This is a genomic window from Oribacterium sinus, from assembly GCF_014202695.1.
Lineage (GTDB): Bacteria > Bacillota > Clostridia > Lachnospirales > Lachnospiraceae > Oribacterium > Oribacterium sinus.
On record NZ_JACHHH010000011.1, the window covers coordinates 1 to 57,671 of the forward strand.

Here is a 57,671-nt window from a genome sequence, read left to right on the forward strand (position 1 = left end):
CATTATCTTAAAAGACGTTGATCTATAACCTTCTTTCCGGCATTTAATCAATGCGCACTTTCCTAGCTGATAAAAATGTTAATTCGTGCTATAATATCCGCAGAATATTTATTTTGTGGGGAAGAAAATGGAGTATCAGGATCAGAAACAGCATATTGAATTAATTGCTATGGGCGCTTCCACAGGAGGAACCGAGGCGCTGCTTGCCGTATTAAAGGAATTGCCGGGAAATCTGCCGCCTATCGTCATCACCCAGCATATGCCTCCTGTTTTTACGGAAATGTATGCAGAGCGTTTGAATCGTCTTTGTTCCATGGAGGTGCGGGAAGCAAAGGATGGCGACGAGCTCTATTCGGGACTTTGTCTTATTGCTCCCGGAGGGTTGCAAATGCGAGTTCACAAGGATGTTTTAGGAGCCAGAGTTTCCTGCACCGAGGAAGAGAAGGTTTCAGGGCATTGTCCTTCCGTAGATGTACTCTTCCACTCCGTTGCTGAGCAATATGAGGCTTCCGCCATCGGCATTTTATTGACAGGCATGGGAAAGGATGGTGCAAAAGGGCTTTTGGCTATGCACGAGCAAGGTGCTTATACCCTGGGACAGGATGAAAAAAGCTCTGTGGTCTATGGAATGCCCATGGAAGCCTACAAGTTGGGGGCTGTAAGCCAGCAGGGAAATCTGGAACAGATTCCTCAATATCTACTCCAAAGGCTACGGTTCAGCTAATACCGATTAGTAGGCGTTTAAAAAGAGTTTTAGCAATAGCGTTACAAGATGGTTCTATTATCAGCCTTACAGAATTTCACGGTGAAATTTCTCTGTAGCATTCTACAGAGGCATCAACACACAATCTCCCTATTTGTTTGTTAAATATTAATATTTACAATCAAAAAGAACAGGCTTTCTCTTTATAGCCTGTTCTTTTTTTGCCGATACATAAGTATAGGATGTTCCTCCTGAACCGGGAGGCCATGATTTTTTTGGAAATTTTTAGGATGATTTGTATATATTTAGGGAGATAACATGGGGTTCATCGGAACAGGATTAAGTAAATTAGGGGCAGCCAGTGCCCAGCAGCTTGGAATCGCAGCGGCCGCATCTCTTTCCGTGATGGCAGTCAGCTTTTCCGCCATTGCCTACCAGGGGTATGTAACGGAAAAAAAGCAGGAGCAAGCACATAAGAAAAGCACTCTCACCGCTGAAAGTCGTTTTCAGGAGGTTTTTTATAACGGAAATTATGAGCAGGCGCCTGCCGTATTAGGGGAAAATGAAATTGCCGGCGCAGTAAGTGACGGAGACGATAGCGGAGACAGAGCCGTACCTGCTGAGGGAAGTGCCGACAATAATAACACCGGTGGCGGTCAGGGAGGTTCCGACTCCACTGCATTTTCCGCTAATACAGACGAAAGCAGTCCTGCAGAAGCAACTACAGCAAATGCAGAAAGCACAGGTGCTACAGAAGCTGAATCTACAACAGAAGAAAGTACGGAAACGATTACGGAAATTGTAGACGGACAGAACAAAAAAACGGTAAAAAATAACATTCAGGAAAGTATTGCCCCTGCCCAGGAAGCAAGCTCTGAAAATGTAGAAAATACTGCTGCGGCGGCAAATGCCGCAAAGCCTGTGGCAGATTTAAACACCCCGGAAACAGTGGAGGAATCTGCAGCGGACGTCAGCAATGTTGGCGGTCTTCCCGTAAAGTCCGATTCTTTTTCCCAGTTTTACGGAAGTTCTACCTTTAATGATTACAATGTTTTCTTAGATACTGCTATGGGACCAATGAGCTACTATAACCAGCATGATAGTCATTGGGCAAAATATCTTTATGGCGGACAGGACTCTATCAGTAAATATGGCTGCGGACCAACTACCGTGGCAATGATTGTGTCTTCCTTCGGAAATGTAAATGGAAGCATTACCCCGAAAGAAATGGCGGAATGGTCTTCTCATTATAAGTTCTATGCTCCTCAAAGTGGTTCTTATCATGACTATATCCCCTCTGCCCTCTCCGCCTTTGATTTAATGGTGGATTCGGTACAGGAAAGAACCCCGGCAAAGATTGCTGAGCTTTTAAACAGCGGACATATTCTGGTAGCATTGATGGGTAAGGGTGCATTAACCAATGGCGGACATTTCGTAATTATTACTAAGCAAAATCCAAACGGTACCGTATCTATCGCAGATCCCAACAGCTATAAGAAAACCCAGCAGGAATGGGATCCGGCACAGATAATGCGAGAATTAAAGAAGAACTACGACGGTGGCGGACCACTTTGGGCCGTAAGCAGTCCGAGAAATTACGGAAGATAATACAATAGGTCTGAAATCGGGACACACGCGGATGATCCCTGATTTCAGACCTATTTCTTTGAAAAAATAATTATCTCAGCTTATACCGCTTTATATCACTTTATCTCGCTTTATCTTTAAACATATTCAAAATCTTCCACTGCCTTAAACCAGCTCGTTCTTCCTGCATGGAAGATAAAGGCTAAAATGGCAATAACAAGATAGCCTATTGCATATTGCGTAGTGGGATAGAACCCAAGAGACGCCCTATGGATAAAGCCGAAGCAGGAAAGCACAAATCCAACGAGAGCTGTTATGCCCACCTTATCCAGTCTCTTGTCGATAACAAAGGTAACCATGGTTCCCAAGAGAATTCCGATAATGATGGCTCCTGACTTGCTTGCCGGAACGCCGTTCCACATCACACCGGCATCTTTAATCATTTGTGTAATCTCCGCATCATACTCGTTAAAGCCGGAGGCTTGAATCGCAGTTTGCAGCTTGGCAAGGCTTAGTGCTCCTGTAATCTGGCTATACATATAGTCGGCAACGGGAGGAACCATTGCCACTGCTATTGCTGCATAATGCTTTTTATCATTGTCCTTAAAGGCCTGAGCCACCATAACCACTGCACACCAAAGGAAGGTGATGGCACAAACTGCCGGGGGCACCACACTGTTTAAGAAAGTAAAGAGTCCAAAGACTCCTGCTGCCCCTAGAATCGCTCCGGAAATTACAGAATAACCTATGCCTGCCTCAGACTTCTTAAGTCCTGCATGTCCCAGCCAAACCGTATTGGGAATCACGCCTCCACAAAGGGCGGAAAGCATGGTGCAAATTCCGTCTGCAAACTGAGCTTCTCGAACATTGTAATTGTCTCCTGCCGCATTGGAAGCCTCCACATTATCCAGGGTCTCAATAAAGTTATAAATCTCCACCGGAATAATAATCGTTAAATAAGGCGCCACAATGGCAAATCCGTTAATCAGATGCTCAATACTGTTGATTGGATTGGGAATATAGAAGCCTATCCCGCTAAAATCCGGTTGAATTCTGCCAAGACAAAGGGCATAGATGATTCCTCCCACAATCGCTATTACAAGAGGCGGAATCTGCTTCGGGAACATATAGCCACCAAACAAGCCCAGTGCCGCCACAAAAAGTACCGGAAGGCCGATTAGGGGATCTCCCAGAATATCAAAAACGCCTTGGGTGGCCATCCAGATAAATCCGATGCCGGCAACTGTACCGAGAAGAGCCGCTCTTGGAATTCTCTTCTTTAACCAGGGACCGATAATGCCGCCACAAAATTCCACAAATCCGCCGATAAAACAAGCCGCCACTCCCGCAGACCAGGCCATCTCCGGATCTCCCAAAGCGTAGTGCAAAGGCATAATTACCCCATAGAGAAAAACAAACATAGCCGGAGTGGAAACTCCTGAGGGAAGGGCAGTCACATCCGCTCTCCCCTCCTTTTGAGATAATCTTCTTGCCATAAAGGCATAATAAAAGCATCCCAGCATAAGACCTATAGACATTCCCGGAATAACTGCACCGAAAACGATTTTATCCGGCCATTTCAACACGCCTGACAGTGTTGCAATAACAATAAGATAATTCACAATGTTGTTAGTGACAAGGTAAGTAATTCCGCCAATATCCCCTCTTCTAAACCATGGTACCAAAGCCTGATTTTTGTCCATTTCTTTCTCCCATTATCTAAGTTCATTCAGTTCCACAAGACAGATTCATTACAACAAAACATCATCTAATTCCACAAGCATCTATTCTATATTCAATTTTTATTTTCAATTTCTATATTCTATCTTTACATTAAATTTCATTGTTCCATTTTTCGGATTCCAATATTCTTGCCTATATTCTCTTAACATATACCGCTACACGGATAGGTATCTATTCTGCCTCAAGGGGAATAAAGGAAAATGTAGTAACATCAAAAAGTCCCATATCCGTAAGCTTAATCTCCGGAATTACTGCAAGAGACATAAAGGTCAAGGTCATCACCGGCTCCACCGTGTCATTCACCCCAAGCTCCTCATGGGCAAGCTTATGAATTGCTGAGAGCTTTTCGTCTACCCACTCTCCACTTTGGTCGCTCATCAGACCGGCAATAGGCATAGACATTCTTTCAATGACCTGACCGTCCTTGACAAGAATAATGCCGCCCTCCTGTTCCTCCAGAGCTTTGATGGCAAATGCCATATCTTCATCATTTGCTCCTACGGCAATGATATTGTGAGAGTCATGGGCAATACTTACGGCAATAGCCCCCTGTTTAATGCCATATCCGGCAAGAAGCCCGTTGGCAACATTTCCCAGGGCATGATGCCGTTCCGCAACACTTACCTTTACAATATCCACTTCCGGGTTTCTTACAAAGTTTCCGGCAGAATCAAGGTCTACAGTGGCTGTTGCCTTCTTCGTAACCACGCCACCGGGAAGAACCTGAATAAGGTTTACCTTATTGCTCTTCAGTTTCAACTTCAGCTTCTCCTTGGAGAAGTCGGCAATGTGCACACTACCTTTTACAGTATCTATAGAATGCTTCTTCAGTTCCGGCAGGTACTTACCATGCTCCGCGCAAAGCTCACCATTAATCCAAACCTTTTGCACACGGAAATCCTTAAGATTATCAAAAAGTACAATATCCGCCCTATAACCGGGAGCAATGGCTCCTCTATCTTTGATTCCGAAGCATTCACAGGCATTGATGGTGGCCATCCGGATGGCTTCCACAGCATCAATCCCGGCTTCCACGCACATCCGAAGGTGATTGTCCAGATGTCCCTCATGTAAAATCGTCTTAGGCTGTCTATCATCGGAACAGAGAATACAACGTCTCGCATTCTGTGCCGTAACACCTTTTACCAGCCTTTCCAAGTCCTTGCAGGCAGAACCGTCCCGCAGCATCACATACATACCGCAGGCAATCTTATTCTGCATATCCTCTACGGAAGCACATTCATGGTCAGCCACAATTCGCGTTGCTGCATAAGCATTCAGAGCCTTTCCCGAAACGCCGGGGGCATGACCATCCACAGGCTTCCCCCTTTCCTTGGAGAGCATCAGCTTATCCAAGTCTCCATCCGCAGCCGCTATCACGCCCGGAAAATCCATAAATTCTCCGATACCCAGAATGTCCTCGGAGTCAATGAATTCCCGCATTTTCTCCGCATCAATCACTGCACCGGAATGTTCAAACACCGTAGCCGGAACACAGGAAGGAAGCATATACCGGATATCCAGCTTTGTATTCTTGGCTGCATCAATCATGTATTGAAGACCGATGAGGCCGCATACATTCACAATCTCATGGGGATCTGCGATAATGGTGGTTCCCCCATGAGGAACCAGCAATCTTCCCAGCTCTTCCGGGGAAAGGTAGGAAGACTCTACATGGATATGGCTGTCGATAAAGCCAGGCGCAGCGTAGGCTCCTGCCCCATCCACCACTTCCTTAGCCTCATAGTCCCCTACTCCTGCAATCATGCCCTCCGTAATCGCTATGTTTCCTTCCGTGATTTCTCCGGAAAAAACATTGATAATTTTACAGTTTTTAATCAAAAGATCCGCCGGGATTCTTCCGGCAGCAACATCAATCAAGTTCTTTAAGCACTGTTTTGTCATACTTCCAACCTTTCCAAGCATATCTATCCGGCAATTACGCCCATTCCGGTGTCTCTATCTGACTATTTCAGCACCTCCAAAATAGGATCAAAGCATCTTAGGTTGACATAATCCACAGGTCCCGCATCCGTTATGGCATAATCAGGAATTGCCGTAATGGGTAGGAAGAACATATACATCATAGGATCCGGCAAGTCTGAGCCTAAGTCTCTTGCCGCTTGATCGATGCGCTTTTCACGAGCTGCCACTTCCTCCGGTTCAAGATCCGTCACAATTCCCCCTACAGGGAGAGGAAGAAATTCCTTGATTTCTCCATCACAAACCACCACCTGTCCGCCGCCCTGCTCAATTAAGTAGTTTGCCGCGATAGACATATCCTCGGCATTTGCCCCCATAACCACCAGATTATTGTCATCGGGAGCCGCAGAGGACGCCATAGCACCTTTCTTTAGCTTCCAGCCTGAAGCAAAGGCAAGGGCTTTGTTGCCATTTTTCCCAAAACGTTCCAGAACCGATACCATAAGCACATCCTGTACCGTATCCGGCTGAACGATGCCTTCCTTAACCTCCAGTACCACATCTCTTCTCTTTCGAACAAAGGGGCCCTTCACATCCATGGACAGAACCTTTACTTTGCCGGACTCTACCGGTGCCTTATATTCAAAGTCTTCTTTCCCGGTCAGCTTACACTTTAATTTACCCTTCAAAATCGGGCTTCTCTCCGGAGCCTTCAGCTCATAGATTAACTTATGGTTCTTTGCCACCATTTTTCCATTTGTCATGACTTCCTCGATATTAAAGTTCTCCAAGGAATCCACAAAAAGAATATCCGCAATTCTTCCCGGGCAAATGGAGCCTACCAGATGGTCGATTCGATAAGCCTCCGCACTATTGATGGTAGCCATCTGAATGGCTGTCATGGCATCCACCCCGGCCTTCATAGCCAGTCTTACCACATTGTCCAAATGCCCTTTACTTAAGATATCCGTAGCCGTTACATCATCCGTACAGAAGCTGACTCTTCTGGCAAAATAGGGATTTACCTCTGTAACCGCCTTGATATTTTCCGCAAGGAAATGGGTTACGGAGGATTCACGAATCAGCATATGCATGCCCTTACGCATCTTTTCCACCACTTCCTCATGGTCATAGCTTTCGTGGTCAAGCCGGACTCCTCCACAGAGATAGCCGTTTAAATCATTTCCTCGAGCCATAGGGGCACAACCAAAAACAGGAAGACGGTTGTTGTAGGCTGTTGCGATGGCGCCTAAGGTATCCTCATCCTCTTCCTGCACAAACTCACGAACGGTTTCCCACACCCCGTAACACTCATCCCACTTCTGTACTTCCTTATGGGTATCCTTTGTAAAATTATAAGTCACCGTAGATTCCGGAATGGTGTAAGGAGTCTTAAAGGGAGCTCCCCAGAAAACCTTAAGAGGGCTCTTCTTCATTTCCTCCAGCACTTCCCGCAGACCCTCCAAACCGGAAACCGAAATATACTCATCCAGACCGGAAACCATGCTGGTGGTTCCCCTTGGTACAACAGCCTTGGCATAGCTGGTAATGCTTAACTTACTGCACTCGCTATGGATATGACCGTCAATCATGCCGGGAACAAGAAAGCGTCCCTTAGCATCAATGATTTCCGTGTCCTTTCCAATGTAGGCACTCACATCACCCACCGCCGCAATCATCTCGTTATAGATGGCAATATCCGCCGGATAAATTTCCGCGGACATTACATTAACCAATTGGCCTCCCTTGATTACCTTATGGGCAGGCACCAGGCCTCTACCGGCTTTTACTCTTTCCTTTAATCGTTCCACTGTCATTTCCATGCTGAACCTTCCTTTCGTCCCTTCCAATGGCTGATATTTTATTTTCAATAATTGGCGATTATAGCACTATTGTACAAATATAAAAAGCAGAAAGTTTTTTATTCTATGCCATATAACCAGAATTATTTTTAGCTTGTATACAAATACTAAAGGATAAAGCTTTAGATATTCAAGGAATGCACAAAGCTATAATTTGTTACTACTGCATAAAAATTTCTCCTGTTTTTGCACAGAAAAATACAGAAAAATACTGAAAAACGACACTAAAAAAGAAGCGAAGTTTCCCCCGCTTCTTTTTTACATTTTGTTTTGTAAGCTATTCTTTCTTCCCTATCCTTCGAAGAAAGAACGCTTCACTATTCATTTTTTGATGGTATTTCCCTTAGGCCTTACGCCTGCTCTTCTAATTCTTCTCCGCTTAAGCTGCTGACAACTTCAGCAATTCTCTTAACTACAGAAGAAATCTTCTCATTTACTGCGGAGCTGGAGTCGGAAAGTCTTCCAACCTCATCTGCTACCACACCGAAGCCCTTGCCGTGTTCTCCGGCTCTTGCCGCCTCGATATTTGCATTTAAAGCAAGAATCTTCTGTCTGCTCTGAATGCTCTTTAAGTCGTTGGTGCTCTTTCTGATTTCCTTTACCAAACTCTGGGTTTCGGTAATTCCTGCAGAAAGACGGTTTGCAAATTCCTCAAAACGTCCAACGCTGCTTTCTGCCTTTACGAACTCTTCGAGAGTGAGGCAAAGAAGCTTTAATGCAGCCTCCTGTCTATCTCTGTCTCCGTCCTTATCCTCTTTCAGATAAAGGCTTGCCACTTTTTCTCCATCATACTGGAGTTCACACTGAATAGAAGAAGAGCCGAATTCTTGGGATCTGCGATCTAAAGCGTCTGCCTTCCCTGGCTCTCTCTCCTCACCGTCAGCATAGTATACGGTTTTTCCGTCTACTGACTGTACCATTGCTTCCAATCCTGTTCCTTTAGCCCAATTGCATAAAATGGATTGAAATTGCTCTTTTCCTGCAAAATCTTGAATATGAATTGCCATTTTTTTCCTTCCTCTTCTATTTGTAGATAGGTAAAATAACCATCGCTAGATTATTTATCGGCGAAGCCGGAAATTTATATAATGAATTTCTTTCGAATTTCCGCCCTCCTTTTCAAAAAAATTCAGCAAGTCCCGGAATACTTTCCGACTCTCCAAAAAGTCATTTCTTATCTCTTTCATCTCCATAGAAACTAATCAGCATTCGCTATTATTAAGTCCGTTTTATCACCCTATTGAAATGTCATAATACATCCATACAAACAAGATGTCTAAAGCATTCCGAGAACATCTTTTAAAGAAAAAAGAAACTCCCTTCGAAGTTTCCTCTTTCTTTACCCCTTCATTCCTTTTTCATTCATAATATCAGGAGGTTCCTTATGTATTACGAAAATTATAGCTATGTTGCAAAGGTCGGTACACAAATCATGCGTTTCGCCACCGAGGAAGAATATTTAGAATATATTGCCGAAGAACAGGACTAAAGCAACGAAGCCGCCGCAAAAGTCAATAAGTTGTAGCGCATCTTTATAATGAATACAGCAATCACTTACCCCAAAAGATCGTTAAAAGCTTCCGTCATTGTAGGATGTGTATAAATCTGAGACGCCAGCACATTTGCCGGAATCTTCTGATCCATGGCCAGCTTAATCAGATTAATCATTTCATAGCTTTCCGGACAATAAAGATGAGCACCTAAGATAAGATTGCTTCCTTCTTCAATAATCACCTTCAGAAGGCCTGCGGTCTGACGCAAAACCTGAGCCTTGGGAATAGCCGCTACCGGAAGCTTTGCTACTCGATACTGCTTTCCCTGTGCCTTTGCTTCTTCCTCCGTAATTCCCACTCTGGAAAATGCCGGCGTCAGGAATACGGAATAGGGGATAGCCCCTCTGTTTTCCGTGCTGCGAAGAGCAGTTCCCTCTCCCTTAGCTTCCTGCTCTAAAGCTGCCTTTACAATACGGAAGTCGTCTAAAGAAATATAAGTAAACTGCATTCCTCCGGTAACATCTCCCATGGCAAAGATATGAGGCACCTTGGTTCTTAAAGAAGAATCCACAGGGATGGCTCCTCTTTCTGTCAGGGAAAGACCTGCCTTTTCCAACGCCAGGTTCTCTACGTTTGGCTTTCTTCCTGTTGCCACAAGGATGGCATCTGCGGTAATAGTCTTCCCCTCTCCGCCCTGCTGGAAGAGAATCAGACTTTCCTCTTCCTTATCCTGAATTTCCTGCACACTTACGCCCTTACACAGGGTAATCCCCAGCTTCTCCATGTTCTCTTCAATAGCCTTAGCCATTTCCCGATCTTCTCTTGGGATAAAGTCCATAGTATCCTGAAGGATGGTCACAGTAGAACCGAAGTTTTGATAGTAGGAGGCAAACTCCAAACCGATATAGCCCCCGCCGATAATCACAAGGTTTTTAGGCAGAGTATCCAACTCCATCATGCTTTCACTGGTATATACTCTCTTAGAGCTTTCAACTCCGGCAATCTTTGGGATAATGGTCTTAGCTCCGGTGTTAACAAAGATACGCTCTCCCCGGATTTCCTCATCTCCTTTAGCACTTTCCACCAGAATACGGTGTTCATCCAGGAAAGAGGCTCTGCCGTCAATGACCTCCACACCGGCCCCCTGTACCTTTTCCAGATTCTTTCCTCTCAGGAAATGGGTCAGTCTTCTCTTCTCCTCAATAGCCTTCTGATAACGCTCCGCCTTCTCGGAGAATTCTCCCCCCAGTGCAGCAGACTCTCTGGCGCTATTCTCTAAAGACTTTGAAGGAATACAAGCCACGTTAATGCAGGTACCTCCATAACGAAGGGGATTTTCCTCGATTAAAACCGTCTTCTCCCCCTTTTTAGCCAGATAGCCTGCCAATGTTTTTCCGGCCTTACCAAATCCAATAATAATGTTTTGTACTTCCCTCATGTTTATCCTTTTCCTTTCTTTTCTCGTATCCATCCTTGATTTTCAGTTTAAATCATCAGACTTAAGCAATGCTAAAACTATAGCACAAAAACCAGGCTTTGTTTTTCAATTCTTTAGAAAAAAATTCTAAAAGGAATGTAAAAATCTAAAGGAAAAAAGAAATGTCTTGTCTTTTTAGTGCAGAAATCTAAAATTAGGGTATAATACAAAAGACACTTAGTTGTAACAAACTATTTTTATAGTATAGAGTCCATAGAATCAGCAATGAAAAGGAGAAAAAATTTCCATGTTTTACCAGTTAGTCCATGAAAATGATGCTTCCTTCCGAATTCGTTTAGGAGTAAGCCGGATTACTTCTCAGGAGGAAGAAATCTTAAGTCAAATATTAGCCAGTCACCCCCAGATTTGCGGAATTCAGATTTATCCTGCAACATCAGGCATTCGAATTTTTTTTAAAGGCTCTAAACAGGCAATTTTAGAAAGCCTTCGTAAGATTCCCTATAGCAATGTCCGTTTTCTGGCAGAACAGCTTCCCAAGCAGGATAGTATCTATGTTCATCTTCTCCCTTCCAGTCAGGAAATTGTTCAGGAATTTCGCGGGAATAAGAAGATGAATCCGAAGTTAAAGCAGAAGCTTGGCACTGAAGTCATTATTGAAGCTTTGGTGGATAAATTTCTGCCTGAACCGCTGAATCTGGCGTATCACGCCTTCCAGCTTATTCTTCTTTCCAAGGCTTAAACAGCTTACACTTTAGCTCATAGCTTAAAGCTTGCATTCACAATATCTTGTCTTTCATCAACAGTCGTGGTTAAAAATAAAAAATCCCCTCTTCCTATCCTAAGCGCCCGGCCCTAAAGGCTACAGGGAAGCTAAGGCTCCGGAAAGGGGATTTCTTTTAGCTCTTTCATATTGTAAAGACTATCGCAAAACCACTGCTCCTCTCCTTTTCCTTCCAGAAAAATGAGGGCATGCTTTGCTCTTGTTACTGCCACATATTCCAAACTGGTATACTTGGATCTGGCTTCCGCACAGCTGTTTCCGCCGGTTTCCATCAAAATCACAATATTCGAATTTAAGCCCTTGGAAGCATGGGCATCCAAAACCATATGATCCAAGGAAGCTTCCGAAAAGCCAAAGGGTTTCAAGGCTTCTTTGTAATCTGCTTCTTTCTCCTTGTCATTGGATAAAATCAGAAAATCTCTGTCTCGTAAATCCGGATAAGACTTTAACAGTTTCTCCATCAAATCCTGTAGAGCTCTTAGACTATCCTTTTCCGAAGGATAGTGGAAAACACCGTGGAGAGGAGAATTTTGCAAAAACTCGGGCCTTTGGCAAGCCTTCATATCATTATAGGCGGGCATTCTCTTCCGAAAATGTCGATTAATCCATTCCACCAACTCCGCATTGGAACGATAATTCTCATTGAGGTAGAGGACCTTCACATTCCGCTTTTTCTCCATGCGCCGCTTCATTTGGAAGAAAACCTGTCGTTCCGCTTCCTCCTCCTGATAGATGGTTTGTCTGGGATCTCCCACCATAAAAAGGCAATTATGCCGCATTTTCCCCTTCTTATCCGTGGACAGAAGGAGAAGAATGTCCAGCTGAGTCTGGTTCAAATCCTGTAATTCATCCGCGTAAATCTTGGTAAAATCCCGTCGTAAAATCTGCAGAAGCTTGGGATTCTCTTTCAATATTCTATAGCATTGTTCCTCCAAAGGCATAAAAGAATATTCTGATTCCGTAGACTTAAGTTCCGTAGATTTTTGCACTGCTTTCCTGATTTCCTGTAGGCAGGCATTTTTTTCCACCTCTCCGATGTACTGTTCCCTCTTCCAAGCTTTCTGAAAATGCTCCTTTACATGAATAACATAGAGGCAAAAGTCTCGGAAAGTGGTGATATGCATACTGTCAATGCCATATACCTTTCGCTTTAAACGATGACTCATTTCTTTGTTAATCGCAATTTCCCGATACAAATGCTTTTTTATCTTTTGTTTAAATTCCGCTACCGCTTCATCCGTAAAGGCCAGCAAAAGAAAATGGGAAAGCCTTTCACCGCCCATAATCTGATTTAATATTCTTTTTGAAAGAAGGGTGGTCTTCCCTGTCCCCGGGCCCGCCACAATGAAAAGGTTATCCTCAGCCTCCCGGATGTATTCCCTCTTCCTTTGCTCAGTCCAAAATTGCTTTCTTCTTTCCATCCATTTTCTTCTCCAAGAATCTTGGCCTTAAATTTTCCTCGCTATCATACCATAGAATTTTAAAAAAAGCTAAAAAAATAGGGCATCGTAAAGCGATGCCCATATTATTAATCCGCCTTGGAAGACAGGAACAATCCCATACTTTCCAACTTATTTAAAATCTCATCCAAAGACTTTCTTCCCATGTTTCTCACCTTCATCAGGTCATCCATAGTCTTGGCACAAAGGTCTTCCACTGTATTGATTCCCGCTCTCTTTAAGCAGTTGTAGGAACGAACACTGAGCTCCAGCTCATCAATGCTCTTATTCAACTCGTCCCTTCCTGCCTCCTGACTGGAAACAGCAGCACCCTGCTCCTTTGCAGAGGTATCCATGTGCATAAAGAGCTGCAAATGGGTCTGTAGGATACGAGCTGCCAAAGATACGGCCTCCTCCGGCATCATGGTCCGGTCGGTAGTCACATCCAGAATCAAACGCTCTGTATTCCCCTTCTCTTCCACGAAGACATTCACCTTCTTTACAGGAGAATAAATTGCATCTACCGCAATCACGCCGATAGCAAGATCGCTGTGATCTCTGGTGTTGGCTCCATCATAGCCCTTTCCCTTGCTGACCTTCATTTCCATATAAATCTTGGCATCCTTACCGGATAAATGTGCTAAGACAAGGTCGGGATTCATGATTTCCACTTCGGAACTCACCTTAATATCGGAAGCTTTGACTACGCCCTCTCCCATGTAATCCACATAGGCCATCACAGGCTCCTCTCCGCTACCGGTATAACGAAGTGCCAGATTCTTCAAATTCATAATGATTTCGGATACGTCTTCCTTTACCCCGGGAATAGAAGAAAATTCATGATAGACACTATCCAGCTTTACTTCACTGACAGCAGATCCGGGCATAGAAGAAAGCAGAATTCTTCTTAAGGAATTCCCGAGAACCGTAGCCTCTCCCTTTGCTAAAGAATCACAAACGAAACGAGCATATCCCTGCTCCTCTACAAACTCTTTCACTTCCAAGACTGGTTTCATTATGTTTTCCATTCCACACTCCTACTAATCGCTTCTTTACTGAACCTATCTATTATACCTATTTTTCTCAAAATTTCGAGTAGTTTTCTGTAATTCCTTAAAATAAATTTTATGCCGCCAGGTGTTTGTCCTTTTCCAGGCTGTCTCCGGACTTCCTCACCAAAATCTCCTCCATGGGCACTTCCAGGAGCACACTCAATGCAAACATATTGTCTAAGCTGGGCAAAGCCTTCCCCTGCTGCCACTTATACACGGCCTGTGGCTCTAAGAAGCCCATAAACAGGGCAACATCTTTTACCTTCAAGCCCTTTTCCTTCCGTAATCGCTCAATGTTTTTCCCGGTGGCAAAAACGTCTATTACGGGATATTCCACGTTAATCTTTGCTTCCATAACGAACTCCCTCCTGTAAAAATGAGAAAAACCCTGATAAAAAATCAGCGGAAGCTGAACAAGCCAGTCTTCCGCAGTTAAGAAAAAGCTGATGACGGGAATCGGACCCGTGACCTCCGCACTACCAATGCGACGCACTACCGACTGTGCTACATCAGCGCATCCTGAATAAATTCAGAACATTGCTAAAATACCATAAAGCAGTAGAACTGTCAATCAGTTTTTATATTTTTCTTCTCCTGTACTTTCAACTTTGCAAGATCCTTGTTGGGAACAAAGTCAATAATCAGATGAGAATCCATCGCCTCTGCAATGCGATTCAGCAAGGCCATACTTGGATTCTTATTTCCATTTTCCAACCTACTGATGTCTGCCTGGCTTATACCACTTTTCTTAGATAACTCTGCCTGAGTCAGCCCTGCCTCTTGTCTGGCCCTAATCAACGACATCGTTAAATCACGTTCAGGCTGTAAGGCTTCAAATTCTTTTTTAAACTCTTTATCTTTTAACAACTCCTTTGTTAAATTTTTTAATTCACTCATCCTCTTCCTCTTTTCTCAAAATATTTTTCTCTTCTTAATGGATACCTTGCCTCAAAACCAAGCATCTCCAATCGGTGTAAATCAGAGACTACTTTAGCTTTCATCTTTGGAGCCAAAGCGGAAATAAATTCAGCTACAGGCTTATTCCCATTGTCCTCAGAGAAAAAATTTACGCTAAACACATGAGCCTCCTATATGTTGTATATAACATAATTCTTTAGTATGCTACTGTCCATCTATTATTTTTATAAATCAAAATAGTGATTAGAAAAAAAGCAAAAGAATCTAACATTGCTCAAACTAATTAAGCTTTTGATTTATACTTTATTTTAAAAAGAAAGTAAGTGGAGTGTAAATAAAAAAGAAGAAAAAAGACTAAGCAAAAAATGTATTGCTCTGCTTTAGATATAGAACATACTTTATAGCTGTCATAATCATCCGGTTGCAATTTTTATTATTTTACACTATGCCAAAACGCTGAAATCCATTTCACCGAAATCTATTTCACCGAAATCTATTTCACCGAAATCCATTTCACCGAAATCCATTTCACTAAAATATTTTGAATTATAAAAGCGCATTCACCGTATTTCCATTAATGAATGCGCTTTTCTTTATCGGATTCCGTACCTCTCCAGGATATAATCCATATCCTTATCTCCTCTTCCGGAAAGGTTGATGAGGATAGAGCCCTTATTCATCTGCTTTGCCAGCTTCATACCGTAGGCCACCGCGTGGGAGCTTTCAATGGCAGGGATGATTCCCTCCATTCTGGAAAGGGTGAAGAAGGCATCAATGGTTTCGTCGTCATTGACCACATCGTACTTCACTCTGCCAAGGTCATGTAAGAAGGCATGCTCAGGGCCGGAAGAGGGGTAGTCCAAACCGCTGGCAACAGAATATACCGGTGCAGGTTCACCCTTTTCGTCCTTTAACATAATACTGTTAAAGCCGTGCATAACACCTTCTTCTCCATAGGTAAGGCTGGCTGCATGGTCCCCAAGAGCTGTTCCTCTGCCCAAAGGCTCCACACCGTAGATGGTCACAGGATCATTTAAGAAGCCGGAGAAAAGTCCCATAGCATTGGAACCGCCGCCCACGCAGGCTACGATGGCATCCGGCAGTTCTCCCGTCATTTCCAGGAACTGCTCTCTGGCTTCGATGCCCACAATACTCTGAAAATCTCTTACCATCATGGGGAAAGGGTGGGGGCCAACCACGGAGCCGATGCAGTAGATGGCATCCTTATACTCCTTCATATACGCGGCAAATGCAGCATCCACCGCCTCTTTCAGAGTCGCCAAGCCTTCCTTAACCTCCACCACTCTTGCTCCCAGAATCTTCATTCTGGCTACATTAGGTGCCTGCTTCTTGATGTCCACAGCCCCCATGTAAATGTCACATTCCATACCGAAGTAGGCTGCTGCGGTAGCTAAAGCTACACCGTGCTGTCCTGCACCGGTCTCCGCAATCACCTTTGTCTTCCCCATGTACTTCGCCAAAAGCACCTCGCCCATGCAGTGATTTAACTTATGGGCACCGGTATGATTTAAATCCTCACGCTTTACATAAAGCTGTACCCCGGTGTTAATCTTCTCGGAGAGTCTTTCCAAATGAGAAATGGGTGTAGGTCTACCCTGAAATTCCTTACGGATTCTTCTTAGCTCCGCAATAAACTTTCTGGACTTGGAAATGGTTTCATAGGCATGGTTAATTTCCTCCATAGCCTTCTTTAATTCCTCGGGGATATAGGCTCCACCATACTTTCCGAAATAGCCATTGGCATCCGGGTAGTTCTTAAAGTAAGTTTCAAAATCCACATTGTTCAGCTGCATCGTTCTTTCCTCCTCTTTCTTTCCTGCCTTTTAGCAGGGTGGTGAATGGTGAATTTCTTAGCCAAAGAGCTGATAGTATTTACGGAATCGTCGCACTCCCAAGCCGATACTCGGCTTTACGTGCTCATGTCAGGGGCGATTCATAAAAGTCTGCGATGTTCATGCAAGCAAGCTTGCAGAGCATCTTAGACTTTTCTGTCTCGGTAAATACAAAAAGTCCCCGGCAAAGAAAATAGTCTTTGCCAAGGACGAATAAGATTTAATTTATCCGCGGTGCCACCTTGTTTCACAGCTTCCGCTGTGCCGCTTAGCAGGATACAAACATATCCCCGGGAACTCACGCATCCCCACGCGTTGCAGAATACTCCGGAATATCCGTTTCCCTGCACCCTCAGTGGTCCATTTGACAAGTTGTTTCTTACCCGATTCTCAGCATCGCGGGTTCTCTGTAAAGGCATCATTGCCGTTATCTCCACCTCAACGGTTTTCGATATTTAGTTATGCAGAAAATTTACATGGAAAAGGACTGTATGTCAAGTTAGATATTATTACAAAATTTTTACTAATTATCGTGTGGGCCTATTGGAACATTTAATCCAATGCAGCTAAATCTTACCCCCTGTTGATATCTCGTTTACAGTTCTTCCAGAATAAACGGTAGCATATAAATGGGATAAAGCTTTAGCATCTCCTCATTCCCGAGATCCTTTTGAGACAAGAGGATTTCCTTCGAAATATATTTAGAATACTTTTTTTGAAACTCTATAATCGATTTATGACTGCCTAAACCGGAGGATTTTACCTCTATGGGAATGAGTTTCGTTTTTGTGCTAAGCAAAAAATCAATCTCATAATAAGAAGTCTTGTCTTTTTTCCAAGTATGATAATAAAGACCTTGGTCGGAAGCCGTAATCATCTGCGCTACAGCATTTTCATATAAATATCCTAAATCCGCAGGAAGAGAATCACTCAATAGCTTGTTATAAATATTCTCATCCGTTTCCCCGGAAGAATTGAAAATCATGGTAGTAAATAAGCCTGTATCTGCTAAATACAGCTTAAAGGTATCATTGTCTCTGGTTTGGGGTAATGCAATACTTGGATTAAGGACATTGTAGGAAGCCACTACAGTCTTTGAATCCAATAAATCATACAAGCGCTCTAAATCTTTATTTATCTTCTTTTTCCCGGTAGCCGCAGAGATAACATAGCTTCTTTTGCCTGTAGCCAACTGAGTAGGAACCGAATCATACATTCTTCCAATCAGTCCTGTGCCATCAATTTTGAAAAAATCATCTTTATACAGATTAATGATTTCTCGCTTTACTTCATCAATTTCCTGAAAATTCTTTCCCTCCACATAAGCTTCCACCGCCTGTGGCATTCCTCCCACAGCCATGTAAATCCGAAAATCCCGCATCAGCTTTCTGTTTAAGGAATTCCCCACCGCCTTACCACGCTGATATAATTCCCGCAAAACAGAATAAGTATCATTTCCGATTGCCCACATAAATTCTTCATAATCCATCGGATAAATGGGTATCTTCATTTCCTCGGAGGGAAGTACGATATCTTTGACATTTTTCTTGATGCTGATTAAGGATCCGGTCTCTATATAATCGTATCTTCCATCTGCAACAAGATATTTTATACCTTGGCGAACCTTAGGCATAAGCTGAATCTCATCAAAGATAATGACAGATTCTCTTTTATACAAAGTTACGCCGGTTGCAGTCTGTAATCGGAGGAAAAAGATATCCGGATCTGCTATGTCTTCAAACACCTCCAAAACCTCTTTCCTGACATTGGCAAAATCCACTTTAATGTAAGATTTGTATTCCTGTTTTGCAAATCCCTCGGCAATCGTTGACTTTCCAACTCGTCTTGCTCCTTCTAAAAGGACAGAGTACTTCGGTGCCTTTTTTTCTTTCCAATATTTTAGTTTGTCAAATGCTTTTCTTTTAAACATAGCTTATCTCCGCAAATCACGTTTTTTCTTATCTTTAATGGTTAAAACATAGTATACTACCGTTTTAAGAAGATTTAAAGCGCTAAAAACTACCGATTTATGAAGATTAAAAAACCAATAAACTACCGTTTTATCAACATTAAAACTACTGTTTAGGATTTCAAGTGAAAGACCTTCTTCTCTCCTCTTCCTTCTATCACAATCAAACCTTCCTCCTGCATCTCTCGACTTAATAAGTAGGCTCTTGTCTTTCGAATCTGCAGGAGTTCCTGTAGCTCCTTCTCACTCATGCTCTTATGTTCTTCAAGATACGAGAGCACGGTTTTTTTCTGTAAAGAGAGTGCTTTATAGCTGCTTTGCTGCTCCATAAGAAGGCCGGGGTTCATTTCCCTAGGAAATGGAAGATAGGAAATAGAATTCTTTGTTTTCTTATCCTTCTTGCTCTCTTTCGACTCACTATTTCTATTGGGTAAGATCACTTTAAAAGTGTTAGGAGTAATGATAAACTCCGGCTTCTGATTGCAGTCTGTATATGCTCGATAAATTTTTCCAATTCCCGTACCATAGGACTCTATCAACTTTAAACGAAGGCAGAGCTCTGCAAGCTTTTTATTTCTGGGTAGAGAAATTCCATTGCAAATATCTTCTTTACTCAGACCTGCCAGTAAGCCCCCAAGAGAAATGAATTCCATACAGGCATCATTTGCATTGATTATAATGCTTCCGCTAAAGCTATAATCTCTATGAATCACGGCATTTAACAAAGCTTCTCGCAAAGCTTCCTCCGGATAGTCTGTTAAGTCAATCCTTTCTAAGCCTGAAAATCTCCCCGCAGTTCGATTCACCAGCTGTAGATAGGTATAACCCTCCTCTAATTGCCGGAAAATAGATCCTGAAAATTCCTTTCTATCCTTGAATATACTTTTGTCCTCTCCGTCAAATACGGCAATCTTCAGGGTATGTTGGCATTGATCTGAAAGAAGCCATGCCAGATTGGTAAATTGCTTGTCCTCAGGATTCCTTAATCCAAGAGAAGTGAAATTTTCTTCTGAAAAAGGAATATTTCGCTTCTGAAAGCTTTCCTCCATTGCCGAAAAAGTCAAATTCTGGTTCATGGCTCGAAGTTCTTCAAAGTCATCTGCATCTTTAAAAATCAATCTATTTTCACTTTCATATTCCACGGAATCACCTCCTTTGCTCCCTATTATAATTGCTTTTTCACTATTATTCAATCACAAAAATGAATATTCATATTTATGATTTTAAAAAAGTGAAAACGAGATATCACACACTACGCGTGCGATATTCGTTAAGAATTAAAAAAATCCCCGGACAATACTCTTTCACAGAGTATCTGTCCGAGGACTTTTTATACTACTTATTATTACTTACAGAGCCTATGTTTCTTTAGGCCTCTTCTTTCTTCTTCATGCCGAAAGCAATAGCACCGGAGAAGAGGATAAATGCTGTGAAAACCATAGCAAGTGGTCTTGCTTCTTCCACAACTCCTGTTGGAGAAATGGGGTCTTTCACATTTCTAAACTGAAGAACTTGCTTTGAACCATCCGCATTTCTGCCCAATAGTTTTTTCTTGGTGAAGCGGAAGCCCTGGGCATCGGTTGCTTGTTCTAAAACATAACCGGTACTTACGGAAGGTAGATATCCTGAAGGATTCTCACCTGCCATATAGTAATAAGTCTTTGGCAATAAGAATTCTATAGCCTGATTATGCTTCAAGTTAAAACTGATTGTTGCAGTTCCAGGATCAAAGCTGATAGCACTCTTTGTTGCCGCAGGGAAATCTGCTTTAATGGAATCGAAATCACTTTGTGTAATAGGCTGATTCTCTGCCTTAAAAAGCTTTAATCGGAAGGGGAAAACTTGATTTTTATCTGCCATTTCTCCACTTACCTGCTTTTCAATTCGAAGAACCTGTCTATCCTCCCGTTCATAGGTATTCTGCACGTTGATTTGTTTTGTTTCATTCTTACCCATGCTCACGGTAGCAATTTCATAGTTTCCGGAAGTGACTTTGCTAACGTCTCCAGCAGTAATTGCCATTTTCTTAAAATGAAGCTGTGATCCCCCAATAACAGGATTCTGTCCGGAAGCACTAATTAATTCTTCCACCTGATACTTTCTGCCGGGAATGAGACCATTAATGCTTAAGACATACTGTTTCTTTCCACCCTGCATTGTTGCTTGTAAATTTCCTGCACCTGTAGGATTTTCCGGTGTTAAATTTTTACCGGTTCCGGACAATTTAGTTCCATTTAACTCTTCTGAAACAAGATATCCCAAAGCAGTACTGGTAGCGGACTTTGTCATCGAAAAGCGCTTTACTTCTCGATAATTGGTACTTCCGGGAATCTGCTCCTTCAAGATGAAAGAAGTATTCTTTAAAAGCTCCAACTCTTCGGAAGAACTGTTCGTTCCCACGAAGGACTTTACAATTCTAAGAGTGGCCGGTTCAATCTGAATAACAGGTTTTTGATATTTATTCTTGGGTGTATCGTTATTATCTTTTCCCTTAAATCTACGATATAGGAGATACGCACCTTCGTTGGAATAAAAACCGTCTTTTTGGGAAGATGTATGGAAAGTTTCCTCCGGTGTCATTTGATAAAGATACCACTGGTCTGTTCTTAGGTCTCCCAGCTTTACAGTTGAAGTACTATCCGGAGTCCTTGTACCGGAAATATTCGAACCATTGACATTATCCAGGTAACCAATATCATTTGTTCCGGCTTTAATCTGCCTTTCCGTCTCCTTGTCAAAGTAGTCCATAAAGTTCTTCTGGTACTTCTCATAGGCCTTAACAGTAGGCTTAACATTAACCGTTAATCGGATTTCATAGCCTGCCGGGAAACTAAAGTTCTCTGTACCAATCTTTAAGCTGAGTGTCTGATTTCCCGCATCATAAACCGGTCCTACTTCCAAAAAGTTATTATTATGCCAGTATCCAAAGCCCAAAAATCCCGAGAATCCTTTTTCACTTTTCGGATTTTCCACTTTTGAAATAGGCTTTCCTTGTGCATCTACTTTCCAAACCTCAGCGCGAAGTTTTTGATTCTTATCCGCCTGATTACTTGGATCAAAATTCACCTCCACATTCTCACTAAGCTGATCCCAGATATTCATTTCCGTAATTCGAATTGGAGCCACAAATCCGCGAATCCTATCCTTTTCTTTATTTACAGCCGATTCTATTCCGGAGTTAGCTGTACCTGCTGCTACCGCTATGGAAAAATTCTCCTGTTCAATATCGTCTGCAAGAGGTTTTTCTAAAGGGTGCCCCGAAATCATCCACCGTGCACTCTTTCCGGTCAAATCGTTTAAATGGCTGTAATTTATCTTCGGTCCAAAACCAAGTGTATAAAAAGCATCAACATTGTTTAGATTCGTAAGTTCTGCTCTGGCCTGGGTTAAGGCCGCTTCTTCATAGCCACGACCACTACCATAGGAATATCCCGCTTGATAATCTGCTGTAAACTCATAAATACCTTCCGGGAGAGCAGAAGTACCTCCTCCAATGTTGGCCTTGTCCACAACCTTTCCGGGAACATTTCCATAACCGATTAAGTGTCCGGCTGCATTATACTTCTCTGCCTTTTGTAAGAAATAAAATGGATGATTTCCATCTGCATTGTATTTCGGAAAATAAGAGAAGTTTGGATCATAGGCTGTTATGAAAATGACCACCCGTCTGGCATCTTGTCGAATGCTCTGGGTATGAGCTCCTGCCGTTGCTCCATTTTGGAAATTCACAGCCTCCTTAATTCCTGCTGCATAGTTTAGCCCATTACCGGTTTCACCTTCCAGAGTAATTCCATTTACTGTTTGCTGGAATAAAGATACATCCTTTGTAAATCCAAGTACTTTTTCTGCATCATTATAGGGAGTATCGGATAAAGATTTAACTCCTTTAAACTGTCCTCCAGGTACATTATAACTTATATCTCTGGTTCCTCCCATGGTAACCAGTGCAAATTGAGCATCATAGGCAGGGCTTTTAGATAAGTCCTCTACCAAATCATTGACAAATTTTTTACCATAATAGTGCCTTGTACCAACTTTACCAGTCGAATCAATTTTATCATACGCCGGTCTTGTCTTATCTTTCTTTACCTCTTCATTGTAAGGGAATCCCATATACATGGACTTATCATAAACAAAGATAAGATCCAGCTTATTCTTCTGCCCTCCTTCCACAACCGGTCTGGCCGTTAAGGTGAGGTCATAGGAGCCGTCCGCCTTTTTGGTAATATACTTCTCCTGTTGCATCTCAAGATTATGCTTAGGATAGGTATGGGTATAGGTTTTGGTATCCAGCTTATAGAAGAAATAGTAATAAGGATAACAAACCTTTCGATCCGGATAATTAGGAAGGCTCTGGCCGCTATCCCAGGTGGTCATATTCCAGTAATCATCCCAAGATCTACCTTCCGTTGCATTTCGATAAACATAATCGTCATACACAAACTTGGAAACCATGTGCTTGGTGGACATATAATACACTTCATCTCCCCAAGCCATAAGGTTATTTCTATTATAGTCTCGATTCGTGTTTGCATTCATCCAAGTAATATCATAATAGCCCGGATAAACCCGATCATGTCTGGTATAGCCCGGAAGATCCTGATATACGTAGCTTGTCTCTACTCCATATTGATTATAAGGATATCTGATACTTTGGTATAAAGGCTGTTCATGGGTAAACTGGGACATATCCACACTGATGCTTGGTCCAACTTGACGAAAATCCCCATCAACATAATAGAACTTCGCCGTAGTATTTCTCGCAGCATTTGGGCCTTGAGACCAGGTCAATGTATAGATAGAGAAGCTTTTTACATTGAACTCTCGCACAATATAAGCACTCTTATCTGTAATACTGTTCTTATCCTCTTCCTTAACCCCTTCTGTTCCTTGCTGATTATTCTCTTCTGTTTTTCCTCCTAAGCCTTCATTTTTTGCCAATTCTTCCACTTCCTTGGCATTTTCCTCTACTAAATTCTTTTTCTTCTTTTCCGTATCGGAAACGGTTTCTACATAGGCAATCTTATCGTTGCCTTCAGATTCTACCAAGTGATGAATAGCAATATTTTCCGGCTTAGCTTCTTCCGGTAAAATATCTTTGGAAATACTTAAGCGTACCGCTACCGGAAGAGAAGGTTCTACTTCTTCGCCCTCTGCATTCACAAAATGAATATCAATGGAACGAGAATCTTCATATAAACCTCTTGCCTTTAATGCATCTACCTGTGCTGCACTTAGCTCTTCCTCGCCCCCTTGCGCCTCTTCCGGTTTTACTCTCTTACTTACCTGAAGAGTTACGGCTTCATGAAAAGCTTCCTTATCGTAAAACACCTCTACAACACCAAAATCATCAAGTTCTTTATGTTGGCTCTTTCGTCCTAACTCATTCAAGCTATAGATTTGGTATTTTGCGGTATATAGTTCGGAAAGGAATGGAGTAATATCTGCCTTCATTTCCTGATAAAGGGCAAGAACGGGATCTTCTTGACTGTTTATTGCCTTTTCCTTCTTATTCTCCCCTTCTGCTTTCACCTCTGTAATTACCACAGTGCTTTGCTCTTGGCTCTCTTCGACTGAAGCAGAAGTCTCGGTACTTTGACTTTCTTCTGTTGCAGTGCTTGTCTCTGAACTTTGTCCCGCTTCAGAAGCAGTTGTAAGTTCGCTAGATTGACTTTCTTCAGAAGATGCCAGACTTTCATTACTTTGCGCTGTAGATGGAAGAGCTTCCGTATTCTGCTTTACTTCTTGTTCTTCTCCTTCTTTTTTCGCATTACTCTTTTTGATTTTATCCTCTAAGTTTTTTAAATCTTCCAGAATAGATTTTGCAAGCTTTGTTTTACTCTGAACCTTCACACTGGGATAGCTGTTACTATCTACAAAAAGCTGAAAACGTAAATCCTGCTCTCCATGATTTTCATAGAGGAAATGAATCAGCTCAGTTCCCTGTACCTTGTATTCCTTATTACTTGAATCAGAGTTGATAAAGTCCGGTTTGGCAGCTGCATTCTTCTCTTCCTCAGTCATTTCCTGACCGGTGGATTCAGAACTTGCTTCTTGTACAGCTTCAGTACTCTCCTTCGCGGGTTCAGCATTTTCCACTTGAGACTGAGCAGCCTTCTCCTCTTTCGCCTTGTCTGCTTCGCTCTTCTCCAAAGCAAGTCTTTCTTTCTCTCTCTCCGGAGCCAATGCTTCCTCATACCAATCGGGATTTCCCTGCTCCATTAATTTGCCAAAAGAGGAATCCTTAGCGAAAAATCCCAAGGCATCTTTTCCTTGCTTTTCGATTTCTCCGGTACGCTCGGTAGGATCAATTTCCACAATAGCTCTTACCTTAGCCCCGGTTTCCTGATAAACCGCCTCTGTTCCATTTACAAAATTATCCAGAGAGATTTCGTAAAGTTCCTTTCCTTCTGCAAGGCTATCTCTGTAAAGCTGCAAAAGCTCAGGGTCTTTACTATAGCTTAAGCTTTCTGTGATGGAAAATTTGACACCTTCATAAATAGCCGCTTCCGCAGCCTGGCGCAAATCCTCCCCTTTAAAATGGAGCTTAACATTGTCTCCTCTACTTTCAATTCTGTTTGGAGAACCTCCCTGTTCTTCCTGTGCATCTGCCGATAGCACGAGTCCATGAGAACCTGTTAAAACAAGGCAAAGTACCATAAGCATGGAAAGCTTGGCTTTCCAATTCTTTAGGCCCTTATTCCTTTCTTTTTTGCGAAGTACTCTCATTGTTATCCCTCTTTTTTCTCTATTCTCTCCGGCTTCACGGGATTTTCCGGAATTTCTTCCAAAAAAATGGGCCGTATTGCCGTCTGAGAAAGTACTAAATAAATACCCTTTTCTTTCTCACACTACAATATCGGCCTTTTTAGAAAAATTATAATAGAAAGTTTTTTCGCAAAATGCATTTTTATTTTAATTTTTTATTTTTGGAAAAGCATGTAAAGGAATCCTTTCTTTTCGATTAGTCATTCCTCCACAGTGCCCTATTCTTATTAAGTAGAAATTTTTTCAACGGAAGTATTTCGACAAAAAAGAGGGGATATATTAATTTTTAATATACCCCCCTCTTATAGACATTGCACATTGTTTATCTATAAAAGCAAGCAACTTACAAGCCATATTTTTCTCTTAGCTCTTTTAGTGCTTCGTTTCCGGATATAGTCCTTCCAGCAGCAATATCTTCTTCAGAACGTTCTAATTCCTCATAAATATCTTCATCTTCTATATCTTTTAGTAATTCAGCAAATGAGGAATAGCTTTTTTTATTTGGTGTATTCTTTAGCTGCTCTACCTCACGCAAAGCATCTATAGTAATCTCCAAGTTAGTTTTCTTCTTAAGGGAAGCTTCTTCCTTCGTCATCTCTCTACTCCTTTTCAAAGAATAAGACGGATACTCTTAAGTCCTATATTGAGTATTATTGTACAAAAAGGCTTTTATATTCATCACTATAGCTTCTATTTGCTTCTTTGCCAGTTTCTTTCTATGTCCAAGAGGCAAAATCTTGCTTCTTCTCCATTATTGTAGGTCTTATTTATAAACCAAACTCCAAGAGCAAAGCTTGTAGATAGTCCTGATCTATAGAAGATTTCTTAATATCATCAATTCTTCCATGTTCTGCTAACAATCCCATTAATTGTATTACCTTTTGTTTAGCTATAATTTCTTCTTCTCTACCTTTTTCTATTCCTTTTTCTATTCCTTTTTCTATTCCTTCTTTAAGGGCTTTTTTTCTATAATTCTCTAATAAAACATTCATTTCTTTGCCTCCTTTCTCATTTGGCTTTGCATTTTTTAGTAGTGCAACTCTCTTTGATAATATATCTGAATTCATTTGCTCAGTTTCTTTTGCATGAAAATCTTCTGCTAATTTCCCCAAGGGACTATTATCTACATAGGATGTATTAAAATAAATAATATGAGACTCATCCCAAAACGGCTTTCCGGATTCTTGTATTGTTCTTTCTATATGATAAATCTGAAGTTGCCCATGAAGCACATCATTTGCTGTAATAAATATAACATAGGATTTGGGTAATTGCGAAAAATGATTTCCTTTTTTTAGATAGTGCATATCCATTAAACCGGCATGATAACGCGCTCGTTTAGGCTCTGCTCCGGAAATGTTATTTTGAATTTCAATATTGTAAATATTATTATCCCTATCTTCGCAGAGGCAGTCTAAAACCAAAGAATGTCCATGAAGATTCGATAAATTCTTTTGAAGGCTTTGTCTTTTCAGCTTTAATGTAGAATCGTCCATAATAGTTTGCAGAATATATTCTGTACATTCCTTATCTTGCAAAACCACTTTCATAAATAAATCATCCATGAGCGTAAGAGAAGAAATGATTTTTTGCTTTTCCACAATATCATTTTCAACTTTAGATTTAGGCATGAGTTCCCTCCTTGTAATGAAAAGAAATAATAGATTAAGAGAATACTAATGAATAGAAACATGAACTTTATCCTAGTATACGACCTTCATTCAAAATCACCTATACTCCACATTCGGATAATATCCGTAAATGGAGTAGGTTTTTTGACATGGAACAGAAGCCAATAAATGGCGTAGCTATACCATTTATTGGCTTCTTACTCTTAATCTAATGTTATGAATGAAATTATAGAACAACAGAAAAAATCTTAAATCACCGCCTTATCCAAAAGGAAATCAATCAGATTGATATGTAAAACGCCATAGTCATCATACCAACGTTTTCCGATATCTCTTCGCACCAAAACTTTAGGAAAAGAGTCACCGGTAAGCGAAAACGGTCTAAGCTCTATTTCTGTCTTTTCTTCTGTAGGCATAGCATAGGCGGATTGAATATATGTTCTCTTTCCTCCGGAATTTACCACAAAATCAATCTCTCGAGCCGTCCGAACGGAATTCCCCTTTTCGTTCTTTTCTCTGGCATATACTACCCCCACATCCACGGAAAACTGCCTTACCATCAATTCGTTATAGAGAATGTTTTCCATGATATGGGTCATCTCTTGCTGCCGAAAACCGATTCTGGCATTTCGAAGCCCGATGTCCTCACAGTAATATTTATTGGGGGAGTCAAAGTAGGCTTTTCCCTTCACATCATAGCGTTTACTTTCCGAGAAGAGAAAGGCATCCTCCAAGTGTCCGATATACGCTCGAATGGTGTTCGAGGAGACGGAAATGCCTTGCTTGGATTGCAAGGTATTGGCCAGCTTTGCCGGATTCGTAAGAGAACCGATGGAAGAACAGAGCAAATCCAAAATCTGCTCCAGAATATCCTGTCTTTCGATTTTCTTTCGCTCCACGATATCCTTGATATACACCTCCGAAAAGAGGGATTTTAGGTAGTTCATCTTTGCAAGTTCATTTGGTCTGGATAAGATTAAGGGCATCCCTCCATAAAAGGCATAGTCGTCGAAAGCTTCATTTTTATCCCCTCCTACTGCGGAATAGTACTCCGAAAAGCTTAAGGGATGGACTCGGATTTCATCACTTCTCCCCCGAAACTCCGTAAGAATATCACTGGAAAGCATCTTGGAATTGCTTCCCGTCACATACACATCCAGATTCGGAATGGAGCGTAAATCATTCAAGGCATCATAGAAGCTAATCTTCTTCCCCTCCGGATTGTAGGGATTCGGTACTTCATCCGACATCTGGATTTCATCAATAAAAAGATAGTGTTCCTCTGTTGTTCCGGAAAGCTTCTCTCTAACAAAGGAACTTAAGCGAAGTGGATCTCTAAATTGAATATCTTTTGCCAAGTCCAGCTCAATACTGATGATCTGCTCTTCCTTCACATGCTGATTAAGCAAATAGTCTTTATATAGCTTCTTCAACAAATAGGACTTTCCACAACGTCTAATTCCGGTAATCACTTTGACCAAACCGTCAAAGCGATAGGATATAAGCTGTTTTAAATAGCTATCTCTTTGGATTTCCATAAGCTCTCTCCTTAATTGAATTTTATTGCCTCAAAAGGCTTTTATATTCAATATAATAACTTCTATTCGACTCTTATACAAGATACTTTCTGCCAAGCTGCTAGGAATATTCTACCGACTTCTCCGGAACATATCTTGCTTTCCTCCCTGTATAGAACTTCTTACTTTTTCTTCCTGAAAGCCATTGCCCCGCCCTCTCTTCCGTGTTACACTTACACAGGCTTATGCGAGTTTTTACTTGCAAAAATTCAAGAGAAAGGAAGGAAAATGCAAATGAAAAGCGGCGACGACACGGATCCTAGTACTTATGATATTTCCATGGGGCAGGGATTTGTGAATTTCTATCAATCCTTCCTTCTGATCGGATAAATCGTGAAAATATCATAAGTTCTTTTCCCTGTGTCCATAGTTTTTTTGGGAAGGAGCTTACATGAACGAAGAAGAGAGAGTTTTACAGGATTACCAGCAGGAAATTCTGGATATTTTGCGGGGGCCGGATGATCCCGCGGTAAAGAAAGAGCGTTTGGAAGACTACCATGCCAATGATATGGCCTCCTGTCTTCCTGAGCTGACAAAAGAAGAACGGGAAGTTTTCTATTCCTTATTGGATATGGAAAGCCTTGCGGAAATGATGGAATATGCAGAGGATGCAGGGCAATATCTGGAGGAAATGGATGCGCAAAAGGCTGCTGACATTCTGGTAAAGATGGAGCCGGATGATGCGGTTGACCTTTTAAAGGAGACCGAGCCGGATATCAAGAAGGCTTGGATTTCTCGCATGCCTCTGGAGAATCGAAAAGAATTGCAGTCCTTGGCATCCTATAGCGAGGACTTGATTGGTTCCCGTATGACCACTAATTTCGTTTCCCTGGAAAGCAATCTAAACATCCGGGAAGCTATGCGTTCCTTGATTGATCAGGCTGCAGAGCATGACAATATTTCCACTCTTTATGTGGTGGATGAAAATGAATCCTATTACGGTGCTGTGGATTTAAAGGATATCATTATCGCCAGAAAGGATACCAAGCTTGAGGACATTACCGAAACCGCCTACCCCTTTGTCTATGCGGATGAACGGATTGAGGATTGCTTGGAAAATATCAAGGCTTACTCCGAAAACTCTATTCCGGTACTGGGAGAGGACAAGGAAATTCTCGGTGTTATCACTGCTCAGGATATCTTAGAGGTTTCCGATGACGAGATGGCGGAAGACTACGCTAAGTTGGGAGGTCTTTCTGCAGAAGAGGATTTAAATGAGCCCATTCGAGATAGTGTAAAGAAACGTCTTCCCTGGCTGATTATGCTTTTGTTCCTGGGACTTTTGGTTTCCACCGTAGTGGGACTTTTTGAAACCGTGGTGGCTCAGCTCACCATCGTTATGGCCTTCCAATCCCTGATTTTGGATATGGCGGGAAATGTAGGAACCCAGTCTCTTGCGGTAACCATCCGTGTCTTAATGGATGAGCAACTAAAGGCCGGCGACAAGCTGAAGCTGATTGTAAAGGAAATGAGTATCGGCGGCATTAATGGTTTGGTTCTGGGATTTTTCTCCTTGGTGGGAATCGGGGCTTATATCTACTTCTTTAAACACATGCCCCTCCATGTCTCCATCGGAATTGCCTTCTGTATCGGCATTTCCCTATTACTGGCTATGGTCATCTCCTCCTTTGTGGGAACCATCGTCCCCATCTTCTTTAAGAAGATCGGCGTAGACCCGGCAGCAGCCTCCGGTCCATTGATTACCACCATCAATGACCTGGTGGGAGTGGTAAGCTACTATGGACTGACATGGCTATTAATTTTAGAGATTATGCAGATTAAGGTTGCATAATGAAAAATAAAAAGAAGAATAGAGATTAAAAGATATATATTCCTGCTTTTCCGCAGTATAGCTTTGTACACGGGGCACGCTCCCGCTAACTTCGCCTTCGTAAGGGTACTAAGCTTCAAGCTTCGTTTCACTCGCTTTCAGCAAGTACCCACGGGCTCAGATTACCCCGTATCACAAAGCTATACTGCGGAAAAGCTTATAAGAAAACTCTTCTTTAATCTCCATTCTTCTTTTTTATTTTTCCCCAAAACAGAAACAAGCAAGTCTTAATAAGTAAGAAAAGGCGGCTTATAAGACAAAACATATCGATGAAAACAGCTCTATCCCCTTATAAATCAAGGGCATAGAGCGGTTTAATGTTTTTACAGATGGAGACGGATAGAATGTAAAACAAAAAATAATCCGTGTGCGTATACGCAATATAGGTCTGTAATACGGGGTAATCTGAGCCCGTGGGTACTTGCTGAAAGCGAGTGAAACGAAGCTTGAAGCTTAGTACCCTTACGAAGGCGAAGTTAGCGGGAGCGTGCCCCGTGTTCAGACCTATACTGTGGATACGCAAAAAACTTTATGTGTTATCTCTATCCTTCTCTTTCTTTGACCTTTGATTCCAAAAGGGCATAGACCTCCCCTTCCGGAAAGTCTTTTCCTGTCCATAGCCGGAAGGACTCCGCCCCTTGATAAAAGAGCATGGGTAAGCCGTTCATATAAGATAATCCCTGTTCCTTTGCCTGCTGTAAAAGCTTCGTTTCCAAGGGATGGTAAATGCAGTCTGCTACAAATAGTCCCTTATGAAGCCAGCGACTTTCCTCTACCAGGGAACGGTTCTCTTTCATACCTACAGAGCTGGCATTCACCAGGATATCACTGTTCCCACAGGCTTCTTCCAAATCCCTTTCCAGACTTTTTAAGAAAATCCTTCTTCCGGACTCCTTTTCACAACGTTCTACAAAATCCTCATACTTTCCCTTGCTTTCTTCTCGCACCAGCACTTCTATTTCCGAAAGTTCCGTACCGATGCCATAGCTAAGGATGGCCTTTCCGGCACCGCCCAGCCCCAATAGGCTTAGCTTCTTTCCTTTTAAAGCAAGTCTCTTTGCTTCCAAGCCCCGAAAGAAGCCTTTACCATCAGTACTATGTCCCTCAATTTCTCCATTTTCCCGGAAAACCAAGGTATTTACCGAATGGGCAAGTCTTGCTTCCCTGGAAATGCTGTCACAAAGGGGAATCACCGCCTCCTTTAAGGGCATGGTGAGATTACAGCCCTGCAGCTTCATTTTCCGAAAAACGGGTAATGCGCCCGGTAAATCCTCCTTTTGTAAATCAAAGGCAAGATAGCGGGCATTGATTCCCAACAAGCGGAAGGCTTCGTTATGCATGGCAGGAGAAAGGCTATGCTCCACAGGACTGCCCAAAAGGCCGAAAAGTCCGGTTCTTCCGTCAATTTCCCAACATTTTTCTTCTCTACAAGCGCTCATTGGCCCTACTTTCTTTTCCTCCCTCTTCATTCTATCTTTTTTGTACTTCCTTTATCTTCTATCTTCTTTTATCTCGTTTTATATCTTGCTTTATCTTGCTTTATCTTCTTCGTTCGTCCTTTATCTTTTTAGCTCTTCTTTTATCTGCCTTGTTCTTCCTTTAGCTTTTTTGCTCTCTCTTCATAGCTTTTATTGTCAAAATGCAGTTTGCCCCAGAGAAAGAGATGCAATATCGTCATTCCGAAAATGCAGTAAAGTCCGAAAACCTTTGACAAAAGCACCGCCGCCAAAACACCGGAAGCGAAGGCAAGAATCATCAGGCCGTGTCTCTTCGCAAGGCGTGCGGATTCTTCATTTTTGAAAAATAAGGCTTGGGTAAGATGACTTCCCATTTGTCGGATATGGTTGGTGCAGAAGGTGGTGGCCATGGGAATGCCCTCCGCTTTTCGGAAAATATTGAACTGCATGGCACAGATAAAGCTTAAGCTTAATTGACATAACTGATCCGGCCAACTCGCCGGCATCAGCCCCACAAGGAAGCAAACCAGCGACTCAAAAAGGAGAATTTTCTCTTCAAAATCTCTCTTCTTTAGATTTTTATGGTTTTGCCCAATATACTCCGATAAAATCACACCTAGCATATAGGCGGTAAAGGGAGCCAAAGAATACAGGGCTCTCCCCCATTTTCCCTTTCCCAAAGACAACATCATGATGACAAGATTGGCTGTCTGGGCATTGGCAAATACCTGTCCTCGTAGGCTATAAGTATATCCACCATAAAAGCCCCCCGAAAATATCAGGAGGGCAAAAAACCAAAGCTTTTCATGAATTTTCCAGGTTGCCTTAACTTTATCCATTTTGCAACAGCCTCTGTCTTACAATTTCATAAGCCAAAACACCGCAGGCCACGGAAGCATTGAGGGAATCCAGCTCTCCCTTCATGGGAATGGAGGCCTGCATATCACAAGTTTCCTTTACCAGACGAGAAACCCCTTCCCCTTCATTTCCCAGTACCAATCCAATTGAACCGGTCAGGTTCAGCTTATACATGCTTTCCCCACGCATGTCTCCGCAAACAAACCACATGCCTTCCTTCTTCAGCTCTTCCATGGTCTGCACCAGATTGGTCACCTTACAAACCTTGGTATAATTCAGGGCTCCGGCGCTAGTTCTGGCTACAGTTGCGGTTAGGCCTACCGCTCTTCTTTTCGGAATAATCACCCCATGGGCTCCCGCAAGATTTGCGGTACGAATCATCGCCCCCAGATTATGGGGATCCTCGATTCCATCCAACAGAAAGAAAAAAGGCGCTTCTCCCTTATCCTTCGCCACCTGTAATAAATCCTCCAAGGGCGCATATTCATAGGCGGAAAGATAAGCAATAACGCCCTGGTGCGTTTCTCCTGAGGACATCTCATCCAAACGGGATTTCTTCACAAAATCAATCACCAAATCCTGCTTCTTCGCCTCTCGAAGAATACTTAAAATAGGGCCGTCCTTTAAACCGTCCTGAATAAACAGGCGGTCAATGGTCTTTCCGGCACGAAAGGCCTCCAGCACCGGGTTTCTGCCGATTAGGGTACATCCCTCTTCTCTCATCCTCTTCCTCTTTCCTACTTCTTCCTATTTCTATGCTCTGACACTTTATAAGCGCTTTTCTATATAGCTTTTCTATATGGCTTTCTATATGGCTTTCTTTATAGCTTTCTCTATAGCTTTCTTTATAGCTTTACTTATAGCTTTCTTTATAGCTTTACTTATAGCTTTCTTTATAGCTTTACTTATTCCTTAGCTTCATTCTCTGCCAGTAAATGCTCCAAGCCCTTCTCCACCAGGCTAATCAGTCTGGAAATCTTTCCGGCATAATAAAGATAGCCCAAAAATGCCTCAAATCCGGTGGCTCTCCGATAATCCATAATGCTGGAGTTTTTGGAGTGGCTTTGGGACTTATGGTTTCTGGCTCTTCGATAAACGGAAAGCTCCTCTTCCGTTAATAGCTTTTCTTCTATTAAATATCCCATCAAATCCGACTGGGCCTTAGCACAAACCAGCTTGGTCTTTCTGCTGTTTACCCGATTCAGGTTTTCCTGATATCTTCTGCAAAGGTAATCTCGCACCCGAAAATCATAGATAGAGTCCCCCACGTAGGCTAAAGCCAAAGGGGATAAGTTCGGAGCCTCATCGTTAATAACTTGTTGCTCGATGAATAATGTATTCTGCAAAAGTTCCGCTGTCATAGCACATTCGGTTTGTATCCCTGAAGAGCCTTGCTCCTTAACGCTTCGACTCTCCATTTCGCTCTCCTGAAAGCTTAGATTCTCTAAACTTTCTGCCATTAAATCTTCTGCCATTCCACACCGTTTCTTGTATCCTTCAACTGAATACCCATGGCCAAAAGCTCGTCACGAATCTGATCCGCTTTAGCAAAATCCTTGTTCTTTCTGGCATCCTGTCTTTGCTGAATCAAAGCTTCCACCTTGGCGCCAAGCTCCTCTTCTTTCTTCTCGGTACGAATACCAAGAACTCCCATCAAGGTTTCCAGCTTCTGTAGCAGAGCTTCGCCGTAGGCCTTGGAGGAATGTTCCTCCACAGTGGCATTGGCAAGACGTACCAGCTCAAAAATCTGGGTAATCGCATCCGCTGTATTTAAGTCGTCTTCCATCTTCTCGGAGAAAATTGCTTCATAGCTTTCGGCAGTTTTCACATTTTCCTCTTCTTCCTTGGAAAATGTCTTCTCCTCCAAACGGGGAATCAAATCCTGCAAACGCCAAATCGCCGTAAGAATTCTTCCCAAAGAAGTCTTAGCAGCTTCCATTAAGTCCTTTGAGAAATTCAGTGGACTACGATAATGGGCGGAAAGCATATAGAAACGAAGCACCATCGGATCAAACTGGGATGTAACATCTCTTACGGTAAAGAAATTTCCCAAGGACTTGGACATCTTCTTATTGTCAATGTTGATAAAAGCATTGTGCATCCAGTAGCGAGCAAATTGCTCACCGTGAGCCGCCTCGTACTGGGCAATCTCATTTTCATGGTGGGGGAAGACAAGGTCCTCTCCGCCGGCATGAATATCCAAAGCACCCCCGCAATATTTTGGTGCCATAACACAGCACTCGGTATGCCAGCCCGGACGTCCCTCGCTCCATGGGGAATTCCAGTAAGGCTCTCCCATCTTCTTGGGCTTCCAAAGCACGAAGTCCGTGGGGCTTTTCTTCTCCTCTTCTCCGGAGACTTTCAGTTCGCGAAGACCGGAACGGAGATCTTCCATATTCTTATGAGACAACTTTCCATAGGAAGGAAAGGCAGTGGTGTCATAGTACACCGTACCGTCCACCGGATAAGCAAAGCCCTTCTTTACCAGCACATCAATAAGATTCACCATTCCCTGAATTTCTTCCGTGGCCTTGGGATGGGCGGTAGCCTCCATAATATTCAGATCCGACATGTCCTTTTCCACTTCGGAGATGTAGCGCTCGGTGATGGAAGAGCAATCTGTGCCTTCGTCCATGGCAGTCTTAATAATCTTGTCGTCCACATCCGTATAGTTGGAGACATAGCAAACCTTATAGCCCTTATATTCCATAAAACGACGGAAGGTGTCGAATACAATCATAGGACGGGCATTTCCGATATGAATTAAATTATAAACCGTGGGGCCGCAGACATACATCCGAATCTTCCCCTCTTCAATGGGGACAAACTCTTCTTTTTGCTTCGACATGGTATTATAAATTTTCATTTTCTTGCTTCCTTTCTCCGAAGACAATCTTCTCATAAATGAGGACAAAATACGGTTTTAGTGTATAGTTTTTCCCACAGTTCGTCAAGAAATGCAGGGAAATAATTGACGTTTTAGTTCTCTTACAGACCATTCTCTGTTTCTTTCTCATAAAAGCTACGCTTGTCATTATCTTCTATAGATAAAAGTTCTAAATAATGTGACCAAGTTAATTTTCCAGACAGCGTCTGGAAAATTGGATATGCCAAAAGTAAAAAGAGATAGTCTTTTGAACCATCTCTTTTTGAAGAAAACTTTATTTATCCCAATTATCTCTTATACTCATTAAAGAAATCCTGGAACTGCTTATAAAAATCCTCTTCCTCCTTGGATCTTCTCTGCTTTCCCTTGGATTTTCCTTCTTGCTCCTTGGATGGTGCGGAGCTTTCCCCATTGTCCCCGGAATTTCCTTCCGGTGCATTTTCCTGAGGAGCCTCTCCTTGAGAATTACCGCCTTGCTGTTGCTCTCCGGAGGATGCTGAGCCGTTGGATGTTCCGTAATCTGTTGTATTGGCTTTTCCAAGGGTAACGTGTACCTGCACTTCATTGTACTTACCGCTGCCATCCTGACGCATTACGGTTAAAGTAACCTCTTCTCCGATACGATACTTGGAGAGAAGGGACTTCAAATCTGCGGTGGTGGCAATGCCCTGTCCGTCCAGCTTGGTAATAATATCTCTTTCCTGGAGCTCACTGTTCTGTGCCCCGGTATCCTCTAAAATCTTAAAGATATATACACCCTTAGGCATTGCAAAGCTTTCTGCGGTCTGGGCATCAATATTCTTCACCTGTACGCCCAGCACACCCTGCTCTTCCTTGGGAACATCCTCTCTGGTGGCCAGAGTGGAAAGGGATTTCAAAATGCTTTCCGCCTTGGAGGACGGGATGGAATAGCCCATACCCTCTACATCCGTATCGGAGTACTTGGCCACATTGATACCGATTAATTCTCCCTGCATATTCAGAAGGGCTCCGCCGGAATTACCGGGGTTGATAGCCGCATCCGTCTGTAATAATCCCTCTGCGGTTCCGTCTTCCGTCTCCACGTCTCTATCCTTTGCGGAAATGATTCCCTTGGTTACGGATTGACCATAGCCCAAAGCATTTCCGATGGCTACTACCTGATCTCCCACCTCCATAGCATCGGAGGAACCGATTTCAATCACTTTAATCTTGTCTCTGGTTTCCTGAGATAAGTCTGAAAGCTTCACGGAAACAAGAGCTAAATCCACCGTGGCATCGGTACCCTTCACCTGAGCCTTGGCGGTACTGTCGTCAATGAAGCTTACGGTTAAGGAATTGGAGTCCTGAATCACGTGATTATTGGTGGCAATCAAAAGTTCCGTTTCATTCTTTCCAACGATGACACCGGAACCGCTGGCAGGATACTCGGTTTCTCTCTGGATATCGCCGAAGATGGAAAAACCGTTTTCCTGATAACGCATCATATTGGTAATAGCTACAACGGAAGGCATAGCCTCCTTAGCCACCTGACTGACAGAGCCGGAATCCGCCTGCACCACCGTCTTTTCCTTCTCTACATCGGAAGCGCTGGTCTTTTTCTCCTGCTTTTCTTTCTGCTTTTCTTCCTTGGATTCCTGAGTACTGTCTTGATTCGAATTCGCCTCATTATCCTGAGAAAGCTCTCCTTCCGCCAGAATATGATAAATCCCATTGGATTGAGCAAGGTAATTGATGCCCACCATACAAGTTCCGGCAATCACTCCAAAAAGCAAAGCCGAAAAGATTATCCCAATAAAACGTTTCATCTCTTCTCCCCCTTAAAACATTTTCTCGTTAAAAATATTGCAGAAAAACACTGTCTCCCGCCTACTGAAGCATTATCTTATATAAAAAATATCTCTTTATTCTAAAGAGATATTGTGTTCAATTTGTGACAATGCATAAAACTTCCGAAGAACTTTCCTTTTCCGAGACTTCCCTTCATTTTACCATAGTGTTAACGGTTTTCCAAAAGGACAATGGCCTTCGCCGCAATCCCCTCGCCCCTTCCGGTAAAGCCCAAGCCTTCTTCCGTTGTGGCTTTCACGGAAATCTGTCCTCTTTCACAATGAAGCGCCCTGGCGATGCATTCTTCCATCTCCGGAATATAATTCTTGATTTTCGGTCTTTCCAGTAGGATACAAATGTCTGCATTTCCCAGAGTATAGCCCTTCTCCTGTACCAAAGCATAGGCCTTTTCCAAAAGCAGGACAGAAGAAATCCCCTTATAGCGTTCCTCCGTATCCGGAAAATGTCTTCCGATATCTCCAAGAGCAGCTGCCCCCAGGATGGCATCGGTTAAAGCGTGCAGCACCACATCCGCGTCGGAATGTCCCAAAAGTCCCTTTTCATAAGGAATCTTTACCCCGGCAAGAATCAAGTCTCTTCCTTCCACCAGCCTGTGTACGTCATAGCCCAGCCCAACTCTCATTTTCCCTTTCCTTTCCCTAAGACCTTTTCATTTCTGCTAAAGCTTTTTATCTCTGCTAAACCCTTTCCAGAAACCTCAAGAAACAGTCTTTTATGTCTATCTTCTTCCCATCTGCTTTAAATTTGCAGCCGCAATCTTCCGGGCATACAGGAAATGGAGAGATCCTTTTGTTTTCCCAAGGATTCTCCATCCACATGGAAGGCCACCTCCTGCTCCAAATGAATCTCCATCTTCTTAAACCGGTAGCAATGCACCCCAGGAAGACTTTTATGCTTTCCGAAAAGTGCCGCAAACATAATGTAAAGCAATCGAAGCTTTTTCTTGGTGCTAACCAAACATAAATCCAGAACACCGTCTTCTCCGGAAGCTCCACATCCCAAGGCATAGCCGGATTCATAGGGATGATTATGAATGGACAAAAAGAGGATATGCTGGAATTCCATCCTTTCTTCTCCATCTAGGAGAATACTTCCTTTGATTTTCTTTGCCCGTTTTAATTCTTTCACAAAAGCATAAAAATAAGAAAGGGCCTTGGAACGAATCCTCTGTTTTTCTTTGGGGCAAATGCTGCACCCCATACTGAGCAGCTCCTGCAGGACAGCTGCCTCAAAGCCCAGTCCCACACTGACCACAAAACGCCGATGTCCTCTTTCACCCTCTACAATGCCGTAATCTACCTTTCGCTCTTCCTTGGCAAAAAGGGAAGAAAGACTTTCCGGAATCTTATAGCCCTTTTGCAGGGCTCTGGCAAAATCGTTATCCCTATGCACCGGCAAAAAGGAAATCGGGAAAGAATTGTTGTCCAGCATAGCCCCGTCAATCACTTCATTTAAGGTACCGGTTCCGCCAATGACGCAAATCCTATCCTCTATAGAGACAGCTTTTGCTTCTCTGTTCCTTTCTCCGGAATAATCTCTATGAATCTCTTGTTGGGTTTCTTTAGGATTTTCTCCGGTGATTTCTCTATGATTTTCTTTATTGATCTCTCTGGTGATTTCTCTGGCAAAGAGTCTGGCATCTCCCTGTTTTTCCGTAAAGAAAACGGAAAAGCCTTCTTCTCCCAACAAAGACTTTCCCTCTTCCTTCATTTTCTCCCAAAGTCGTAACCCCATTCCCTGTCCCGCTCGGGGATTAACGATAAAAAATACCATGCCTCACCATCCATTACTGTTCATCTTCTGATGAACTGAGTATATCATGGGCTGTTTTTATCGTGTATAAAATTAATATAAAGACTCTCTGCTGCTTTTCTTAATTGCAGGTCTTTTGTTCTGTCCCGAAGATAAGTGAATTGATCCGCCTCCGGCATTTCCACCGTAAGATCCGGTGTAATTCCCTTCTTGTGAATGTTTCGTCCGGCCGGCGTAAAGTAGTAATGGGTGGTAAACTCCACCGCAGATCCGTCCGGGAAGCTTCGTACCGTCTGCACAATACCCTTTCCGTAAGACTGGGTTCCGAAAACCCAGGCTCTGTCATAATCCTGCATGGTTCCTGCAAAAAGCTCCGAAGCGGAGGCGGAGTTTTGATTCATTAAAATGATGATGGGCAGGTCAACTTCATGTCCGTCCTTGGCATACCAGTCCTTTCCCTTTCCCCACTTGTCCTCCGTATAAAGAAGAAGGGTCTTATCCTTTTCAAATTGACGATTGGGATTGGGCGTGACTTCCAAGACGGATGCGGAAGCTCTTTCTCCACCGTACTGTGTGTTACTCCCTTCTGTACCGGTAGCCTGCGCATTGCTTGTTTCAGGACTGTTCTCTTGCGTTTGTAAAGGCTGGCTATCCTTTCTCTTCGGCTTCTGCAAATGATCCGGCAGAAAGTAATCCAGCAGTTTGGTTGCCGCTTCCACGTCACCCCCCGGATTTCCTCGTAAATCGATAATCAAAGCCTTCTTCTTTCCGTCAATATCGGATTCATACTGGGAAATGAAGGAATCCACCGCCTCCATATAGAATCCCCTTAAGGAAAGGTAACCGATATCTCCAGGCTTTAGCTTGGCTAAGACATCCCGATTTACATCAGGCTGCTGTTCTTCACTCTTCTGTGGGGCTGATTCATTTTGCTTTTCAGCTCCGCTCTGAAGCTTCAACATCTCTGCCACATCTCCAACTTCAGAGCCGGGAATGACCACCTCTCCTCTGGTAATCCGCAGAGTGACTTCCTCACCGTTTCGATTTACCACCATTTCCAAAGAGCTTCCCGCCAAACCCTGAATCAGATTCTCCACAATATAGTTTAGGCTAAGGCTTTCCACGGAAATGCCGTCCACCTTCAGTACAACATCTCCCGCCAAAAGACCTGCCTTTTCCGCAGGAGATCCGGGATAAACATACTCTACCAAGGGGCCGCCTTCCTTTTCGGATACCGCCGCACCGATTCCTTTGTATATTCCCTTTTGACGATTTCTGGTCTCCTCTATCTCTTCCTTTGTATAGTAAGCAGCATAGGGATCCTCTTGCAGAAGGCTTGTCAAAAAGCCCTTGTAAATCATCTCCTCCGCATCTTTTCCATTTTCCTGATAAAGGTAGCTGTCCGTCAGCAAATCCTGAATCTTCCTAAGCTTCTCCGTAACTCTTGGAAGGTTAATGGACTCCAAGTTCTCCAGATTGGAGTCGGAAAGGGTGGAAGAACTGGCCGCTCCATTATGAATGGCCTGATTTTCTTGTCTTTTTGGAAATCCGAAGAAATAAAAATAGCACAAAAGCGCACCAAGAACAAAGGAAAGGGTAAAGCAAAGGAAGAAAAATACCACGCCCTTCCAAAGCCCTTTTTTATTCTGTTTTGGCCCAGCTTTCTGCGCTTCCTCCGTTTCCATCCCCGATGTCTCTATCCGTGCTTCCTCCGTCTCCAGCCTCGATGTCTCTGTCCGCACTTCTTCCGTCTCCGGCCCCGATGTCTCTGTCCGCACTTCTTCCGTCTCCGGCCCCGATGTCTCTATCCGCACTTCTTCCGGTCCCAACTCCAATGCTTCTTTCTCAGGTTCCTGCCTGGATTCCTCTTCCCTCAAATGCTTCTCCTCATTTGCGTCCATCTATTTCTCCTAACTGCCTTTTCACTCCATTTCAGAAACGAGATATCGCACACTACGCGTGCGATACTCGTTAAGAATAAACGCCAAAAGCTATTCAGCTCTTGGCGTTCTTGGGAAAATCTGCTTTAAAAATCAAGAGTTTCCATATACTTCATATATTTTACAACCATGAGGGCAATCTTGAAGGTTATGGCGTCATCAAAGACTCTTAAATCCAGTCCTGTGGAACGATCCAGCTTATCCAACCGATACACTAAGGTATTTCTATGGATATACAACTGTCTGGAAGTCTCGGACACATTCAGATTGTTCTCAAAGAACTTGTTAATGGTGGACAGAGTTTCCTCATCGAAATCATCCGGGGAAACGTCCGTAAAGATTTCCTTAATAAACATCTTACAAAGAGGAATCGGCAACTGATAAATCAAACGACCGATACCAAGGGCATTGTAAGCAATAATCTCCTTGTCCACAAAGAAAATCTTTCCTACCTCCAGAGCCATCTTAGCTTCCTTATAGGAACGGGAAACTTCCTTAATCTCGTTCACAATGGTACCGTAGGAAATCTTTGCTGAAAGCATAAGCTCGGAAGACAGCATATCCATCATGCTCTCCGCAACCTTCTGCACCTGCTTATAATCATCCTCCGGAGCAAGCTCCTTCACCACGATAATGTTCTTCTCATCTACCGCAGTCACAAAATCCTTGGGCTCGGAAGAGAAGAAGCTCTTTAAAGCCTCCTGTGCGGAACCGTCCAGGTTGTCCTTGGCCTCTACCATATACACTACACGACGAACGCCCACTTCGATATGAAGCTTCTTCGCCCGGTTATAAATATCTACCAGAAGCAAGTTGTCTAAAAGAAGGTTCTTAATAAAATTGTCCTTATCGAACTTCTCACGGTATGCCACTAAAAGAGTCTGAATCTGTAATACGGCAAGCTTTCCTACCATATATACATCATCCGTATCTCCATGGGCAATCAGAACATATTCCAGCTGGTGCTCATCGAAAATCTTAAAAAACTGGAAGCCTCCTGCTGCCTGAGAATCCGCCTGAGAGGCCGCAAAAGAGACGACCATCTCGGATACATCCCTATCCTCTTGGAAAGTTGTGGCTAATACTTTTCCGTCAATGTCTGCAATGGCAATATCCAGTCTGGCGATTCCCTTTAAGGAATCAATTGTACTTTGCAAAACCTGATTTGAAATCATCTCTACTCCATTCTTTCATGAACTACACCGGGGGGAAGAATGCAGCCTTTCCAATCACGTCTCAACCTTATCTCTTCTCCCAACCTTATCGTTTTTCCCCATTACTATAATCAGTTTATTCCCAATTTTCAAGCATTTTAAAAAAAGACAGGGAAAGAAAAGTTCTTTTCCTGTCTTTTTTACCAGTTTTTCAGAAAACTTTTATTGCTTTTCTACAAAGCCAAATTCTCTTAGTTGGTAATAGTCTGCTCTGTTTCCTTATCGAAAATATGAATCTTGTTCTCATCCAAAGCAAAGCGAACGGTATCTCCTGTTCTTGCCTTGGTCTTGGGATTCACTCTTGCGGTCCAGGAAGCATCTCCGATATCGAAGTAGAGTAAGGTCTCCGCTCCGAGCATCTCGTATACACGAATTTCTGCGGAAATCACGGACTGTCCATGCTGAGAAAGATACTCTTCCTCATCATGTAAGTCTTCAGGACGAATTCCTAATGTGACAGTCTTTCCGATATAGCCCTTATCCTTTAAAGCAGCTGCTTTCTTTTCATTTAAGGTGATGGTGTTTCCTGCAAAGCTTAACTTTACAGCGCCGCCCTCTTCTGTGCACTCCGCATCAATCATATTCATCTGGGGAGATCCGATAAATCCTGCTACGAACTTGTTGCAGGGGGTATCGTAAAGGTTCTCCGGAGTATCTACCTGCTGAATATAACCGTCCTTCAAAACTACGATTCTGGTTCCCAGTGTCATAGCCTCGGTCTGGTCATGGGTTACATAGATGATGGTAGTCTCTAAGGACTTGTGGAGCTTTGCAATCTCTACACGCATCTGTGCCCTTAACTTTGCATCCAGGTTGGAAAGAGGTTCATCCATCAGGAATACCTTCGGACGACGAACGATGGCACGTCCCATAGCCACACGCTGTCTCTGTCCTCCGGAAAGAGCCTTAGGCTTTCTGTCCAGCAAGTGCTCAAGATCCAAAATTCTTGCAGCTTCATGCACCTTCTTATCGATTTCATCCTTTGGTACTTTTCTAAGCTTCAGTCCGAAGGCCATGTTATCGTATACAGTCATATGAGGATATAATGCATAGTTCTGGAAAACCATGGCAATGTCTCTATCCTTCGGTTCTACATCATTCATTCTCTTTCCGTCGATGAAAAGGTCTCCGGAGCTGATGTCTTCCAGTCCTGCCACCATACGAAGGGTAGTAGACTTACCGCATCCTGAAGGTCCTACGAAAATGATAAATTCCTTATCTTCAATCTCTAAATTAAAATCTTTTACTGCCACAAATCCGTTGGGGTATTTCTTTACCACATTTTTGAGCTGCACACTTGCCATGCTGTTTCTCCTTCTATAAATATGATTTATGCTTTCTTTTCAGCAGAAAACCGGTATATGAATTCCAGGATTTTCGCATACTTATGCTAATAGTATTCTATCTACTTTCCCTCTTTCTGGCTATAGACTAAGTTTCCGAAAAAATGCTCCTAATTTTGTACAAGATAGAGTTCCTTTATTAAATAAATGTCAATCTGCCCAAAAAGAGAGGGGATTTTTAGCAGAATCCCCCCTCTTTGTTGCTAATCCTGATAAATTTTAAAAATTGCCGTTCTGGTGATTTTAATCTTTTTTTCCTTTAAAAGCTTGCCAATAGCCTTTTTAAAGGCGGCTTTTGACACGCCGAAGTCCTTTTTCACCTGCTCCGGATCCACGGTCTTATCCGTATAAGGGATATGTCCCTCAAATTTCTCCTCAATCAGCCGTTCAATCTGCTCTCCCAGCTTTTCATAACGGGAAGCATTTATTTCCTCTTGCGTCAAATGCTTGGCATCCTCTTTTTTCTTGGTATACATAGTACCTGCCAAACGCTCGGTCTTGTCCACATAAAGGTAAATCTCCACCTCCATATCCTTCTTTAAGGCATAACGCATCTCTCTGTGGGGCACCAAAATATCCTTCTCCAAGCCGATATCCACAAAGGCGCCGATGGTATTTACATCGCTGACCCGCAGTCTTCCGATTTCTCCTACTTCAAGATAAGGTTTTTTGGTGGTGGCAATTAACCTGTCCTTGGAATCCTTATACAAAAATACGGAGACCTCATCCCCTATGGTCTTCCCTTTGGGAACCTGGCGGATGGGAAGAAGCACGCTGTCTCCTCCTTCCTCTCCCACAAAAACACCAAAATCCTTTTCCCTAAGAATCTTAAGCGTCTGGATTTTTCCTAATTTCAACATGGCAACATAACTCCTTATTCTGATTATAAAAGGCTACAACCGTTCTATCCTCTTCTATTGCTACCCTTGGGAAAATACTGTCTCCTAAAGTATAGGCCTTCACATATTCCGCCCGAATGGAATAAAATTCTCTCTTAGAATCGGCTTTTTCTTCTCCTTCGGTGAAAAGAATTGCCGGCTTTCCTGTACATTGGAAAATAACTTCCTCCGCCAAAGCAATGTACTTGGCGTTGTTCATGTGGTGGTTGGTATCCAGAAAATCCTGCACAACGGGAATGAGCTCTCCCTCCTGATAGCTTTCCGGAAAAGCAATTTTTCTTTGCAGGGGAGGCAAATGTAACACATCCTCCCGTTCCTTAAAGGGCGCAATCAATTCCTCCGTAATCTTTCCGGGACGTCCCTTCTCCAAATCAAAGCTGAACCACTCGCTGTCTGCTTTCACATAGAACTCTCTTGCTTCATTTTGAATCCAGAAATTCCTATAGGCGAAAATCCCCCGGAAATTGTGGGGAGACGTTCCGATGGAAAGCTTCTCATAGAGCTTAGGCAGGGCATATAGCTCAATATTCCAAGCACTCAAGAGCCATGCTCTATGCTTTTTCTGTAAAACTTCAATGGACATTCCCACATCATGAGAATGAAAGGTGGAACAATCCTGCAAAAGATTCACCACGGAAAACAGGCTCATTTCTCCCTTCTCCGTTACCTCGGAATAACGAACTCTCTCTTGAATCTCATACATCCTTTGCCACCCTTTCTTGATTTTCCCCTTAAAAGCTACTCTATCTCATTGAATCCGGAATCCCGTTCCTCACTATTTTATTACACAGCTCCGAAAATACCTTTTCCTTCTGTTTTATAGCTCCCCTCCGGAATTCTTTCTGCTCTATTCTACTCTATTTTTTTTATTCTGCATACAGTTTCTATCTTTCCTACAAAAAAAGAAGAGGTTCCCCTCTTCTTTCAGTATTCTTAAACGGACTCTGCGTATCCTGCCAACTTGGATGTGCAATGAGGACAACGAGTTGCCGCAATAGGAATCATAGTCTTGCAGTACTCACACTCTTTCTCTGTAGGTGCTGCTTCCGGCTCAGCCTTCTTTAACTTGTTCATCTGCTTAACGAAGACAAATACCACAAAAGCCATAATCAGGAAATTGATTACCGCAGTGATGAAGGAACCGTATGCCAATACCGCACCCTGCTCAACGGCCTCAGTGTAAACCTTGGTGGTCTGTCCTGCTAAAGGAATGAACATGTTTTCAAAGTCAATCTTTCCTGTAATCAAGGAAATCAATGGCATAATCAGGTCAGATACCAGCTTGTTCACCAATGCGGTAAAAGCAGCACCGATAATCATACCGACTGCCAAATCAATCATGTTTCCCTTTAAAGCAAACTCTTTAAACTCTTTCAAAAAACCCTTCATTTGTCTCTCCTTAAAAATATAGAATCTCCTTTTTTAGAACTTTTCCTTTTTTGTCCTAAAATCCTTCGCTACTCTAGTATAGAAGAGAGCTTTTGGCAAGTTCTATTTTCCGAAAGTAACAATGTTTATTGTATTTTTATTTTTATTCACTTATTAAGTCATTGCTTTTTGCCGAGTCAATTTTCATTTTTCTTCTTTTTGAGAAGAACCACCGCCGATAGCTCCTAGCTTTGTTTCCTATTTAGTTCCAAAAAACACCAGGACCAGGAGAGGAACTTTAATAAAAGATACAAAAAGAAAAGATTCAAAATCAGTCTCAACGGATTTAAAGCAGTAGAGAAAAAAGGAGAAAAATTCAAGCTTCCCTGTTTTTGTATATAAAGATAGGTATAAGGAAAACCAATCCCAATTTGATTCCCCTTATCAGAAAAAGGCATAAAATAAGAGAGCAAGATTTCCAAGAAAAAAGCCAGACTCAAAGTGCTCTTAACACTTCTGTACAGCCATGGCTTTTGATTTTCTGTATTCATATTTTCCCCCTCCCAAACCTCTAAAACGAGATATCCCACGCTTTGCAAGGGATACTTGTTATGAATTATAAATAAGCTATTTTAACTATAGAATTGGAAGGAGATTTCGTCAAATGCTATTCCTCTTACATTTTTCTTTGCATTTTTAGTAATTTTATTCATTCCCAATCTTGCTGTTGTATAGGATTTAAATAATCTTTTTTCCGGCCTGATAAACGGCCTTCTGTTTTAAGTCCTTATCCACAATCAGATAATCCGCCTGCTTTCCTACCGTAATGCTGCCGTAGTCCTTCTCAATGCCCAAGGATCGGGCAGGGTTTAGGCTGGCTGCTGTAATAGCCTTTCTAAGAGGAATCTTCATTTCCTTTACCGCAGTACAAAGGCAGTCATAAACATTGGACACGGAGCCTGCCAATGCTCCATTGGATGTCAGGGTACAGTGCTTTCCCTTCTTCTCCACTTCCTGCCCCCCAAGGTCATAAAGCCCGTCCGGCATTCCGGTGGAACGAAGGCTGTCACTGATAAGAATGACTCTATCCTCCCCCAAAGCCTCGAAGGCCAAACGCACCATGGCAGGATGCACATGAATGCCGTCCGTAATCAACTCGGCAAATACTTCCTTTTCCTCGATGGTAGCTCCCACAACTCCCGGATTTCTGTGATCCAGACCGGTCATGGCATTGAAAAGGTGTACCGCATGACTGGCTCCTGCCTGGTAGGCCTTCAAGGCCGTGGGGAAATCCGCATTGGTATGGGCAAGGGAAATCTTCACCTTCCCCCTCATTTTCGGAATAAAACGCTGGAAATCAGGATTCTCCTCCGGCGCCAAGCCCATATACTTTACCAGTCCGCCGGAGCAATGTAAGAAGCGCTCCGCAAGCTTTTCATCCCACTTTAAAATGTAATTGGGATTCTGCGCCCCCTTCTTCACCGGGCTGATAAAGGGGCCTTCCATATTGATGCCCAGGAGTCTGGCCTCTCCGATTTTTAAGCCTTCCTCATGGTATTCCTTCGCTAAGGAAAGGACCTTTTCCAAATCTTCCACAGCCAATGTCAGGGTTGCCGGACAAATGACGGTAATGCCGTGCTCCGCCTCATACTTTGCCAAAGTCTGCAGGGCCTTTCTGGTACCGTCACAAAAATCCTCTCCCAAACAGCCATGAAAATGAATGTCAATCAGTCCCGGCAGGAGAAAGTCCTCCGGACAGGAAAATGCTTCCTCTTCGGAAAGCTCTTTTTCCTTGTGAATGGCGGAAAAGCACCCGTCCTTCACTTCTACGGAAGCTAAAGTAAATTTTTTTTCTTCTGTAAAGATACAATATTTTTCCATATTAAATCCTTCTCAAACAAGCACTATTTTTTCTAAAGTATGCGCTATTTTTTAAGAGTTTGATAGCTTTCCTATGGGAATAAACTTTAACTCTTTTAAGCTTTTGATGATTAAACTTATGATTTTTAGGCTTTGGGTTTTTAGACTTTGGGTTTTTTAGACTTTGGGTTTTTTAGACTTTGGGTTTTTTAGACTTTGGGTTTTTTAGACTTTGGGTTTTTTAGGCTTTGGGTTTTTTAGGCTTTACTCTTCTGCCTGTTATGAAAATGCACATAAGCCCCCAGCAGTCCTGCTCTGTTTCCAAGGCTGGCCGCCAGCAAGCGGGTGTTCTCCGCCACAATAGGCACCAAATGCTCCTGTAAGTGTCCCCAAATCTTAGGAAGCAGGATATCCTTCTGCTCCATAATGCCTCCCCCAAGCACAATACATTCCGGGTTAAAAGCATAACACAGATTACTTAGCCCAATGGACAGAGCATCACAAAGCCTATCCAACTCTTCCAGACAGATTTTATCTTCCTTTGCCACTTCTTCAAAAATCCGCTTTCCGTTCCAAAGCTCTTCCGGCTCTCCCTTTCTGCTGGCTACTCTCTTCACCAAGGCAGAGGTTGAGGCCATACGCTGGAACATTCCGCCGGGAATCTGCATATAGCCGATTTCCATGGCGGAATGGGAAGTGCCGTGATATACCTCTCCGTTTAAGATAAAGCTACCGCCTATACCGGTACCTATGGTAAGACAAAGCATAGAACTTGTCCCTTTTCCGCTACCAAAGGAATATTCTCCAAGTCCTGCGCACTTTACATCATTTTCCACCTCGCAGGGAATGGAAAATCTACGTTCTATCTCTTCCTTCCACTTGCATCCCTTGTACTCCGGAATCTGGGGGCCTGCATGAATAATCTCTCCCTTTATCTCATCCACCATTCCTGCGGTGGAGATACAGATACCGGATAGAAGTGGCTCTGTTTTGGCTTCTGTTGTTCGCTCAGCTTTTGCATCTCCCTTTGTATCTGCTTGTGCCCCCTCCGGCGGATTTCCCTTTAATTCCGCTAATACTCTACGGATTTCTCCCTTAACATTTTCCAGAATAAAGGAACCGCCTCTTTGGGCCTCGGTGTCCTTTTCATAAGTAGAAAGGATTTCTCCCTTTTCTCCCAAAAGGGCATATTTTGTTTTGGTGCCTCCGATGTCCAGGGCAAAATATCGCTTTTCCATACCGCTTCCTACTTTCCTTCTTCTGAAAAATAATCGGGAATCCACTTAGCCAGATGCTCCGCCAAAGCCTTATGGGCTTCAGGGCTCAAATGCATATAGTCGTAGGGGTAATTTTCTACTCCCGGAATATCCTGTGCCGAAAGGTAGGCACAGCCGGTACGCTTTGCCACCGCCTCATACAGAGGAACAATGGCCTTGGACTTTTCACAGCAGTCTTTTCCCATTTCATTCCCTACGATAGTATCCTTATATTCCGGATCAATGGGATAGGGAGCAATAATCAGAATTTTCGGCTTTTCTTCTGTAAAGGCTTCCTGTACGGATTGGGCTTTTCGGATTAAACGTTCCAGCCCTCTGGAAATATTTTCCGCAGTAGCGGAAAAACGCTCCTTTACATCATTGGTTCCCAGCATAATAATCAAAAGGGAAACCGGCTCATGGGTAAGAAGGATGGGGCGGATCATACTCACGCCGGAAAGACCCTCGTACAAGGGATCTTCAAAAACAGTGGTACGGCCTGATAAGCCTTCTTCCCGTACCAGATACTCCTCCCCCAATAATTCCTGTAAAACCATGGGCCAACGCACATGCTCGCTGAAACGCTTTCCGTTTTTGTTATTGTAACCATGGGTATTGGAATCTCCAAAACATACAATGGTCTTTGCCCCAGCCATATTTCCTCCTTTAATTGCTTTCCTTTCAAGCTGTTTATCTATAGCTGCTCCCGGGGGGAATGTCCCCTAAAAGCACTTTTAGCCTGCTCTGTAAAGTTTCCAAGAAACCCTACAAAGCAGGCAAATCTTTTATACGAAGCGCGCTACTGTCTCATCGATGACCTTGGCAGTCTTCTTTGCAATCTCCAAATCCGCCTCTGTTAAAGGACTTAACGGACTTCTTACAGAGCCCACATTTAAGCCCTTGCGAAGCTTCAGCACTTCCTTAATCATGGCATACATATTACCGTGACCACTACAAAGTAAAGTGATAATTTCATTTACCGCAAACTGAATTTTTCTCGCTTCTTCCATACGGTTTTCCTTGAGAAGAGCATTCATCTTTAAGAAAAGCTCCGGCATGGTCCCATAGGTTCCGCCGATTCCGCCGCAGGCTCCCATAGTTCTTCCTCCGATAAACTGCTCATCCGGACCGTTGAAAACCACGAAATCCTCTCCACCCCAGGCCTTGTAATTCTGAATGTCCTGAACGGGCATGGAGGAGTTCTTTACTCCGATCACTCTGGGATTCTTCTTCATTTCCAGGAACAATTCCTTGGTAAGGCTTACGCCGGCAAGCTGGGGAATATTGTAAATGATGAAGTCAGTATTAGCTGCTGCTGCACTGATGGTATTCCAGTACTCAGCAATGCTGTAGCTTGGCAGACGAAAGTAAATGGGAGGAATTGCCGCAATGGCATCTACCCCTAAGCTTTCTGCATGCTTCGCCAGTTCCACAGAATCCTTGGTGTTGTTGCAAGCCACATGGGCAATGATGCGAAGCTTTCCCTTGGCTTCCGCCATCACCGCTTCCAAAATCTGCTTTCTATCCTCTACGGAAAGGTAAATACACTCTCCGGAAGAGCCGTTGACATATAAGCCCTGCACACCGGCTTCAATAAAATAACGAACTAAGGCCTTGGTTCTTTCTACAGACACCTCTCCATTATCCTCATAGCAGGCATAAAAGGCCGGTAAAATTCCTTGAAATTTCTCTACATTCATCATTTTTTTCTCCTTTAAATACATTTTTATCCCTTAACGGCTCCCATGGCAATACCCTGGGTAAAATATCTTTGGAACATTAAAAATACGATTAAAATCGGGATTGCCGCCACCGCAGCTCCTGCCATGATAATACCGAAGTCTGTGGCATTTTCCGCCTGCAACTTAGCAATTCCCAAAGAAATGGTTAGGTTCTCTGTACTACTTAACATAATCAACTGCATGAAATAGTCATTCCAGCTGTTGATAAAGGTAAAGATTGCCAAGGCACCGATACCCGGCTTAATCATGGGAAGTACAATCTGACTAAAGATTCTTGCTTCAGAGGCTCCGTCAATACGGGAGGCTTCCAACATTTCCCCGGGCACGCCTTCAGAGAATTGTTTCATTAGGAACACGCCGAAGGGCCATCCCACGGTGGGGAAGATGACTGCCAAAAGGCTGTTGTAAAGCTTCAAAAAGGACATTTCCCGAATCAAAGGAATCAAAATAACTTGCTTGGGAAGAGCCATAGCACATACAATCAGGGTGAACAAAAGAGTTCTTCCTCTAAAACGCTTTTTCGCCAAGGCGTAGCCTGCCATGGAGGCGGTTACACAGGTTAAAATCATGGCGGATAAGGACATGAACACGGTGTTTAAAAGCCAACGTACCGCTCCCGGCACCTTCGGGCCTGTCATCAGCACAATATCCTTCCCTGTTCCGGAGAAGGCTCCGCTAAAGGGTATACTCAAGGTAAAGAGGGCGGTGGGCTGACGGGAAAAGAGCTTTTGGTAATTCAATAGTACCCACTCTTTTGGGAACCAGTCCGGGCTTGTGCCGTTGATGGACTGGGCGGTTTTAAAAGATCCTGTAATTATCCAGTATAAGGGAAAAAGAAAGAAAAAAGCCAGGAGAATTAGCAGGAACAGGCTAAGTAAGCTATAAAGATTTTTTGTCTTATGCATAAATTCCTCCTATTTTTCTTTTGCCAACTGGAACTGTAATGCAGAGAGTAAGGCAATGATAATCGCCAAAATCACACCCATAGCATTGCCGTAGCCGTAACGATAAAGCTTAAAGGCTGTGTAATAGATATAATACATTACCGTATCCGTACTGTGGTTCGGTCCACCGGAAGTCAAGAGCTGAATCAGGGCAAAGCACTGGAAGCTGTTGATGGTGGTAATGACCAAAATGTAAAGGGTGGTAGGCATAATCTGCGGCCATTTAATCTTCCAGAAAAGCTGAAGATCGGTGGCACCGTCTACGGAAGCCGCCTCTACCAGGGAGTCATCCACATTTCCAAGGGCAGAAACATAGAGAACAATGGGCTGTCCCACGGAGGTGGTAAATAAAATCAGAATAATACAGGGTAGGGCAAAACGGGCATCTCCCAGCCAGTTGATATTCTTCTCCAACACGCCGGTATGAGTTCCCACATAGTTGAATAAACCATAGTAATTATGGAACATCCATTTCCATACCACGGTAACTGCTACGGAGCCTGTTACTACAGGTAGATAGAAGATACAGCGGAAGGCGGAAAGTACCGGTCCCTTCATCTTATAAATGGCGGAAGCCACCCATAAGGAAAAAATCGCTACCGTTGGAACAGATACCAAAACGATGATTAAGGTATTTTTCAGTGCTTTTTGGAAAATGCTGTCTCCGAAAAGCTCTGTATAGTTTTTTAAACCGATAAACTGGTCTGCCACATTTTTTCCCATGGTGGCATCAAAGAAACTGGTATAGACGCACAAAATCATGGGAAAAATCACGAAGCCTAGGAAGAACACAAGGCTTGGCAATAAAAACAAATAGGCAGAGCGAGTTTCTCTTTGGGCTAATATTTTGCTTCGATTGCTTTGTACGTAGTCCATTTTCTCTCCTCTTCCTCTTGGATAGAATCCGTTAATCCTGTAATCCATTGCGAAAGGATTTTTTCTGCTTTCTCCAAGAGTTTCATTAAAAAAGCTCCGGAGGCTTCCCGTCAAAGGGTGAGCCTTCCGGAGCCTATTCTTCTTCACAAATGTTTCGAATGATTCTCAAATATATTCTAAAACATTTTTATAAGCTTGCATGCTGGATAGCGCTACAAATTTATGCCTTTTATGCCTTTGCCGCTGCGTTTGCATTGGTCTGGAAAGTAGTTAATTCTGTTTTAACGTCTCCTCCCTGACCGATTCTCTGAAGCATGTTCCACCACTCAGTTCTGGCAGTTGCCCAGCCCGGAGTTACCTGATAGTAGTCTCCGAAGGAAGGCATGAACTTCTCTGTGAAGAGCTTCATGGTCTCCGCATTCTCCGTTCCCTCATAAACGTCTGTTAAATCCTTGTGTACCGGGAAGAATCCTGTTGTCTGTACGGAAAGCTTAGCCTGCTCTGCATCGTTCGCCATGAAACGGATAAATGCCTTTGCAGCCTTCACCTTGTTCTCATCGCCGTTATCGAAGATTCCGAAGCCCCAGATTCCTCCGCAAAGCTCTGCCTTTCCGTCCTTTGCAGGGAAAAGCATAGGAATAATTTCATCGCCGTTGTTGGTCTTGCCTGCTTCGCCGTTGTCCTTGTTGTTCTGCTGAGCAGAGTTCCAGCAAAGAGACATTGCCAAGGTTCCGTTTCTGAAAAGGGTAATCTCATCTCCTCCAACCAAAGCCGGATCAAAGTTGATTCCCTCTGCCTTCATAAGCTCCTCCAATGCCTGTGCGTTCTCGGAAGAATCTACAGCATACTCTGTATGCTCCTTGTTTGTAAACTTTCCGCCGTACAGGTTGTTTACCAAAGCTCTGGTTCCCTGGTCTCCCCCCTGGCCGCCACAGTAAACTGCTGCAACATTTTCCTGTCCCTTATCATGCAGAGCCTTCACAGCCTTGAAGAAATTCTCTGTAGTCCAGGTGTGGTTATCTAAGTCCAGATACTGTAATGCATCTGCATTCTCGAAAGCAGTCTTGTTGATAGCCATGCAGTGTGCAATCATAGCCAAGGGATACTCATAATACTTTCCTTCGGAGGACTTACAAGCCTCCACTACGTTGGGATAGATATCCTTTGCCGCATCATCTTCAAAGAGATCCGCCAAATCTACCATCAAGCCCTTTGCACCCCAGTTTGCTACCAAACGCTCCGGTCCTTCCATAATCAGGTCCGGTGCCGCATTTCCTTCGATGGCGGTATTTACCTGGTCGTCACCGCTCTGGTAGTCCAAATACTCTACGGTAACATGGATATCCGGATACTTAGCGTTAAAATTCTGCAGTAAGCTGTCCACGGAAGCGCTGTCGCCCCATTTTCCGATAGGATAGGTGTAAAGCTTTAAATCAGCCTTTAACGCCTCATCCTCGGAAGCTCCCTCGACCTTCTCGGAAGCAGCCTCACTTGCCTTTCCGGATTCCGCCTTTTTCTCTGTCTCTGTCGTAGCCTTTGGTCCGCAAGCTGCCAAGCTACTTGCCAGAAGCAGCGACGCTGCTCCCCATGCTAAGATTCTTTTCTTCATTGTTTCTCCTCCCATTCTTTGAGTGCCTCCACAAAGGGTACCGCAATCAGCTGCGGCCTTGTGATAATTGATCCAACAACCACCGCATAGGCTCCAAGCTCCATAACCCGCTTTGCCTTTGCCGGAGTGTTGATGTTGCCTTCAGCAATGACCGGATGCTTTACGCTCTCAATCATTTTCCGAAGAATCAGGAAATCGTCTGCCTCAATCCGATCTCCCTTAGACTGCTCTGTATACCCCACCATAGTGGAGCCAATAAAGTCAAATCCCAGGCGATCCGCTTCTATGGCTTCTTCCACTGTGGAACAATCCGCCATAAATGCCTGATCCTTGTATTTGGCCTTTATTTCCCGGAAAAATTCTGCCAGACTCTTCCCGCCCGGCCTTTTAGAAATGGTGGCATCAATCGCAATAATATCCACCCCAACTTCCATAAGTTCATCCACCTCTTTCATGGTGGGAGTAATATATACCTTCGAATCCTCGTAATCTCTCTTGACGATACCGATAATGGGAAGCTCCACTTCCTTCTGAATCTCCGCAATGTCTTCTTTGGTGTTGGCCCGAATACCTCCTGCCCCTGCCATCTTTGCCGCTCTGGCCATTCTTCCCATGATGAAGGAGGAATGTAATGGCTCCTCCGGCAGTGCCTGACAAGATACAATGAGTTTACCCTTCAATCCCTTGATTCTCTCTGTCATGGAACACTCCTTTTTTCTGAAAAATTTTTTTATTCGTTCTTAAAGAAAAGTATTTTTCCTTCTTGTCCTTTCTTTAGTATAGTTTTAGATTTTTCAATTTCAACAAGAAAAAACTTGGCTTTCTCTATAAAATTCTTTCAATAAAGGCATTCATCTCTTCAAATCCTTTAACACTGCTTCCCTGAATCATCTCCTTCTGTCCTCCTCCCCGGAAGGACAATTTTTCTCCCATAAGCTTTCCAAAGGCTCTCATATCCTCTTCTCTGCTTCCTGCCACCACAGAAAAGCCTTCTTCCTTTTTCCCAAGGCAAATGAGGGAAAGGGGAAGAGAGCGTCGCAGCCTGTCACAGATTTTTTGCAGGTCCTTCACCCCAAGATCGGAAAGATAGAGGAAGATGTATTGATTCTTTCCGTAGTAGGAAAAGCATCTATCCTTTAGAGGGCTTCCCAGAAATAACATTTTGGCCGGCCTTTCCGCCACTTCCCGGGCTACCTCAGTTCTTTCCGGCCTTTCCGCCACTTCCCGGGCTACCTCAGTTCTTTCCGGCCTTTCCGGCTTTTCTCCGTCCTCTATTCCTTTCCGTTTCTCTTCCAGCTCCTTCAAAATCTTCTCTTCCAAAAGGCTGATCCCCGCCTCTAAAATTCCTCTTTTTTCTTCTTCCTTGGCAAAGATTCTTTCCTGCAAGCTCTGAAAGGCTTCCGGAATCTCTGTCCATGGTCTGCTAAGGCTTTGGGCGAAGCCGGATAAGAACTTTAGCTTTTTTTCCAAAGCAAGAAAAGCCAGCTCTCCCGCCAGCATGGTCAAACGACAACCCTTTCTATGCTTTTCATAGGAAAGAATGGTAAATACCCCAATCTCCCCAGTAAAGCTAAGATGGGTTCCGCAACAGGCACAGGAATCCACCTCGGGAATTTCGATAATACGGATATCCCCCTCTAAAGCTTTCTTTTGTCGAAATGAAATATTCCCGTCTTTTCTTTCTGAACTCGTATTTTCTTCTTCCCCTTCCAGATAAATTTCTCTTATGGGAAGATTTTTTCGGATAACGGCATTCACCCCCTGCTCCAGCTCCTCCAGTTCCTTCTCGCTGAATTCTCCGTCAAAATCCACGGTCATGTGGGGATTTTCCCCGAAACATTCCATATGAAAACCGCTGTTTTTATAGGGAAAACGTCCGGTCACAAGACCTGAAAAAATATGCTCTGCACTGTGGTTTTCCGACTGCCATCTTCGAAAATCCGCGTCAAACTTACAAAGGACTTTTTCTCCCTCAGGCAAATCCACTTCTAAATAATGCCACAGCTCCCCTTCCTTTTCCTCCACAAAGAGAAGCTCTGCCCCGGCAATGCTTCCTCTGTCACAGGGCTGGCCGCCTCCCTCCGGATAGAAGAAGGGCTCCGAAAGTCTATAGCAAAAAAGGGAAGAATAGCTTCCTCCCCATTTTTTTATAAACTCTTCTTTTTCCTCTTTGGAAAGCTCCCGCTTTTCCAAAATAAGAAGCTCTTTTTCCGCCTCTTTTCCTCTGATTCCTCTTTGATAATATAAGGCTTCTTTAATCATTTTTTCCTCGTTACTCATTCTAAGAATAGCTATTTATTCCTGCTGAAAGCAAAAAGTTTGATACTCTCCCTTTTGCTTCTTAAATCAACCCTAAATCCTTTAGCGTAAGATAGATACCGTCCTCCCAAATGGGCTTTGCCACAATATCCGCCTTTTCTTTGATATAAGGAATGGCGTTTCCTACAGCTACTCCAACATTTGCCCAAAGAAGCATTTCCTCATCATTAAAGCTGTCGCCGAAGGCAAGCGTCTTTTCTCTGGGTATCTTGTAAACCTCGGCGATTTTCTCTAAGCCCATAGCCTTGCTGTAGCCCTTTTCCAAAAGGTCGGCCCCGGTGTCTCTGCTAAAGGGAAAGACATTTAACTCCGGAAAATTCTTTCTAATAGCCTCTGCCCCCTCTACGCCACCGCAATAACAGAGAGCGGAAACCTCTTCTTGTAAAAGTTCCTCCACCGGAGCGAAATTCCTGTCGCTTTCCTGCACAAAATTCAGGTCGTACTGTACCACCTGTTCCTCTTCCGTGAAATAATCCCTATCCTCTATGGCGGTTCCAAGAGCAATATGATGTTCCTTTCCAAAGCGAATCAATCGTTCCAGCAAATCCTTGGACATCACGCTATGCATCAAAACTTCCTGCTTCTCCAAGGGATCCAAAAGCACCTTGGTACCGTTCATCTGCACCAAAGCATGGGGAGCGATTTCTTTCAAATAGTCGTAAGAATAGCGGTCATACATATTTCTGCCGGAAGCCAGCACCACAAGATAGCCATTTTCCTTTAGGCGTTCAATGGCTTCCAAGCTGGAGGGCGTGATAGCTCCCTTCTTATGGTCTAAGAGGGTATGGTCTAAGTCAAAGGCCACCATCCCCTTTTTCTTTTCTCTATTCTTCGGACAATTTACTTCTTCTCTCATCTTTCCCTATCTTCTCTATACTGTATTCCGAATGATATATGCTGCTTTATAACTTCTAACAAAAGCTGCCATAGCTTCAGCTATAGAAATAGC

Annotated in this window: 45 protein-coding genes, 1 tRNA gene and 1 pseudogene; 4 read left to right on the top strand and 43 right to left on the bottom strand. The window is 43.2% G+C overall.

All coding sequences use genetic code 11. The annotated features are described in order from the left end of the window. The first annotated feature begins 127 nt into the window (after positions 1-127). Together HNQ46_RS09720 and HNQ46_RS09725 are read left to right on the top strand one after the other, a co-directional pair. Positions 128-724, top strand: coding sequence for a CheB methylesterase domain-containing protein (locus HNQ46_RS09720; protein ID WP_183684512.1), 597 nt, complete (start codon positions 128-130; stop codon positions 722-724). Positions 725-1,021: 297 nt separating this feature from the next. Continuing rightward, positions 1,022-2,311, top strand: coding sequence for a C39 family peptidase (locus HNQ46_RS09725; RefSeq protein ID WP_183684513.1), 1,290 nt, complete (start codon positions 1,022-1,024; stop codon positions 2,309-2,311). A gap of 116 nt (positions 2,312-2,427) precedes the next feature. Here the strand turns inward: HNQ46_RS09725 and HNQ46_RS09730 are convergent, their stop codons facing one another. The 5 genes from HNQ46_RS09730 to HNQ46_RS09750 form a co-directional block, all read right to left on the bottom strand. Then, entirely contained in the window at positions 2,428-3,993 is a 1,566-nt protein-coding gene (locus tag HNQ46_RS09730; protein ID WP_183684514.1) for a xanthine/uracil/vitamin C permease, read from the bottom strand. A 211-nt stretch (positions 3,994-4,204) separates the two neighbouring features. Next, positions 4,205-5,938, bottom strand: a complete 1,734-nt coding sequence (gene ade / locus HNQ46_RS09735) for an adenine deaminase (RefSeq protein ID WP_183684515.1) — start codon at positions 5,936-5,938, stop codon at positions 4,205-4,207. Between the two features lie 62 nt (positions 5,939-6,000). Then, entirely contained in the window at positions 6,001-7,779 is a 1,779-nt protein-coding gene (locus HNQ46_RS09740) for an adenine deaminase (protein ID WP_183684516.1), read from the bottom strand. A gap of 389 nt (positions 7,780-8,168) precedes the next feature. After that, complete coding sequence (locus HNQ46_RS09745) at positions 8,169-8,825, bottom strand: methyl-accepting chemotaxis protein (RefSeq protein WP_183684517.1); 657 nt, start codon at positions 8,823-8,825, stop codon at positions 8,169-8,171. Between the two features lie 547 nt (positions 8,826-9,372). Beyond that, entirely contained in the window at positions 9,373-10,749 is a 1,377-nt protein-coding gene (locus HNQ46_RS09750; protein ID WP_183684518.1) for an FAD-dependent oxidoreductase, read from the bottom strand. A 286-nt stretch (positions 10,750-11,035) separates the two neighbouring features. Here HNQ46_RS09750 and HNQ46_RS09755 point away from each other — a divergent pair, with 286 nt between their 5' ends. Continuing rightward, complete coding sequence (locus tag HNQ46_RS09755) at positions 11,036-11,488, top strand: hypothetical protein (protein WP_007156739.1); 453 nt, start codon at positions 11,036-11,038, stop codon at positions 11,486-11,488. Positions 11,489-11,619: 131 nt separating this feature from the next. Here HNQ46_RS09755 and HNQ46_RS09760 read toward each other — a convergent pair whose 3' ends face one another. The 13 genes from HNQ46_RS09760 to HNQ46_RS09820 form a co-directional block, all read right to left on the bottom strand. Then, a complete protein-coding gene (locus HNQ46_RS09760; protein WP_183684519.1) occupies positions 11,620-12,951 on the bottom strand; it encodes a UvrD-helicase domain-containing protein in 1,332 nt (443 codons plus the stop codon). 107 nt (positions 12,952-13,058) lie between these two features. Then, a complete protein-coding gene (locus HNQ46_RS09765; RefSeq protein ID WP_183684520.1) occupies positions 13,059-13,997 on the bottom strand; it encodes a DNA-directed RNA polymerase subunit alpha in 939 nt (312 codons plus the stop codon). A 97-nt stretch (positions 13,998-14,094) separates the two neighbouring features. Continuing rightward, on the bottom strand, positions 14,095-14,376 hold the full coding sequence (locus HNQ46_RS09770) for a helix-turn-helix transcriptional regulator (RefSeq protein ID WP_183684521.1): 282 nt from the start codon (positions 14,374-14,376) through the stop codon (positions 14,095-14,097). Between the two features lie 86 nt (positions 14,377-14,462). Beyond that, a tRNA-Thr gene (locus tag HNQ46_RS09775) sits at positions 14,463-14,535 on the bottom strand. 53 nt (positions 14,536-14,588) lie between these two features. After that, on the bottom strand, positions 14,589-14,918 hold the full coding sequence (locus HNQ46_RS09780; protein WP_183684522.1) for a helix-turn-helix domain-containing protein: 330 nt from the start codon (positions 14,916-14,918) through the stop codon (positions 14,589-14,591). Next, a complete protein-coding gene (locus tag HNQ46_RS09785; RefSeq protein WP_183684523.1) occupies positions 14,915-15,100 on the bottom strand; it encodes a hypothetical protein in 186 nt (61 codons plus the stop codon). Before HNQ46_RS09785 ends, HNQ46_RS09780 begins: the two co-directional genes overlap by 4 nt. A 432-nt stretch (positions 15,101-15,532) precedes the next feature. After that, positions 15,533-16,753 (bottom strand): tryptophan synthase subunit beta, encoded by a 1,221-nt coding sequence (gene trpB, locus HNQ46_RS09790; protein WP_207720025.1) that lies wholly within the window; start codon positions 16,751-16,753, stop codon positions 15,533-15,535. A gap of 634 nt (positions 16,754-17,387) precedes the next feature. Then, the gene (locus HNQ46_RS09795; protein ID WP_183684524.1) at positions 17,388-18,722 is read right to left on the bottom strand and encodes an ATP-binding protein; all 1,335 of its coding nucleotides are present in this window, start codon (positions 18,720-18,722) and stop codon (positions 17,388-17,390) included. Positions 18,723-18,874: 152 nt separating this feature from the next. Then, entirely contained in the window at positions 18,875-19,903 is a 1,029-nt protein-coding gene (locus HNQ46_RS12250) for an ATP-binding protein (RefSeq protein ID WP_183684525.1), read from the bottom strand. A 226-nt stretch (positions 19,904-20,129) separates the two neighbouring features. Then, complete coding sequence (locus HNQ46_RS09805) at positions 20,130-25,490, bottom strand: vWA domain-containing protein (RefSeq protein WP_183684526.1); 5,361 nt, start codon at positions 25,488-25,490, stop codon at positions 20,130-20,132. Between the two features lie 382 nt (positions 25,491-25,872). Next, positions 25,873-26,124, bottom strand: a complete 252-nt coding sequence (locus HNQ46_RS09810; RefSeq protein WP_007156751.1) for a hypothetical protein — start codon at positions 26,122-26,124, stop codon at positions 25,873-25,875. Positions 26,125-26,296: 172 nt separating this feature from the next. Beyond that, the gene (locus HNQ46_RS09815; RefSeq protein WP_183684527.1) at positions 26,297-27,160 is read right to left on the bottom strand and encodes an Rpn family recombination-promoting nuclease/putative transposase; all 864 of its coding nucleotides are present in this window, start codon (positions 27,158-27,160) and stop codon (positions 26,297-26,299) included. 248 nt (positions 27,161-27,408) lie between these two features. Continuing rightward, positions 27,409-28,698 carry an ATP-binding protein gene (locus HNQ46_RS09820; RefSeq protein ID WP_183684528.1) on the bottom strand — a complete coding sequence of 430 codons (1,290 nt, stop codon included), beginning with the start codon at positions 28,696-28,698 and terminating at the stop codon, positions 27,409-27,411. A gap of 430 nt (positions 28,699-29,128) precedes the next feature. On the opposite strand from HNQ46_RS09820, the gene mgtE reads away from it, so the two are divergent. Continuing rightward, positions 29,129-30,529 carry a magnesium transporter gene (gene mgtE, locus HNQ46_RS09825; protein ID WP_183684529.1) on the top strand — a complete coding sequence of 467 codons (1,401 nt, stop codon included), beginning with the start codon at positions 29,129-29,131 and terminating at the stop codon, positions 30,527-30,529. Positions 30,530-31,110: 581 nt separating this feature from the next. On the opposite strand, the gene HNQ46_RS09830 is transcribed toward mgtE, so the two are convergent. The 25 genes and pseudogenes from HNQ46_RS09830 to HNQ46_RS09950 all read right to left on the bottom strand — a co-directional run bounded on the left by HNQ46_RS09830 (position 31,111) and on the right by HNQ46_RS09950 (position 57,578). Beyond that, entirely contained in the window at positions 31,111-32,007 is an 897-nt protein-coding gene (locus HNQ46_RS09830; protein ID WP_243155909.1) for a shikimate dehydrogenase, read from the bottom strand. A 140-nt stretch (positions 32,008-32,147) separates the two neighbouring features. After that, positions 32,148-32,864: a YoaK family protein gene (locus HNQ46_RS09835; RefSeq protein ID WP_183684531.1), complete on the bottom strand. Its 717-nt coding sequence runs from the start codon at positions 32,862-32,864 to the stop codon at positions 32,148-32,150. Continuing rightward, positions 32,857-33,606: a 23S rRNA (guanosine(2251)-2'-O)-methyltransferase RlmB gene (gene rlmB, locus HNQ46_RS09840; protein WP_183684532.1), complete on the bottom strand. Its 750-nt coding sequence runs from the start codon at positions 33,604-33,606 to the stop codon at positions 32,857-32,859. The genes HNQ46_RS09835 and rlmB overlap by 8 nt, the downstream gene beginning before the upstream one ends. A gap of 182 nt (positions 33,607-33,788) precedes the next feature. Then, positions 33,789-34,301 carry a ribonuclease III domain-containing protein gene (locus HNQ46_RS09845; protein WP_243155910.1) on the bottom strand — a complete coding sequence of 171 codons (513 nt, stop codon included), beginning with the start codon at positions 34,299-34,301 and terminating at the stop codon, positions 33,789-33,791. A 41-nt stretch (positions 34,302-34,342) separates the two neighbouring features. After that, positions 34,343-35,749 (bottom strand): cysteine--tRNA ligase, encoded by a 1,407-nt coding sequence (gene cysS, locus HNQ46_RS09850; protein WP_183684533.1) that lies wholly within the window; start codon positions 35,747-35,749, stop codon positions 34,343-34,345. Between the two features lie 102 nt (positions 35,750-35,851). Continuing rightward, positions 35,852-36,021: pseudogene (locus HNQ46_RS09855) on the bottom strand (DUF1016 N-terminal domain-containing protein); the annotation flags it as partial. Positions 36,022-36,057: 36 nt separating this feature from the next. After that, complete coding sequence (locus tag HNQ46_RS09860) at positions 36,058-37,557, bottom strand: S1C family serine protease (protein WP_183684534.1); 1,500 nt, start codon at positions 37,555-37,557, stop codon at positions 36,058-36,060. A gap of 191 nt (positions 37,558-37,748) precedes the next feature. After that, a complete protein-coding gene (gene ispF / locus HNQ46_RS09865) occupies positions 37,749-38,222 on the bottom strand; it encodes a 2-C-methyl-D-erythritol 2,4-cyclodiphosphate synthase (protein ID WP_183684535.1) in 474 nt (157 codons plus the stop codon). A gap of 116 nt (positions 38,223-38,338) precedes the next feature. Next, the gene (locus HNQ46_RS09870; protein ID WP_183684536.1) at positions 38,339-39,373 is read right to left on the bottom strand and encodes a diacylglycerol/lipid kinase family protein; all 1,035 of its coding nucleotides are present in this window, start codon (positions 39,371-39,373) and stop codon (positions 38,339-38,341) included. 44 nt (positions 39,374-39,417) lie between these two features. After that, positions 39,418-41,253, bottom strand: coding sequence for a S41 family peptidase (locus tag HNQ46_RS09875; protein WP_183684537.1), 1,836 nt, complete (start codon positions 41,251-41,253; stop codon positions 39,418-39,420). 125 nt (positions 41,254-41,378) lie between these two features. Next, complete coding sequence (locus tag HNQ46_RS09880) at positions 41,379-42,467, bottom strand: PucR family transcriptional regulator (RefSeq protein WP_007156767.1); 1,089 nt, start codon at positions 42,465-42,467, stop codon at positions 41,379-41,381. Between the two features lie 230 nt (positions 42,468-42,697). Next, complete coding sequence (locus tag HNQ46_RS09885; RefSeq protein WP_183684538.1) at positions 42,698-43,810, bottom strand: ABC transporter ATP-binding protein; 1,113 nt, start codon at positions 43,808-43,810, stop codon at positions 42,698-42,700. A gap of 242 nt (positions 43,811-44,052) precedes the next feature. After that, positions 44,053-44,709 (bottom strand): S1-like domain-containing RNA-binding protein, encoded by a 657-nt coding sequence (locus HNQ46_RS09890; RefSeq protein WP_183684539.1) that lies wholly within the window; start codon positions 44,707-44,709, stop codon positions 44,053-44,055. Continuing rightward, the gene (locus HNQ46_RS09895) at positions 44,678-45,451 is read right to left on the bottom strand and encodes an acyl-[acyl-carrier-protein] thioesterase (protein WP_183684540.1); all 774 of its coding nucleotides are present in this window, start codon (positions 45,449-45,451) and stop codon (positions 44,678-44,680) included. Before HNQ46_RS09895 ends, HNQ46_RS09890 begins: the two co-directional genes overlap by 32 nt. A gap of 230 nt (positions 45,452-45,681) precedes the next feature. Then, on the bottom strand, positions 45,682-46,137 hold the full coding sequence (mscL, locus tag HNQ46_RS09900; RefSeq protein ID WP_183684541.1) for a large conductance mechanosensitive channel protein MscL: 456 nt from the start codon (positions 46,135-46,137) through the stop codon (positions 45,682-45,684). Positions 46,138-46,854: 717 nt separating this feature from the next. Beyond that, positions 46,855-47,997 carry an N-acetylglucosamine-6-phosphate deacetylase gene (gene nagA / locus HNQ46_RS09905; protein WP_183684542.1) on the bottom strand — a complete coding sequence of 381 codons (1,143 nt, stop codon included), beginning with the start codon at positions 47,995-47,997 and terminating at the stop codon, positions 46,855-46,857. A gap of 236 nt (positions 47,998-48,233) precedes the next feature. Then, a complete protein-coding gene (locus tag HNQ46_RS09910) occupies positions 48,234-49,214 on the bottom strand; it encodes an ROK family protein (protein ID WP_183684543.1) in 981 nt (326 codons plus the stop codon). 8 nt (positions 49,215-49,222) lie between these two features. Continuing rightward, entirely contained in the window at positions 49,223-49,888 is a 666-nt protein-coding gene (locus tag HNQ46_RS09915; RefSeq protein WP_183684544.1) for a GDSL-type esterase/lipase family protein, read from the bottom strand. A 129-nt stretch (positions 49,889-50,017) separates the two neighbouring features. After that, on the bottom strand, positions 50,018-50,935 hold the full coding sequence (locus tag HNQ46_RS09920) for a dihydrodipicolinate synthase family protein (protein ID WP_183684545.1): 918 nt from the start codon (positions 50,933-50,935) through the stop codon (positions 50,018-50,020). A 23-nt stretch (positions 50,936-50,958) separates the two neighbouring features. After that, positions 50,959-51,879 (bottom strand): carbohydrate ABC transporter permease, encoded by a 921-nt coding sequence (locus HNQ46_RS09925; protein ID WP_007156777.1) that lies wholly within the window; start codon positions 51,877-51,879, stop codon positions 50,959-50,961. 9 nt (positions 51,880-51,888) lie between these two features. Further along, positions 51,889-52,794: a carbohydrate ABC transporter permease gene (locus tag HNQ46_RS09930; RefSeq protein WP_040648685.1), complete on the bottom strand. Its 906-nt coding sequence runs from the start codon at positions 52,792-52,794 to the stop codon at positions 51,889-51,891. 229 nt (positions 52,795-53,023) lie between these two features. Continuing rightward, entirely contained in the window at positions 53,024-54,403 is a 1,380-nt protein-coding gene (locus tag HNQ46_RS09935; RefSeq protein ID WP_183684546.1) for an extracellular solute-binding protein, read from the bottom strand. Next, positions 54,400-55,104 carry an N-acetylmannosamine-6-phosphate 2-epimerase gene (locus HNQ46_RS09940; protein ID WP_007156780.1) on the bottom strand — a complete coding sequence of 235 codons (705 nt, stop codon included), beginning with the start codon at positions 55,102-55,104 and terminating at the stop codon, positions 54,400-54,402. The genes HNQ46_RS09935 and HNQ46_RS09940 overlap by 4 nt, the downstream gene beginning before the upstream one ends. Before the next feature lie 124 nt (positions 55,105-55,228). Continuing rightward, entirely contained in the window at positions 55,229-56,665 is a 1,437-nt protein-coding gene (locus HNQ46_RS09945) for an alanyl-tRNA editing protein (protein WP_183684547.1), read from the bottom strand. Between the two features lie 79 nt (positions 56,666-56,744). Further along, the gene (locus HNQ46_RS09950) at positions 56,745-57,578 is read right to left on the bottom strand and encodes an HAD family hydrolase (protein ID WP_183684548.1); all 834 of its coding nucleotides are present in this window, start codon (positions 57,576-57,578) and stop codon (positions 56,745-56,747) included. Positions 57,579-57,671: the final 93 nt, after the last annotated feature.

Coding starts and splice junctions, on each gene's coding strand:
- HNQ46_RS09720 (WP_183684512.1), top strand. CDS start 128: ATGGAGTATCAGGATCAGAAACAGCATATTGAATTAATTGCTATGGGC.
- HNQ46_RS09725 (WP_183684513.1), top strand. CDS start 1,022: ATGGGGTTCATCGGAACAGGATTAAGTAAATTAGGGGCAGCCAGTGCC.
- HNQ46_RS09730 (WP_183684514.1), bottom strand. CDS start 3,993: ATGGACAAAAATCAGGCTTTGGTACCATGGTTTAGAAGAGGGGATATT.
- ade (WP_183684515.1), bottom strand. CDS start 5,938: ATGACAAAACAGTGCTTAAAGAACTTGATTGATGTTGCTGCCGGAAGA.
- HNQ46_RS09740 (WP_183684516.1), bottom strand. CDS start 7,779: ATGGAAATGACAGTGGAACGATTAAAGGAAAGAGTAAAAGCCGGTAGA.
- HNQ46_RS09745 (WP_183684517.1), bottom strand. CDS start 8,825: ATGGCAATTCATATTCAAGATTTTGCAGGAAAAGAGCAATTTCAATCC.
- HNQ46_RS09750 (WP_183684518.1), bottom strand. CDS start 10,749: ATGAGGGAAGTACAAAACATTATTATTGGATTTGGTAAGGCCGGAAAA.
- HNQ46_RS09755 (WP_007156739.1), top strand. CDS start 11,036: ATGTTTTACCAGTTAGTCCATGAAAATGATGCTTCCTTCCGAATTCGT.
- HNQ46_RS09760 (WP_183684519.1), bottom strand. CDS start 12,951: ATGGAAAGAAGAAAGCAATTTTGGACTGAGCAAAGGAAGAGGGAATAC.
- HNQ46_RS09765 (WP_183684520.1), bottom strand. CDS start 13,997: ATGGAAAACATAATGAAACCAGTCTTGGAAGTGAAAGAGTTTGTAGAG.
- HNQ46_RS09770 (WP_183684521.1), bottom strand. CDS start 14,376: ATGGAAGCAAAGATTAACGTGGAATATCCCGTAATAGACGTTTTTGCC.
- HNQ46_RS09780 (WP_183684522.1), bottom strand. CDS start 14,918: ATGAGTGAATTAAAAAATTTAACAAAGGAGTTGTTAAAAGATAAAGAG.
- trpB (WP_207720025.1), bottom strand. CDS start 16,753: ATGCAGCTGAACAATGTGGATTTTGAAACTTACTTTAAGAACTACCCG.
- HNQ46_RS09795 (WP_183684524.1), bottom strand. CDS start 18,722: ATGTTTAAAAGAAAAGCATTTGACAAACTAAAATATTGGAAAGAAAAA.
- HNQ46_RS09805 (WP_183684526.1), bottom strand. CDS start 25,490: ATGAGAGTACTTCGCAAAAAAGAAAGGAATAAGGGCCTAAAGAATTGG.
- HNQ46_RS09810 (WP_007156751.1), bottom strand. CDS start 26,124: ATGACGAAGGAAGAAGCTTCCCTTAAGAAGAAAACTAACTTGGAGATT.
- HNQ46_RS09815 (WP_183684527.1), bottom strand. CDS start 27,160: ATGCCTAAATCTAAAGTTGAAAATGATATTGTGGAAAAGCAAAAAATC.
- HNQ46_RS09820 (WP_183684528.1), bottom strand. CDS start 28,698: ATGGAAATCCAAAGAGATAGCTATTTAAAACAGCTTATATCCTATCGC.
- mgtE (WP_183684529.1), top strand. CDS start 29,129: ATGAACGAAGAAGAGAGAGTTTTACAGGATTACCAGCAGGAAATTCTG.
- HNQ46_RS09830 (WP_243155909.1), bottom strand. CDS start 32,007: ATGAGCGCTTGTAGAGAAGAAAAATGTTGGGAAATTGACGGAAGAACC.
- HNQ46_RS09835 (WP_183684531.1), bottom strand. CDS start 32,864: ATGGATAAAGTTAAGGCAACCTGGAAAATTCATGAAAAGCTTTGGTTT.
- rlmB (WP_183684532.1), bottom strand. CDS start 33,606: ATGAGAGAAGAGGGATGTACCCTAATCGGCAGAAACCCGGTGCTGGAG.
- HNQ46_RS09845 (WP_243155910.1), bottom strand. CDS start 34,301: ATGGAGAGTCGAAGCGTTAAGGAGCAAGGCTCTTCAGGGATACAAACC.
- cysS (WP_183684533.1), bottom strand. CDS start 35,749: ATGAAAATTTATAATACCATGTCGAAGCAAAAAGAAGAGTTTGTCCCC.
- HNQ46_RS09860 (WP_183684534.1), bottom strand. CDS start 37,557: ATGAAACGTTTTATTGGGATAATCTTTTCGGCTTTGCTTTTTGGAGTG.
- ispF (WP_183684535.1), bottom strand. CDS start 38,222: ATGAGAGTTGGGCTGGGCTATGACGTACACAGGCTGGTGGAAGGAAGA.
- HNQ46_RS09870 (WP_183684536.1), bottom strand. CDS start 39,373: ATGGTATTTTTTATCGTTAATCCCCGAGCGGGACAGGGAATGGGGTTA.
- HNQ46_RS09875 (WP_183684537.1), bottom strand. CDS start 41,253: ATGGACGCAAATGAGGAGAAGCATTTGAGGGAAGAGGAATCCAGGCAG.
- HNQ46_RS09880 (WP_007156767.1), bottom strand. CDS start 42,467: ATGATTTCAAATCAGGTTTTGCAAAGTACAATTGATTCCTTAAAGGGA.
- HNQ46_RS09885 (WP_183684538.1), bottom strand. CDS start 43,810: ATGGCAAGTGTGCAGCTCAAAAATGTGGTAAAGAAATACCCCAACGGA.
- HNQ46_RS09890 (WP_183684539.1), bottom strand. CDS start 44,709: ATGTTGAAATTAGGAAAAATCCAGACGCTTAAGATTCTTAGGGAAAAG.
- HNQ46_RS09895 (WP_183684540.1), bottom strand. CDS start 45,451: ATGTATGAGATTCAAGAGAGAGTTCGTTATTCCGAGGTAACGGAGAAG.
- mscL (WP_183684541.1), bottom strand. CDS start 46,137: ATGAAGGGTTTTTTGAAAGAGTTTAAAGAGTTTGCTTTAAAGGGAAAC.
- nagA (WP_183684542.1), bottom strand. CDS start 47,997: ATGGAAAAATATTGTATCTTTACAGAAGAAAAAAAATTTACTTTAGCT.
- HNQ46_RS09910 (WP_183684543.1), bottom strand. CDS start 49,214: ATGGAAAAGCGATATTTTGCCCTGGACATCGGAGGCACCAAAACAAAA.
- HNQ46_RS09915 (WP_183684544.1), bottom strand. CDS start 49,888: ATGGCTGGGGCAAAGACCATTGTATGTTTTGGAGATTCCAATACCCAT.
- HNQ46_RS09920 (WP_183684545.1), bottom strand. CDS start 50,935: ATGATGAATGTAGAGAAATTTCAAGGAATTTTACCGGCCTTTTATGCC.
- HNQ46_RS09925 (WP_007156777.1), bottom strand. CDS start 51,879: ATGCATAAGACAAAAAATCTTTATAGCTTACTTAGCCTGTTCCTGCTA.
- HNQ46_RS09930 (WP_040648685.1), bottom strand. CDS start 52,794: ATGGACTACGTACAAAGCAATCGAAGCAAAATATTAGCCCAAAGAGAA.
- HNQ46_RS09935 (WP_183684546.1), bottom strand. CDS start 54,403: ATGAAGAAAAGAATCTTAGCATGGGGAGCAGCGTCGCTGCTTCTGGCA.
- HNQ46_RS09940 (WP_007156780.1), bottom strand. CDS start 55,104: ATGACAGAGAGAATCAAGGGATTGAAGGGTAAACTCATTGTATCTTGT.
- HNQ46_RS09945 (WP_183684547.1), bottom strand. CDS start 56,665: ATGATTAAAGAAGCCTTATATTATCAAAGAGGAATCAGAGGAAAAGAG.
- HNQ46_RS09950 (WP_183684548.1), bottom strand. CDS start 57,578: ATGAGAGAAGAAGTAAATTGTCCGAAGAATAGAGAAAAGAAAAAGGGG.